Source organism: Chryseobacterium sp. AG363 (assembly GCF_003610675.1).
GTDB lineage: Bacteria > Bacteroidota > Bacteroidia > Flavobacteriales > Weeksellaceae > Chryseobacterium > Chryseobacterium cucumeris.
In genome coordinates, this window is sequence record NZ_RAQF01000003.1 from 230687 (window position 1) to 288357 (window position 57671).

General features: G+C 37.5%; 49 protein-coding genes and 1 pseudogene (2 of these 50 running past the window's edge). 33 read left to right on the forward strand and 17 right to left on the reverse strand.

What is annotated here, in order from left to right:
* The 3 genes from DEU39_RS14010 to DEU39_RS14020 all read left to right on the forward strand — a co-directional run.
* A protein-coding gene (locus tag DEU39_RS14010; RefSeq protein WP_120232379.1) for a hypothetical protein crosses the window boundary here: on the forward strand, nt 1-20 show its final stretch. Its footprint begins 487 nt before the window's first position; the window shows 20 of its 507 coding nt (coding positions 488-507); the start codon falls outside the window, past its left edge; the stop codon is at nt 18-20.
* Between the two features lie 85 nt (nt 21-105).
* Nucleotides 106-2496, forward strand: coding sequence for a hypothetical protein (locus DEU39_RS14015; protein ID WP_120232380.1), 2391 nt, complete (start codon nt 106-108; stop codon nt 2494-2496).
* Nucleotides 2496-3026 (forward strand): hypothetical protein, encoded by a 531-nt coding sequence (locus DEU39_RS14020; RefSeq protein ID WP_120232381.1) that lies wholly within the window; start codon nt 2496-2498, stop codon nt 3024-3026. The genes DEU39_RS14015 and DEU39_RS14020 overlap by 1 nt, the downstream gene beginning before the upstream one ends.
* Nucleotides 3027-3116: 90 nt before the next feature.
* Here DEU39_RS14020 and DEU39_RS14025 read toward each other — a convergent pair whose 3' ends face one another.
* The 7 genes from DEU39_RS14025 to DEU39_RS14055 all read right to left on the reverse strand — a co-directional run bounded on the left by DEU39_RS14025 (nt 3117) and on the right by DEU39_RS14055 (nt 8502).
* Entirely contained in the window at nt 3117-4127 is a 1011-nt protein-coding gene (locus tag DEU39_RS14025) for a trypsin-like serine peptidase (protein WP_120232382.1), read from the reverse strand.
* 72 nt (nt 4128-4199) lie between these two features.
* Entirely contained in the window at nt 4200-5045 is an 846-nt protein-coding gene (locus DEU39_RS14030) for a caspase domain-containing protein (RefSeq protein ID WP_120232383.1), read from the reverse strand.
* A gap of 262 nt (nt 5046-5307) precedes the next feature.
* Nucleotides 5308-5952 (reverse strand): response regulator transcription factor, encoded by a 645-nt coding sequence (locus tag DEU39_RS14035; protein WP_120232384.1) that lies wholly within the window; start codon nt 5950-5952, stop codon nt 5308-5310.
* Entirely contained in the window at nt 5949-6719 is a 771-nt protein-coding gene (locus DEU39_RS14040) for a sensor histidine kinase (RefSeq protein WP_120232385.1), read from the reverse strand. Before DEU39_RS14040 ends, DEU39_RS14035 begins: the two co-directional genes overlap by 4 nt.
* A 13-nt stretch (nt 6720-6732) precedes the next feature.
* Nucleotides 6733-7377 (reverse strand): hypothetical protein, encoded by a 645-nt coding sequence (locus DEU39_RS14045; protein WP_110009059.1) that lies wholly within the window; start codon nt 7375-7377, stop codon nt 6733-6735.
* Between the two features lie 13 nt (nt 7378-7390).
* Nucleotides 7391-7936 carry a hypothetical protein gene (locus DEU39_RS14050; RefSeq protein WP_120232386.1) on the reverse strand — a complete coding sequence of 182 codons (546 nt, stop codon included), beginning with the start codon at nt 7934-7936 and terminating at the stop codon, nt 7391-7393.
* Between the two features lie 218 nt (nt 7937-8154).
* Nucleotides 8155-8502: a winged helix-turn-helix transcriptional regulator gene (locus DEU39_RS14055; protein WP_120232387.1), complete on the reverse strand. Its 348-nt coding sequence runs from the start codon at nt 8500-8502 to the stop codon at nt 8155-8157.
* Nucleotides 8503-8622: 120 nt separating this feature from the next.
* On the opposite strand from DEU39_RS14055, the gene DEU39_RS14060 reads away from it, so the two are divergent.
* Nucleotides 8623-9570: an NADP-dependent oxidoreductase gene (locus tag DEU39_RS14060; protein ID WP_120232388.1), complete on the forward strand. Its 948-nt coding sequence runs from the start codon at nt 8623-8625 to the stop codon at nt 9568-9570.
* Between the two features lie 114 nt (nt 9571-9684).
* Here DEU39_RS14060 and DEU39_RS14065 read toward each other — a convergent pair whose 3' ends face one another.
* Nucleotides 9685-10509, reverse strand: coding sequence for a universal stress protein (locus tag DEU39_RS14065; RefSeq protein ID WP_120232389.1), 825 nt, complete (start codon nt 10507-10509; stop codon nt 9685-9687).
* A gap of 229 nt (nt 10510-10738) precedes the next feature.
* Here DEU39_RS14065 and DEU39_RS14070 point away from each other — a divergent pair, with 229 nt between their 5' ends.
* The 14 genes from DEU39_RS14070 (at nt 10739) to DEU39_RS14140 (ending at nt 29985) form a co-directional block, all read left to right on the forward strand.
* Nucleotides 10739-11857 carry a sensor histidine kinase gene (locus tag DEU39_RS14070; RefSeq protein WP_120232390.1) on the forward strand — a complete coding sequence of 373 codons (1119 nt, stop codon included), beginning with the start codon at nt 10739-10741 and terminating at the stop codon, nt 11855-11857.
* Nucleotides 11854-12618, forward strand: coding sequence for a LytR/AlgR family response regulator transcription factor (locus tag DEU39_RS14075; protein ID WP_110009065.1), 765 nt, complete (start codon nt 11854-11856; stop codon nt 12616-12618). The genes DEU39_RS14070 and DEU39_RS14075 overlap by 4 nt, the downstream gene beginning before the upstream one ends.
* Nucleotides 12619-12888: 270 nt before the next feature.
* Complete coding sequence (locus tag DEU39_RS14080; protein WP_120232391.1) at nt 12889-14010, forward strand: efflux RND transporter periplasmic adaptor subunit; 1122 nt, start codon at nt 12889-12891, stop codon at nt 14008-14010.
* A 29-nt stretch (nt 14011-14039) separates the two neighbouring features.
* Complete coding sequence (locus tag DEU39_RS14085; protein ID WP_120232392.1) at nt 14040-17198, forward strand: efflux RND transporter permease subunit; 3159 nt, start codon at nt 14040-14042, stop codon at nt 17196-17198.
* A complete protein-coding gene (locus DEU39_RS14090; protein ID WP_120232393.1) occupies nt 17185-18600 on the forward strand; it encodes an efflux transporter outer membrane subunit in 1416 nt (471 codons plus the stop codon). Before DEU39_RS14085 ends, DEU39_RS14090 begins: the two co-directional genes overlap by 14 nt.
* 255 nt (nt 18601-18855) lie before the next feature.
* Entirely contained in the window at nt 18856-19434 is a 579-nt protein-coding gene (locus tag DEU39_RS14095; protein ID WP_120232394.1) for a DUF4840 domain-containing protein, read from the forward strand.
* Nucleotides 19435-19536: 102 nt separating this feature from the next.
* Nucleotides 19537-20103 (forward strand): RNA polymerase sigma factor, encoded by a 567-nt coding sequence (locus DEU39_RS14100; RefSeq protein ID WP_120232395.1) that lies wholly within the window; start codon nt 19537-19539, stop codon nt 20101-20103.
* Nucleotides 20096-21493 (forward strand): outer membrane beta-barrel protein, encoded by a 1398-nt coding sequence (locus tag DEU39_RS14105; protein WP_120232396.1) that lies wholly within the window; start codon nt 20096-20098, stop codon nt 21491-21493. The genes DEU39_RS14100 and DEU39_RS14105 overlap by 8 nt, the downstream gene beginning before the upstream one ends.
* Nucleotides 21494-21535: 42 nt before the next feature.
* Entirely contained in the window at nt 21536-22498 is a 963-nt protein-coding gene (locus DEU39_RS14110; RefSeq protein ID WP_120232397.1) for a T9SS type A sorting domain-containing protein, read from the forward strand.
* A 953-nt stretch (nt 22499-23451) separates the two neighbouring features.
* Complete coding sequence (locus DEU39_RS14115; RefSeq protein WP_120232398.1) at nt 23452-24336, forward strand: DUF3347 domain-containing protein; 885 nt, start codon at nt 23452-23454, stop codon at nt 24334-24336.
* A 31-nt stretch (nt 24337-24367) separates the two neighbouring features.
* Complete coding sequence (locus tag DEU39_RS14120; RefSeq protein ID WP_120232399.1) at nt 24368-25009, forward strand: DUF3347 domain-containing protein; 642 nt, start codon at nt 24368-24370, stop codon at nt 25007-25009.
* A gap of 2 nt (nt 25010-25011) precedes the next feature.
* A complete protein-coding gene (locus DEU39_RS14125) occupies nt 25012-25473 on the forward strand; it encodes a heme-binding domain-containing protein (RefSeq protein WP_120232400.1) in 462 nt (153 codons plus the stop codon).
* Between the two features lie 10 nt (nt 25474-25483).
* The gene (locus DEU39_RS14130; protein ID WP_120232642.1) at nt 25484-27766 is read left to right on the forward strand and encodes a multicopper oxidase family protein; all 2283 of its coding nucleotides are present in this window, start codon (nt 25484-25486) and stop codon (nt 27764-27766) included.
* Nucleotides 27767-28449: 683 nt separating this feature from the next.
* Entirely contained in the window at nt 28450-29985 is a 1536-nt protein-coding gene (locus DEU39_RS14140; protein WP_120232402.1) for a YifB family Mg chelatase-like AAA ATPase, read from the forward strand.
* 29 nt (nt 29986-30014) lie between these two features.
* On the opposite strand, the gene DEU39_RS14145 is transcribed toward DEU39_RS14140, so the two are convergent.
* Nucleotides 30015-30947: an MBL fold metallo-hydrolase gene (locus DEU39_RS14145; RefSeq protein ID WP_120232403.1), complete on the reverse strand. Its 933-nt coding sequence runs from the start codon at nt 30945-30947 to the stop codon at nt 30015-30017.
* 550 nt (nt 30948-31497) lie between these two features.
* On the opposite strand from DEU39_RS14145, the gene DEU39_RS14150 reads away from it, so the two are divergent.
* Nucleotides 31498-34605: a non-ribosomal peptide synthetase gene (locus tag DEU39_RS14150; RefSeq protein ID WP_120232404.1), complete on the forward strand. Its 3108-nt coding sequence runs from the start codon at nt 31498-31500 to the stop codon at nt 34603-34605.
* A gap of 159 nt (nt 34606-34764) precedes the next feature.
* Nucleotides 34765-35055 carry a hypothetical protein gene (locus DEU39_RS14155; protein ID WP_120232405.1) on the forward strand — a complete coding sequence of 97 codons (291 nt, stop codon included), beginning with the start codon at nt 34765-34767 and terminating at the stop codon, nt 35053-35055.
* Nucleotides 35056-35137: 82 nt separating this feature from the next.
* Here the strand turns inward: DEU39_RS14155 and DEU39_RS14160 are convergent, their stop codons facing one another.
* The 3 genes from DEU39_RS14160 to DEU39_RS14170 all read right to left on the reverse strand — a co-directional run bounded on the left by DEU39_RS14160 (nt 35138) and on the right by DEU39_RS14170 (nt 39258).
* Complete coding sequence (locus DEU39_RS14160; RefSeq protein ID WP_120232406.1) at nt 35138-36364, reverse strand: spondin domain-containing protein; 1227 nt, start codon at nt 36362-36364, stop codon at nt 35138-35140.
* Nucleotides 36365-36497: 133 nt separating this feature from the next.
* Complete coding sequence (locus DEU39_RS14165) at nt 36498-36974, reverse strand: YdeI/OmpD-associated family protein (protein ID WP_120232407.1); 477 nt, start codon at nt 36972-36974, stop codon at nt 36498-36500.
* Between the two features lie 79 nt (nt 36975-37053).
* Nucleotides 37054-39258, reverse strand: coding sequence for a S46 family peptidase (locus tag DEU39_RS14170; RefSeq protein WP_120232408.1), 2205 nt, complete (start codon nt 39256-39258; stop codon nt 37054-37056).
* An 86-nt stretch (nt 39259-39344) separates the two neighbouring features.
* Here DEU39_RS14170 and DEU39_RS14175 point away from each other — a divergent pair, with 86 nt between their 5' ends.
* Nucleotides 39345-39779 (forward strand): META domain-containing protein, encoded by a 435-nt coding sequence (locus tag DEU39_RS14175; RefSeq protein ID WP_065119611.1) that lies wholly within the window; start codon nt 39345-39347, stop codon nt 39777-39779.
* Between the two features lie 111 nt (nt 39780-39890).
* Here DEU39_RS14175 and DEU39_RS14180 read toward each other — a convergent pair whose 3' ends face one another.
* The 4 genes from DEU39_RS14180 to DEU39_RS14195 all read right to left on the reverse strand — a co-directional run bounded on the left by DEU39_RS14180 (nt 39891) and on the right by DEU39_RS14195 (nt 44174).
* Complete coding sequence (locus DEU39_RS14180; RefSeq protein ID WP_062673047.1) at nt 39891-40310, reverse strand: hypothetical protein; 420 nt, start codon at nt 40308-40310, stop codon at nt 39891-39893.
* Nucleotides 40311-40316: 6 nt separating this feature from the next.
* Complete coding sequence (locus tag DEU39_RS14185; protein ID WP_120232409.1) at nt 40317-42839, reverse strand: beta strand repeat-containing protein; 2523 nt, start codon at nt 42837-42839, stop codon at nt 40317-40319.
* A gap of 6 nt (nt 42840-42845) precedes the next feature.
* On the reverse strand, nt 42846-43319 hold the full coding sequence (locus tag DEU39_RS14190; protein WP_062673051.1) for a T9SS type A sorting domain-containing protein: 474 nt from the start codon (nt 43317-43319) through the stop codon (nt 42846-42848).
* Nucleotides 43320-43466: 147 nt separating this feature from the next.
* Nucleotides 43467-44174, reverse strand: a complete 708-nt coding sequence (locus tag DEU39_RS14195; protein WP_228436787.1) for a LytR/AlgR family response regulator transcription factor — start codon at nt 44172-44174, stop codon at nt 43467-43469.
* A gap of 193 nt (nt 44175-44367) precedes the next feature.
* On the opposite strand from DEU39_RS14195, the gene hflX reads away from it, so the two are divergent.
* From hflX to DEU39_RS14240, 9 genes are all read left to right on the forward strand, one after another.
* Complete coding sequence (hflX, locus tag DEU39_RS14200; RefSeq protein ID WP_062673053.1) at nt 44368-45591, forward strand: GTPase HflX; 1224 nt, start codon at nt 44368-44370, stop codon at nt 45589-45591.
* A complete protein-coding gene (locus tag DEU39_RS14205) occupies nt 45591-46226 on the forward strand; it encodes a DUF4919 domain-containing protein (protein ID WP_062673056.1) in 636 nt (211 codons plus the stop codon). The genes hflX and DEU39_RS14205 overlap by 1 nt, the downstream gene beginning before the upstream one ends.
* 20 nt (nt 46227-46246) lie before the next feature.
* The gene (locus DEU39_RS14210) at nt 46247-47533 is read left to right on the forward strand and encodes a cation:proton antiporter (protein ID WP_062673058.1); all 1287 of its coding nucleotides are present in this window, start codon (nt 46247-46249) and stop codon (nt 47531-47533) included.
* A 6-nt stretch (nt 47534-47539) separates the two neighbouring features.
* Nucleotides 47540-48256 (forward strand): DNA alkylation repair protein, encoded by a 717-nt coding sequence (locus tag DEU39_RS14215; RefSeq protein WP_120232410.1) that lies wholly within the window; start codon nt 47540-47542, stop codon nt 48254-48256.
* 133 nt (nt 48257-48389) lie between these two features.
* A complete protein-coding gene (locus tag DEU39_RS14220) occupies nt 48390-49058 on the forward strand; it encodes a hypothetical protein (protein WP_062673062.1) in 669 nt (222 codons plus the stop codon).
* Nucleotides 49059-49075: 17 nt separating this feature from the next.
* Nucleotides 49076-51094 (forward strand): hypothetical protein, encoded by a 2019-nt coding sequence (locus DEU39_RS14225; protein WP_120232411.1) that lies wholly within the window; start codon nt 49076-49078, stop codon nt 51092-51094.
* Nucleotides 51095-52333 carry a hypothetical protein gene (locus DEU39_RS14230; protein WP_120232412.1) on the forward strand — a complete coding sequence of 413 codons (1239 nt, stop codon included), beginning with the start codon at nt 51095-51097 and terminating at the stop codon, nt 52331-52333.
* Nucleotides 52334-52360: 27 nt separating this feature from the next.
* Nucleotides 52361-52699 (forward strand): DUF6122 family protein, encoded by a 339-nt coding sequence (locus DEU39_RS14235; protein ID WP_062673068.1) that lies wholly within the window; start codon nt 52361-52363, stop codon nt 52697-52699.
* A 66-nt stretch (nt 52700-52765) separates the two neighbouring features.
* Nucleotides 52766-53836: a calcium:proton antiporter gene (locus tag DEU39_RS14240; protein WP_062673070.1), complete on the forward strand. Its 1071-nt coding sequence runs from the start codon at nt 52766-52768 to the stop codon at nt 53834-53836.
* Nucleotides 53837-53929: 93 nt separating this feature from the next.
* Here DEU39_RS14240 and DEU39_RS14245 read toward each other — a convergent pair whose 3' ends face one another.
* Nucleotides 53930-54310 (reverse strand): group III truncated hemoglobin, encoded by a 381-nt coding sequence (locus DEU39_RS14245; protein WP_120232413.1) that lies wholly within the window; start codon nt 54308-54310, stop codon nt 53930-53932.
* Nucleotides 54311-54510: 200 nt separating this feature from the next.
* On the opposite strand from DEU39_RS14245, the gene DEU39_RS14250 reads away from it, so the two are divergent.
* The 3 genes and pseudogenes from DEU39_RS14250 to DEU39_RS14260 form a co-directional block, all read left to right on the forward strand.
* On the forward strand, nt 54511-55503 hold the full coding sequence (locus DEU39_RS14250) for a hypothetical protein (protein WP_120232414.1): 993 nt from the start codon (nt 54511-54513) through the stop codon (nt 55501-55503).
* Nucleotides 55504-55795: 292 nt separating this feature from the next.
* Nucleotides 55796-55927, forward strand: a pseudogene (locus DEU39_RS14255) (IS5 family transposase); the annotation flags it as partial.
* A 17-nt stretch (nt 55928-55944) separates the two neighbouring features.
* Nucleotides 55945-57671, forward strand: partial view of a M60 family metallopeptidase gene (locus DEU39_RS14260; RefSeq protein WP_120232415.1) — the 5' portion only. Its footprint extends 1393 nt past the window's final position; the window shows 1727 of its 3120 coding nt (coding positions 1-1727); its start codon is at nt 55945-55947; its stop codon lies off the right edge, out of view.

Below are 57671 nucleotides of genomic sequence, written 5' to 3' on the forward strand. Positions count from 1 at the left end.
AGCTTAATAAACTGTCTTAACTACCAACAGGTTCTTGAAATGAATTTAGTAACCATTCAATTGGCAGGGTCCTAAAGCCCTGCCTTTTTCAAAAAAGAAAAAATTATGGAAACACTTGAACTTAAAGAAATCATCAGTAAAGAATGGCGTACTGACGATTATATAAGAAAACAGCTGTTATGTAATAAATTAAAATACAGTAATCAATTCAATCAGCATTTTATTTTGGACTACAATATCAATGATTATGATGGAATTGCTGAAGAGAAATACATAAAGGATGATAAAGATAACTTCATATACTTAAAAACATATCTCAATAAGAATAAAGAGCTTGTGAATCTGGTTCAAACAGAGTGTGAAATCAAATTTATAATTAATGCTGCTCAAAAGCAGATTTCCTGCCAGCTTATTTACTTCTTTCACAGAGATGCCGACCGGGAAGAGCTTAGGAGAAAAAAAGCAATTGTACTGGAAACCTTTTCTTATGAGGAATTCAGGAGATTGGTCATGCATGTAGGATTTGATGATTTTGAAAATTATTCCAAGTACAAAAACTACTTCACAGAAATCTTTAAATCAAGTTTTCTTAAAGCAAAGAGTGCAGAGGAGCTTAAATTCCTTTATACCAATACTCCTGAGTTTGTTCTTCGGGGAATGGCTCTTGAAAATGAAACGTTATTTGGGCATCTTCTTGCCTTGACAAAACTAGATGATACTGGGATTTTCAGCGGATGGAAGGATGGAAGTTCTGCTTTAGTCAATGTCTTAAAAGCATTTTCCGATCGTTTTTTTTTAGTGGACAAGTTCAAAAAAAGTCCTGAACTCTGCAACAGGATTTATTTCAACCTGGATGGGGTAAGTGAGTTTAATGGAGAAATGAAATCCAACCGTATCATTTTTGCTACTATTCTTATGGAGTATTGCCTGTTTTCTGATAACCGTCCAAAAGCAGGAGCTCCTACTTTCAGGATAGGAAATGAGTATAAAGTCAATACTGAAGTTTTCGGGCTGGCGGGAGATCTATTGGGTTTTGGAAAATCAGATGAAAAAACTTTTTTTCTTCAGCAGCAGAAAGAAGTAACAAAGAGAGTTTTCATTGTACCCAAAGAAGGGGATCCTAATGCAACAGAACAGGTAACAGAAGATCTGGATGAAGGAGCAGAGTTTTATCCTCTCGATATGGTTTATTTCATTGAGCAGCATATATCAGAAACCAATGAAGAAGGGGAACAGCGGGGTACTGTCATGATGGTTCCGGCTATTTATGTAAAAGCGCTGGCTGATGCAGAAAAATGGGAAGATATTAATGAAACGATCCGGATTGTGGCCGATATGGTAGGAGTCGTTTTTGGAATCGGAACATTAGCATTATCCGGAAACCCGTATCTCTTATTAGCAGCGGCAGCAGATCTTAGTTTGGCATTACCGGATCTTACCATACAGGCATTCCGGGCAGAAATTGCCAAGCTTCCCGGAGGAGATGAGTTTCTGCGGCAATGGGATCTTATTTATAACGTATTGGGATCTGCTGTAGCAGTACCACAGCTTGCTGTTGGTTTAGCACAGCTTACTGTCGCTTTTTACAGAAGTTGCTTAAGCTTATTGAAAGCATATGTGAATGTTGCAGAAAATGTGAGGCAGGGGTTGCGTGCAAGTGCAATTTCCGTATTTTTGGATTTGAACAGCGGAGTTTATCAAAGGAAAGATCTCCGTATGTTTAATCCAACAGAATGGGTAATCCCAAGCGCAGGTTTCATTTCAAAAACATCGGAATGTGATGCATTGATACAGAATGGAGCATTCTTTATGGAGCTTGATGCTGCTGCCATTATGGAGAGTATTGGAAAAAAGGGAGGTGTTAATCCTGATGCCATCGGCTCAATAAGCAGTAACAGAAAATTTGCTTTAGTGTATAAAGGAGAGATTATTGCTCAGGGAAGCCGTTATGACAAAGCATATCAGAAAGTTTTGCAGGATATAAGAAAAGTCAGTTATGATGCTGAGAAGGTTGGAAAGATATTAGAAGAATATAGGATAATTGCTTTTTGTGAAAGAATTCCGAAAATCGTAAATAAATATCCAATAGAAGAATTACCAAAAGAGGGGTTTATTATCGGGTATAAAATGGATTCTCAGGGAGTTTTTAGACAGCTAAATGATAATATTTTTCCTTCAGACGAATTTGATTTTGTAATTACAAAATCCGGTGAATTAAAAATAGGAGAGAAACATCATTTACTAGGGAATCGGGATGATGTTTTAGCTGCTGGAGGTATTCGTTTTAAAAATGGCAGGATAGTAGAATTTGATAATATGTCCGGCCACTATCGACCAACAGCAGAAGAAGCAGAAAGATTAGGAGAAATATTAAAGGGTCTCAATATACCTATAAAAAGGGCTCGTAATGAAATCACTCCTTTAGGGATAAATAGCAGAGGAGAAGTAGTGCGGTTCGGAAAAGATAAAATAATCTACATACAAAATATAAAATAATGGAACAAATTATACAAAAACTGCATCATGGAATAAAACAAAGTGGTTGGGATTCTTATAAGCCTTTAAAAAATGAATTATTAGCTTATAATTCTAAAGATTTAATAATTAAGCTGCTTAATTCTGAGGATTTTAGGTATAAAAATATAAGAAGCCTTTTTGTTATTATTCCTGAATTATGGAAAGATTTTAATCTGGATGATTGGATGTATATTATTCGAAAAGTTGACCGTCCTACAAACTACCGATTATATATTGATGACGGACCCTATTTTGAAGACATTCGTTTTTTATATAACTGGATAGGTATAGATAGTATTAGTTTGTATAAAAATGATCCGGGAGTTTCTTCTAAAAATAAACAAAACTTGGATAAAGTATTTCCAATGTTTCTACATGATACATTAAGAAATGGAGATTATAAGGAAGAATTTTCAGATGGAACTTTTGGAGACATAAAATATTTCCGAGATATGAAAACACGATTAATAAATCAAGGGGCAAAGCCAAGTCCAAAGCCAAATTTATAATGACTTGGAATAGTTTTAGAAACATTTTAAACCGAAATAAACCCCGGCCGCCTTCAAAGGCGGCCGGGGTTATTAAACTAAAAAAATAAATTAAGGATGTTCATTTCTCGCTCTGATGACCAGATTCACTAAATCCGAGCCGCCACTTGCAAAATTATCGCTTGGATTATGCGCGCTTTGAGTTGCTACAGCATACGGAGAGCCATCCCAATATCCCCAGAAAGGGCCTCCGCTTTGTCCAGGCCATATATCTGCTTTATGACTCATGCTTTCGTTGTCATCAGCACTCCAGAAATCTCCATCCAGTGCGATACCTGTTTGGTAGGTAGGTCTTTGCGTTCCGGTAAGGTCTCCCGGATATCCTGCGTGAGTCCAGTAAGCTCCTCCATCCCATGAATCGGAATAGGATTTTGAGCCTAACCAGCCTGTGCTGTTTCCGATAGGTCTGTCCAATACAATTACCACATAATCATATTGTATCTCTGTAGAATCAATAGAAGGTCCTGCAACTTTATACTTGTAATACGTTAAAGTACCCCAGGCAGTTCCGTAAGGAGCGCTTCCGTTGTAATACATCGGGGTGAATTTCAGCCATCCTGTTGTATTATTAGGCTGCCAGTCAACGATATGAGAGCAGGTAAGAAGGTGTCTTGGTCCGATCATTACACCGCTTCCTGAACCCAGAGAACTTTCTACTCTGCCGACACATCTCCACGGATAGGCTGTAGAATTGTATACTTTTCTCTGATCGACTCCAAAAATGGTTCTTGCATTTTCAGGAGTCAGGAAAGAATCCCTGTCGATAAATTTAGGTTTACGGTCTCTTTTCGGTTCAAGCTTTGGATTGTACTCAAAATCAGCATGAGTAGGGTAGAAATGATCAGTTTCCAGTGCCCGGTTTTCTGCTGTTTTTTCATCCATAGGCATTCCTATTGTTTTCATCCCTTTAGGAAAAGTTCTTCCGTTAATGGTTTCCATAGCCGGAGCCAGCTTAAATAATTTTTCAATTACTTCTGGTTTTTCAGTTGATTTTGCTTTGATAGCTCTAAGTCTTGACACTTCTTCAGCGGTCATTGGGTTGTTGTTTTCGGTTTTTGACATGATTATTATTTTAATCTGGTATATTCCTACTCTTTTGATGGCTTTTCGGATTCCGCCGGTAATGGTTATTAGTTAAGTGAATATTTTTTGTGAAAACTCTGCAGTGATGCTTTCTGTCTGGTTGATCTGAGCAGCTCCCATAGCCGCTAAGGCAATGGCAACCTGTTTATCAAGAGTTTTTCTTACAATATTACCGTTGGTAGCACGTAATATTTTACAGAAATGATACGTAAAATAGCCTCGTATCTGTCCGCTGATATTTCCTTCCATGGATACCTGATTGTCTTTTGCTGCAGCCCATAACGTATGATTCATTCCGGTAACAGGTACAAGTGCTTTAGTGAGAACGGTTGATTTTTTTGAATTTTTAGAGGTTTCCATTTCACTGGCATAAGTGAGATAAAATTCATCCTCAAGCATTGGAGGGATATAGCGTGCTGTTTCGTTGAGAAGATCAGCTTCCAGCCCCAGATCCATTTTTCGGGTTCCCGTTCCGGAGTAGCAGCAGTCGAAAATGACTTCCATATTCACTCCGGCTTTTAGCTTGCTGAGAACGGTTTTAAAATCATCATCACGAATGACACCGTTATTGGCATAATCATGCGGACAAATAGCCTCGTCCAAACCATCCAGTTCCAGATCTGATCCTATATTAGCCACTCTGGTTCCGTGCCCTGAATAATAAAAAACAAGAGAATCTCCTTTTACACTCGTGCTGATCATGGATTTCAGATAGTTCAATATATTCGCTCTTGTAGCATTCTGATTGGTCAGGATTTTAATCTTTGCCGGACTAAAACCACAGATCACCAATGTATTGGCCATATCTCTCGCGTCATTTACACAGCCGTTAAGATCCGGACCTCCGTATCCGATGGGTGCATAATCATTAATTCCTACGATAAGTGCTTTTTTCATTGTATTAGTTTTAAAAATATTCCCTACTCTGTTCCGGCTTTTCGGGTGCTGCCTTTTTGTGCTTTTTTCTATGACAAAATTCCATCTTTCAGAAGAGCAAAAACAGAGGAGAAAACCGTATTTTGAAAAAGGAAAAACACCTTTTGTTTGTATATGAGTGAGTTATGAAATAAAAATCCGGCAGCTTGAAAAGCTGCCGGATACATAAAAAGAATGTAAAGATGTTTATTTTTTCAGGGAATAAATAGGATTAAAAATTAAGTCAGCACAAATCATGCTTCAAAGCAAAAAGTACCAGACCCGCTCTGTTTTTTATATCCAGTTTCACAAAAACCGAATCTCTGTAGCCATCAATGGTTTTAGGACTGAGGCACATTTTGTCAGCAATCTCCTTATAAGTAAGTTCGCTGCAGGCCCATTTGATAAATTCTTTCTCCCGGTCTCTCAGCTCAGAAAGCAGGGAGGCATTTTTCGCTTCCTCTGTTTTTACTTTCAATAACTTTTGGGCTACAAAATCAGTATAAAAGCTGCCTTTCTCAAATACCGTTTCAATAGCCTGGAAAAGGATAGAAGGCTGCATGTCTTTCAGCAGATAGCCTTTAGCGCCTGCTTTCAGCATTTTAATCAATATTCTTTCATCATCATCCATGGTAAGGGCAATGACTTTAATATCAGGATAATGCTCTGTAAGCCATTCTGTAGTTTCTATACCATTTTTATAAGGCATATTGACATCCATCAGGACTACAGCGGGTAATTCAGAAGCTTTTTCCACGTCTGCAATAAATTCTTCTCCGTTGGGATGATTCATAATGACCCGATATTGAGTGTTTTCTGTGATCATATTCTCCAGTGCTTTGGAGATTAAGGTATGATCATCAACGATCGCTATGGGAATAGTTTTCATAATAAATTTTTATGATAGGTTATCAAAGTTTGTGTTCCTTTATTCAGTTCTGAATGTATAGACAGTTCTGCGTGAATCAATTTGGCTCTCAGTTCCATGTTTTTTAATCCTGAGCCGTCCTGATTACTATTGATATCAAAGCCTCTTCCGTTGTCCGAGATACTGATATGTAATTTTTCACAGTCATCCTCCATGTGTATGGAAACATTTTTGGCTTTGGAATGTTTCAGAATATTATTGATACTTTCCTGGATAATTCTGAAAAGGATAAGTCCGTGTTTAGGCGAAATATCAATATCCTGCTTTTGTGTGATGAATTCTATTTTTAATAATTTCAGTTTTTTAATTCTCTTAACTTCTCTTTCAATGGATTCTGCCAGTCCGAAATGAATGATCTGTTCAGTGATTAATGTCTTAGAAAGATTTCTTATATCCTGTATACATTCTCCCAATAATTCATTGAGCTCGATGAGGTCTTCTTTTTCTGAATTCCGGAGTTTGGTAATCAGCTGGTTTTGACGTAAGCGGACCACAGATAATTTCTGCCCCAGATCATCATGCAATTCCTGCCCGATATAATTGAGAGTCTGTTCTTTCATTTCTACCTGTGAAGTCGCCAGTTCCTTTTCAAACCGAAGATCTTTTTCCTTCTGCTCAATCAGCAGGGTTGTTTTTTTCCTGATAAAAACCGCATAGATGAAGACCATTGTCAAAACAACGATGAATAAAGTAATTGTAAAGATGATAACCAGATTATTCTCTTCCATATCTGCAAAGCATTTATCTTGTTCTTTCCTGTTTGTTCCAGATTAAACCCAATATGAGTATGCCATTACTGATCAGATTCAGCATAAATAAAATAAAGAAATAAATAGTCTCTGAAACAGTAGTTCTGAAAAAAAGTATCGGAATGCTTCCGATAAAAAATATCATTAGAGATACTGATATCCAGAAGGGTAAATAGTTTTTAATTTCTAATATTTTGTCAGAATTAAAGGTTTGATACAGGAACAAAATAATTGAAAACAACAACAGAAGAATATCTGCATAGAGCATATTAAAAGAAAAATGATGAAGCAGATCATCTTCCGTATAAAACATCACAACAATATTGAGGACAAAAAGAACCAGGATGATGGTCTGTATCTTTTTGAGCAGCGGAACATATAATAATTGGTAATAATACAGTAAGTACAGAAAAAATACAATCATTAAAAAACCAATTACATAGAAGATGTCCGTAGGCAGATTGGTCAGCTTGAAATAGAAATAACAGGAAATATCAATCAGGGAAAACAACAGATATCCTATGATAAAAAATAAATTCTCCTTTCCGGTTTTTCTGTATTTTATGACCATTAGAATCATCACTACAATGGAAATGGTCATCGATATCTGTTTCCCTGTTTCAATATTCCAGTTCATAATGCTGTGTTTTTTAAGGCATTGTTTCCGATAACGTTTTTGGTGGCGGGGCCAGATTGGTCATATTCATAGATTCTATTGAAGTAACGTCTGTGTTTTCTTCGGTGGTGGCTGATCTGGCCATAACCTTCTCTCTTTCTCTTTTTTGGGCAGTAGGTACTAAAAATATAGTTTGGTAACCTGCATATTCAGGTTTTGCCATTCTGTTTTTAGGATGATTCATTGGATATTTTCCCATGTAGATCCTGATTCCCGGATTTTTTAATTTTTGTTTTCTGGCATTTTCTTTTACATATTTAATATAGCCTTCCATATCTTCAAGCGAAAACCAGTACCATCTCGAATCGGGTTCACCGTTTCTGTACTTCATGAGAATTTCATGATTGGTTCTGGTGTATTCATCAAAAAGAACTTGCCCTTCACGGTAGCTGATCAGTTTCTTTTTATAACTGTTGCTTACGGGTTCTTTAGGAGGTTCGGTGCAGCTAAGCAGACAAAATGCCAGAATAAGAGCTGCACATAAGGGACTTAAAATCTTAGTAAAAAAGGAAGTTTTCATTTTTATGGTTTTAATTTTATGGAACAAAATTAGCGAACGGCACAACTATAAAAAAGGGTGAAAACACTGTTTTTATCCTTTACTAAATTTACGACTTTTTGATATTCAGTTGAATAGGAATTACGAGGTTTGTTTTTTTAATTAAAAATATCCAATGGTATTCCTTCAGTAACAAAATTAAAACCATGATGAACGTTCATGGTTTGGAAGGAAACTATTTACCTTTTTATTCTCTCTTTTTCAATCTGCTTTTCACCCCAAAGCCGCAGATAATCAATAAAAGGAATGAGCTCGGCGCCGTTTTCCGTTAAAGAATATTCTACCTTAGGAGGAACTTCGTGATACACTTCCCTATGGATAAGCCCATCATCTTCCAGCTCCCGGACAGTCTGGGTAAGCATTTTAGGGGTAATATCAGAAAGGGTTTTACGAAGTTCGCCATACCGCATAACTGTCTTCAGATGGAGATACCATAAAATACGGCCTTTGTACTTTCCTCCAATCCGTTTAAAGGCATAGTCAACAGGACAGGATGGCTCATTGGTAATTTTTTTTATTTTTAACATTTTTTCAATGGTTTGATAATCAGTATTAGTATGTTTTTAGTATGTAGATTACCAAAAAGTACATACTTGCTGCAAAGATATGATGAGACTACATTTGTCCGATAATTAAAATCAAAAAAAATGAAAGCTGTTATTGTAAACGAAGCAGGAGGCGTTGAAAATCTTCAATTTACGGAAATAGATAAGCCTGTCATAGGAAATGATGAAGTATTGGTAAAAGTAGTATCGGTAAGCATTAATCCTGTAGATGTAAAGTCCAGAGCATATGAAGGAGTTCTGAACTGGATTTTTGAAGAAAAGAGACCCGTTATTTTAGGATGGGATATCTCGGGAGAAGTCGTGGAAACCGGGAAAAGTGTAACTGATTTTAAACCTGGAGATGAAGTCTTCGGAATGGTCAATTTTTTTGGAAAAGGAAATGCCTATGCAGAATATGTGGCTGCTCCGGCGGCTCATCTGGCATTAAAGCCTCAAAACATTACCCATCAGCAGGCTGCCGCGGCCTCAATGGCTGCTTCAACGGCATATCAGGCCTTGGTGGATGTTGCCGGAATTAAAAAAGGAAGCAAGGTTCTGGTCCATGCCGCTTCAGGTGGTGTCGGTCATTTTGCAGTTCAGATTGCGAAGCATTTCGGAGCGTATGTTATCGGCATATCATCCGGTAAAAATAAAGAATTTGTTTTGTCGCTTGGGGCTGATGAACATATTGATTATACAACAGAAAACTTTTATGAAAAGGTGCAGGATGCAGATATCATCATTGATACCCTTCAGGGAAAAGCTTTGTCGGATTCGGTAGATATTGTAAAAGAGAATGGTATTATTATAACACTTCCGACGCCTGAGATTCCTGAGGATATTGCATTGAGAGCCAGGCAGAAAAAGGTGAATATTGAGTTTATGATGGTACAGTCTAAAAAAGAAACTGCAGAAGCAATTGCGGGCTTATTGAAGCAGGAAGCATTGAAACCATTTGTTTATAAAACTTTCCCGTTTGAAGACATAGCACTGGCACACCTGGAGGTTGAGACCAGCCGCGTTGCAGGAAAAGTAATAGTAAACCTCTGAAATAAAAACAGGACCGGAAATCTATTCCCGGTCCTGTTAAACAAGATTAAGTGTAAAATTTAGCCTTTACAGGCAAAAAGGATAATTCAAATGTGAACAGATTTTTATTGATTCTTAATCTATGTTTAAGGGAATTGATAGTAATGGTAATTTATTCTTGTAGGCCATTATGGCTGTTTTGCTTCGATGGAAAAGAGATTCTACAAGATTGTATTTATAAGGAATCATGGTTAAAAGGTCCGGGCTGGTCAGTTTTATTTCCTCCTCAATCGCTTTGATGACTTCAATGGACTGAATCATTTTAAAGCTGTACTTAATATCATCCAGATCGTACCCAGAATTAAGGTCAATATCATGAATAACCTCAGCAAAATCTTCTAATCTTTCACTTACATTGAATACCTCAATCTCAGCATTGAATTCATTAATAAAGTGGTAAATATCATTCATGGCAGACCAGGTCATGCTTTTATGCGTATCATAAGCAAAAAGAATTTTCCTGATTCCTGTATATTCTACATGAGCGGGAACAATGAGTATCGGTTTTTTAATTCTGTGTATAGCTCTTGTTACACTGTTTCCCAAAAGCTTCTGTTCCAGAGTTTTTTCAGCCATTCCCATCACAATAAAATCACAATCGTGAATCTGCATACAGTTTTCAAGCTCTTCAATAAAATTGCCGGAAGCCAGATGATGCTGGGTTTCAACAGTATATAATCTTTTAAGTTCCGCTGCCTTATCCTCCATTTTTTTCTGATTTTTAAGCGTTTGAGTGTAGAAAAAATCAGCTGAAGCCTGTGCATTCAGGGCATGGATGGAAACGGACTGAAGATTGAAAAGTACCATCCTGTATTTGTTTTCTTTAGCCATAGATGCTGCATAATGAGTGGCATTTTCAGCTTCGTGGGAAAAATCTGTGCAGACAATTATTGTTTTCATTGTACCGGATTTAATACCACAAAACTATGATAGACAGCTATTCCCTGATTATAAAAATACTGTGATGTTGCATAAAATGATGATGAAATGTCTTTTTCAGGTGATGAACCGTCACATTCATTTTAACTCTGCTATTTTACGTTTCAGGTATTGTTTTGGCGGTCTCGTCTAAAATAGAAGATATTCATATAAAATCTATTTCTATATTTACATTCATAAAGTCCCGGATATGAACAGGATTTCTGCCATCAGGAAAAAAATAGTACGGAATAAGAAGATTCTTTCCACCATGAAAAGAAGGCTGGTGATCTGGGCGTTAGCAGTGGTCACTTTCTGTGTTTTTTCCTACCTTATTGATCCCTTTGATCCCGTTTGGAAAGGCTACCTTGATGCTCCTTTAAAAATGATTCTGGAAGATGCCACATGGATTATCTTTTTTTCAATCATTATTTCTGAGGTAAGTATTTTTATAGACAGGACGCTCAATAAGTGGCTGCCCTGGAGAAACAGGACCGTAAAGCGATTATTTATCCAGTGTTTGCTTCAGATCGTGGGAAGTGTTTTGATTGTGATTATTATTAATGCAATCGTGGATGGTACTTCAGTCACATTACCTGAAATGGATTCCCGCAAAGAATATACACTGCTGGGACAATGGATCGCTACTAATATTGTCATATCGTTGATTATCAGTGCTTTTAATACTGTTGATTATTTATTGGAAAACTGGAAAAAAACAGCAGTAGAAGCTGCCCAGCACAAACTGAGGGCATCAAAACACAAGCAGGCTGCAATGGCGGCAGAGCTTCAGGCGCTTAAGCTTCAGATAGACCCGCATTTTATTTTCAATAACTTAAGTGTGTTGTCAGAACTCATCCTCGAAGATCAGCAGTTGGGGTATGAGTATTCCGAGAAATTTGCGAGAGTATACAGATACTTATTGGTCAATTCCAAAAAAGACATTATCGCCGTAGAAGAGGAACTCAAATTTTTAGAGTCCTATATCTTTCTGATTGAAAAAAGAATAGGGGAAGGCGTTATATTCAAAATAGATATTCAGGAAGAGTACAGATCGAGATTTACCCTTCCGCTGTCTTTACAGTTGCTGGTTGAAAATGCTATTAAGCATAATCAGACATCCAAAGTAAACCCTCTGGAAATTCACGTTTATACAAACCCTGAAGGAGAGCTGGTAGTCTCTAATACATTTCTGCCTTTGATCAACAAGCCTGATTCCTCGGGAGTAGGGCTTACCAATATCGTTGCACGATATGAAATCTTAGGATATCCTAAACCTGTAATTGAAAAAACTGAAGATAAATTTATTGTAAAACTCCCATTGATATGAAGATTAATAAAGTTTTAATTGTTGAAGACGAAAGACCGAATGCTGACAGATTAAAAAGACTGTTGTTAAAGTTAAGACCGCATATCGAAATTCTGTCTGTGGAAGACTCGATTACCTCAACAGTACACTGGCTGGAAAATAATGTTGTCCCGGATGTCATTATGATGGATGTACGCCTTGCAGATGGTCTCAGCTTTGAAATATTTAACAAGCATGAAGTTAAAAGTGCCGTCATATTTACAACAGCATATGATGAATATGCAGTACAGGCATTCAAATACAATAGTGTAGATTACCTCCTGAAACCTATTGAAGAAGAAGAGCTGGATGCTGCATTAAAGCGCTATGAAACCTTTATGGAAGCCGTCCCGGTAGTAGGAACAGCCATTGAAGGATTATTAAATTATATCCAGCCGAAAGATTACAGAAAACGTTTTCTCATTGCCCATAGAGATGGATATAAGACCGTGCTGGCAGAAGATATCCTCTATTTTTATACCGAATTGGGAATCAGCAAAGCCATGCTGAATACCGGAGTGGTGGAGAATGTTCCGCAAACCCTGGAAGAGCTTGAAAAACAATTGGATCCCAAATTCTTTTTCCGTGCCAACAGACAATTTATCATTCATATCAATTCTGTTAAGCAGATTTTAAATCATTTTAATGGAAAACTAAAGCTCGAACTAAGGAAACAGCCTGATATGGAAGTCATTGTGAGCCGGGAGAAAGCTTCCGTTTTCAAATCCTGGATGGATTATTAATCCTGGAAAAATACAGACAAGGCTGCTTCTATAAAAGCAGTCTTTTTTTGCTTCACTTATATCGTTCACAAATTTGTATTTGACAATTTTACTTATATTTTCATCCGAAATATTCTTTTTTATCACATTTATAAACGAAAATAGCTGCTTTCCCTTCATTTTTCCTATCATACGTTTCATCTGCGATTAATGACACTTCACCCAACTTCTGAATGAATATCACTGTAAGATGAAGTTATTTTGCTCCTGTAAAATTTAAAAACCAATGTTATGAATTACAGAAAAGGATATCTGGTACTTTCACTTATAGCTGCAGCCATATTGTACTCGTGTGGTTCTGGGAGTGGCCAGGAAAATACTCAGCAGATGCAGCAGGCATTGCCTACAGATTTTATCCAGGTAAAGTCCGGAGATGCTGACGTGTCTACAGGATATCCCGGAAGCATAGAAGGACAGGATAATGTAGATATTAAAGCACAGGTAACAGGATATCTGGAGGCAGTATATATCAAAGAAGGACAGTATGTAAGCAAAGGACAGACCCTTTTCAGAATAAATCCATCTGTGTACAATGAGCAGGTCAATACCAATGAAGCAGCCTTGAAATCAGCGCTGGCGGCACAGGAAACAGCAAGACTTGAAGTGGAGAAACTGAAACCTCTTGTAGAAGGAAAAGTAGTTTCCGATATGCAGCTGAAAACCGCTCAGGCGAGTTATAAAGCGGCATCAGCACAGGTTGCACAGGCACAGTCATCATTGGGATCCTCAAAGATTAACGCCAATTTTACGTATATCAAAGCGCCAGTGAGCGGATACATAGGCAGAATTCCGAACAGAGTAGGAAATCTTATCAGCCCATCTGATCCATCACCACTAACCACGCTTTCAAGCATCAACAGTGTGAATGTATACTTTTCAATGAACGAAGCTGATTTTATTGCACACAGCAAGGCTGCGGCATCAGGAAATACAGCAGAAAATGTAGAGCTTATCCTGGCAGACGGTTCCACTTATTCTCTTAAAGGAAAACTGGAAAATGCCAGCGGAAATTTCGACAGAAATACCGGAAGTATTCAGATGAAAGCTGTTTTCCAGAATCCGGATAAATTATTAAGAGCCGGAGGAACAGCCAGAGTGATGATTCATAATGCCCTTAATGGTGTGATTAAACTTCCGAAAACCTCTGTAAAAGATATTCAGGACAGATTCTTTGTTTATAAACTGAATGGTAAGGATAAAGTGAAAATGACACAGATTACCGTTTCAGGAAGTACCTCCCAGGATTACTTTATCAAAGAAGGCGTGAATGCAGGAGATAAGATTGCCATTAACAGAATTGATGCCCTTACAGACGGAGCACAGGTGGTGGCACACACTGTTCCTTTGAAATAGTTGTATAACCTTTCTTAGAAAATTCAAAAATGTTAAAAAAGATAATAGACCGTCCTGTACTGGCGACGGTAATATCCCTTATCATTGTTATTTTAGGGATCATAGGATTAAACCAGCTGGCGGTGACCAGATTTCCGGACATCTCTCCGCCCACGATTACCGTTTCAGGATCATACCCCGGAGGAAACAGTGAAACCGTGATCCGTTCTGTGGTAACACCGCTGGAAGAGCAGATCAACGGAGTGGAAGATATGGAATACATGAAGTCTACGGCAAGTAATGATGGTACATTCTCGATATCCATTATATTCAAACAGGGAGTGAATGCTGATCAGGCAGCCGTAAACGTGCAAAACAGAGTACAGCAGGCCACCCCGATACTACCGCAGGAGGTAGTGAGAATGGGATTGACCACCTCCAAGCAGCAGAACAGTATGGTATTGATTTTCAATATTTATACGGAAGATAATAAACAATATGATGAAACTTTCCTTCAGAACTATGCGAATATCAACCTTATTCCACAGGTTAAAAGAGTAAAAGGGGTTGGGCAGGCCATGGTTTTCGGGCTTAAGGATTATTCCATGAGAATATGGCTTAATCCTCAGAAAATGTCATCTTACGGACTCGAGCCGGCAGATGTTTCCAGAGCGATCGCAGACCACAGTTTGGAATCTGCTCCGGGAAAACTTGGGGAGGAATCTGATGCAGCCTTAGAATATGTAATCCGCTATAAAGGAAAAAAGAACAAGCCGGAACAATATGAAAATATTATTGTTAAAAATGCAGGAAGCCAGGTTATTAGGTTAAAAGATGTTGCCCGTGTAGAATTCGGAGCCATTTCAAATACCGGAGATAACCTTTCCAATGGGAAAAATGCAGTGACTGTAGCGATTATGCAGACTACAGGATCCAACGCGAATCAGATTGAAATAGGAGTGAATAAAGCTCTTGACCAATTATCAAAATCATTCCCTCCTGGTATCAAATACACGAAGGTAATGAGTACCAAAGAAAGATTGGATGAAGCTACAGGACAGGTGAAATCTACCCTGATAGAAGCATTTATCCTCGTATTTATAGTGGTGTTTATATTCCTGCAGGATTTCAGATCTACGATTATTCCGGCAGTGGCGGTTCCGGTGGCGATTATCGGTACCTTCTTCTTCCTTCTGGTCTTGGGATTTACCATCAATGTACTGACGCTTTTTGCTCTTGTACTGGCCATCGGGATTGTAGTAGATGACGCCATTGTAGTGGTAGAAGCTGTTCACAGTAATATGGAAGGAACAGACCTTTCAGGAAGAGAAGCTACTCACAAAGCAATGAGTGAGATTACAGGCGCGGTTATCTCTATTACATTGGTGATGTCGGCGGTATTTATCCCAATCGGATTTATGTCCGGTTCAGCAGGATTATTCTATAAGCAGTTTGCCTATACATTGGCCATAGCGATCATTATTTCAGCAGTTAACGCATTGACTTTAACTCCTGCTTTATGTGCCGTGTTTTTGAAAAACAATCACTCGGGAGAAGGTAAAAAACCAAAAGGATTCGGGCATAGGTTTGCTGTGGCATTCAATGCTGGATTCAATAATATGACCAACCGTTATGCAAAAGGAGTACGCTTTTTAATAGGGAGAAAATGGATTGCAGGAGGATTAATCGTAGTTGTTATCGGGGTTGCAGGCTGGCTGATGTCAAGTACGCCAAAAAGTTTTGTACCAATGGAAGATGACGGATTCTTCATGTACACTTTAAGCATGCCTCCCGGGACAGCATTGACCAAAACGACAGAGATTTCCAACAAGATCAATGATATCTTAAAAGGAGTGGAAGCGGTGCAGGAAAATACTTCCATTACCGGATACAACCTTCTTAGTAACAGTGCAGGGCCGGCTTATGCAATGGGATTTGTTAAACTGAAGCCTAAAAAAGAAAGAGGCGAAGTTCAGGATATCCAGGAAGTGGTAGACATGGCAAGTGCAAAATTGGGAGTGATCAAAGAAGGAAGTGTAATGACCTTCAGAATGCCTCCTGTAGAAGGTTACGGAATGACGAATGATGCCGAAATTGTACTTCAGGACCGTATGGGAAGAGATCCTCAGGTTCTTAAGGCCAAAGCAGATGAACTGATCGGTCAGTTGATGCAGGTTCCGGAAGTAGCATTTGCCTACACCATGTTCAGGGCAGATTATCCTCAGATGGAACTTGAAGTAAATGAAGATAAAGCAAAGCAGCTGGGAGTAAGCATTTCCAATCTGTTGGGAACTGTTCAGACCTATTTCTCAGGAGATCAGTCTCAGAATTTCTCAAGATTCGGGAAGTTCTATAGAGTGAATATTAAAGCAGATGGTGTTTTCAGAATGGATGAACAGGCCTTCAACGATATTTTCGTAAAGAATGAAAAAGGAGATATGGTTCCGGTGAATACACTGATTACTTTGAAAAAAGTCTACGGTCCGGAATCCGTTCAGCGATATAACCTTTACAATTCATTAAATATCAACGTGTCTCCAAAACCAGGCGTAAGTAATGGAGAATTGATGGATAAACTGGAACAGACTTTAAGCAAGCTACCATCCGACTACAGCTACGAGTGGACTGGATTAAGTTTGGAAGAGAAATCAGCAGGAAATCAAACGATTGCCATTTTTGGACTGTGCTTGCTTTTTGTGTACCTGCTACTGGCAGCTCAATATGAAAGTTATATTCTTCCTCTGGCGGTAATGCTTTCCATCCCAACAGGAATTGTAGGAGCATTCTTAGGAATAAAAGCCATCGGGCTGGATAATAATATTTATGTACAGGTGGGACTCATCATGCTTATCGGGCTTCTGGCCAAAAACGCGATCCTTATTGTAGAATTTGCCATACAAAGGCGTAAGGCAGGTCTTTCGATTCTGGACTCCGCACTGGAAGGTGCAAAGGCGAGGTTACGTCCTATTATCATGACTTCATTAGCCTTTATTGTGGGAATGGTTCCACTGATGATTTCTTCAGGAGGAATGGCATCAGGAAACAAATCCATCAGTACAAGTGCGGCCATGGGAATGCTAAGTGGAGTGGTTTTAGGAGTTTTCGTCATTCCTGTACTCTACATGTTCTTTCAGTATCTGGATGAGAAATTCTCTACCAAAAAGAAGTATACTACAACAGAAAATCAATTGACAAATGAGCATATTTAATATAAAGAATTTCCTTATTTCAGGCGCAATGGCATCACTACTGATGTCTTGTGCCGTAGGGAAAAAATATACAAGAACAGACCTTCAGATTCCCGAGACCTACAAAGAATCCATGCAGGTGACAGGAGATACAGTAATTCTTCCCTGGAAGACATTCTTCAAAGATCCAAAATTGATAGGCCTAATAGATAAAGCCCTTTCAAGAAATAATGAAGTGAATGTCGCTTTGAAAAATATAGAACAGCTGGATCTGATTTATAAACAAGCTAAACTGGGTCTGATGCCAACATTAGATCTTACAGCAGGCGCCAACAGAAGCTGGGCTTCTACCAATACGCTTAACGGCTCTCTGAATGAACAGTTTGTTGGTACAAAATACATGGATGATTTCAGTGCCGCACTGAGACTTTCATGGGAAGTAGACATCTGGGGAAAAGCGAAAATGCAGAAAGAATCCGCGGCGGCAGAATATTTTGGACAAAAAGAAAATTTAAATGCCATCAAAAGCAGAATCGTCGTTCAGGTAGCTCAGGCTTATTATAATCTGATCAGTCTAGATGAACAGCTGAAAATAGCCGAACAGAATATTGAGTTGAGTGACAATACCCTTAAAATGATGAATCTTCAGTTTGCGGCAGGACAAATTAATTCATTGGCGGTTCAGCAATCGGAAGCACAGAAGAAAACCGCTGAGCTGCTGATTCCTTTGGCAAAACAGAATATTTCTATTCAGGAAAATGCACTGAGTATTCTTTGTGGAGAATATCCGGACAAAGTAGAAAGAGAAGGAAATCTGAAAACAATGATTCCTGAAAATAAGCTGTCAGAAGGATTACCCGCACAACTGCTGAGCCGAAGACCAGATCTGAAGATGGCAGAGTTTAACGTTATCAGTTTAAATTCCAAAACCGGATTGGCAAAAGCTGCTATGTATCCAAGTATCAGTCTGAGCCCACAGATAGGAGTAAATTCCAATAAATTCAGCTCATGGTTTGATATTCCCGGATCTATTACCAAAGCAATTGCGGCCAATCTTGCTGCCCCTATTTTTCAGAAAAAACAACTGAAAACATCTTATGAAACTGCTTTAATTGAACAGGAAAAAGCAGCCATCAATTTTAAACAATCTGTAATGACTGCGGTGGGAGAAGTTTCCGATGCTATGGCAAAGTCTAAAGGTTCTTCAGAAAGATTACAGCTTTTAGAACAGAGAACAGCTATTCTGGACAAAGGAATCAATGATGCATTGAAGTTATATAAAAGTGGGATGGCTACCTATCTGGAAGTGATCACTGCTCAGAACAATAAACTTCAGAATGATCTGGAAGCCATCAATGTGACCCTTGAAAAATTAAATGCTGAGGTAGATCTTTACAGAGCACTTGGAGGCGGATTACAATAAAATACAACTGGTAAATAATAAAAAGGAAGCTATGTCATGTAGTTTCCTTTTTGCTGTTTATAAAAGATAAATAGAGCTTTGTTTTTATAACAGGTACGGAATTTGCAATGAGATGATGAAATTTTATATTCACAAAATCAATTGGTTATAATTTTTTTTGTTCTTTTTTTAGAAAAGGATGCAAGATTTTCAGAAAACATGATTTATATAAATGAGTACTCGAAAATAATTAATGTTTAACGAAAATGTAATGCAATGAAAAAATTGACAGTACCCCGATTTTTTATGACAGTTTTAATGGTTTTGGCAGGATTGACCCTATTCTCATGTAATGATAATGAAGGACCGGACATTCCGCCTGTAAAAATGGAAGAATTACCAGGAAACTATAAAGGAAAAATGATTATTGTACAAGGAACTACCAAAAGAGAAGGAATAAAAGAATTCAAAGTAAAGAAAGATACGATCTCTTTTGCCGAATTTCCAATAGGTGAAATCGTAAAAACTGTAGTAAAGGATCCTGCAAAAGCTGAAACTGCCATAAAATCACTTGGAAAAGTGAACTATGATATTAAATATGCAGCAGTGATCAATACCGCAAATAATGTGATAGAGCTTACTCTTACTCCAAAAACAATGGAGCTTCAGATTCCGGTAGACGGAGTCAACAAAAAAACGGTTGTGGAATTCGTTTCTAAGCAAAAAGGATATTATGTAGGGATGGATAGAACGCTTAGATATGCGCTCACAGCAGAAAAAATTACAGTAGACGGAACAGTGGTTACTCCTTATGAGGTGATCGATTATAATTTCCCGTTCTGTATAAAAAATTAATAAATAGTATCATCAATGGATTGCACTTTATTAAAAAGATGCAATCTATTTTTGCCTGACAGTTTTATAACATCCCGGTGGATACGGAGGCAGTTGCATCATATGGAAGAAAGTAAAGAACAGATTTTGGTAAAGCACCTTCTGAAAAAGGAAGAGGCTGCCTGGAAAGAGCTTTTTGGAGCTTATTCCAGAAATCTGTCCTATGTATGTTCTCGTTATCTGGCAGAAAAAGAAGATGTTCATGATGTCCTCCAAAACAGTTTTATTAAAATGTTCCGTTCGATAGAATCTTTTGAGTACAGAGGAAATGGTTCTTTAAAAGCCTGGATGACCCGTATCACAGTCAATGAATCCTTGAAGCATATTAAGCAGAAAGGAGACTTTAAATCTGCCATAGAAGTAGATGATCTTCCAGATATTCCTAATGAAGAAGAACCGGATTTTGAAGAAATTCCCCGTGATGATATTATGATGATGATCAGAGCTCTTCCTGAAGGGTACAGAACTGTTTTTAACTTGTTTGTATTTGAGAAAAAAAGCCATAAAGAGATTGCCGGGCTGCTGGGGATTGCAGAGAATTCTTCTGCATCACAGTTTCACAGGGCGAAAGGACTGCTTGCTCAGAAAATAAAAGAATTTAAAATGTCAAAAAAAGCACAATATGAATAACGAATGGCTAAATAATCTGCGAAGCAGAATGGATGACCATGAAGAGGACGTTCCGGAAGGATTGTGGAATGACATTAAAGATGAATTATTTTCCGGAGAAGAAAATAACAGTATTCCCGGATTTATTCCTGAGGTTCATGAAGGTGAAGCAATCAAAGAAAAGAGAACAAATACAGGAAACAGATCCATATTTTATCGCGTAGGAGGGATTGCAGCGGCCATTGCATTATTGTTTTTGCTGACCAGAATACTGCCCCAGAATGATACCGGAAAAACGCTGTCTCAGAAACCGGCAGATATGAAAGGAGAAAAGGAGAAAAATTATATAAAAACTATAGAAACTGAGAATCTTTCAGGCGGTAAAGTAAAATCAAGAACAGATGTTTTTTTATCTGAAAATATATTGAACACCGGTGCTTCGGAGAAAACATTGACACCAAGATATGCTGATAATGGAGCAGAAAATCAGGCTGGAAGCCATCAGAAGATCCAGGATGTCTTCAAGCTTCCGACAGCATCTGAGTCTTTTCAGCAGGAAAGTAAGATCGCTCAGAAAACATCAGTTATTGATGATACAGTGAAAGAAACTGTAAAAGAACAGGCTTCTGATGAGGTTCTTTTTAATCAGGAAAAAGTAAAAGAAGTCTATGCTGAAAATACACAGCTTAAAGCCGCGAGATCCAGAGATAAAAAATCATGGATGTTAGGTATGCTTACAGGAAATATGGGTTCCAATTCTGCAGAACAGCAGTTTCCGGGCTATGCTTCAATCACTGGAAAAGCGATGAATATAGATCAGGTATGGTCTACAGCCGAATATCATGATGATCCTCTGACGGCCATATTACTGGCCAATCAAAGTCAGCCGGTAGAAGCGAGAATCAGACATAAAGTACCGGTGACATTCGGACTTTCTGTTTACTATAATTTGGGGAAAAGATGGGGAATAGGAACAGGACTGAATTACACCAAGCTTTCTTCTGAGCTGCATTCCGGAAGTGACAATAATTATATTAAAGGAGATCAGACAGTTCATTATATAGGAATTCCTGTTCAGGTTAATTATAATGTCATTCAAAAAGGAAAATTTACAGGATATATTACAGCTGGAGCGTTGGTAGAAAAACCAATAGCGGGCAGTATTACAACAACTTATGTTGTCGATGATCAAATTAAGGAGTCCTCAAAAGAACGTGTGGAGCCTAAACCTTTGCAGTTTTCTGTCAATACAGCAGTAGGGCTTCAGTTGAAACTTATTGATAAAGTCGGAATTTATGCAGAGCCGGGAATAGGGTACCATTTTAAAGAAGAAAGTGCTCCTAATACCATTTATAAGGAAAAGCCTTTTCAATTTAATATGAAATTCGGAATACGAGTACTGCTGGATTAAGGCAGACCATTTTTACAACACCAAACTTAATAATCTATATATATGAAAACAAAACTAATTTTTTTAGCGGTTGTACTATTTAGTATTCTGAATATTAAAGCACAATGTACACCCACAATTACCAGCGCGAGACTTGGGCAAAAGTATCCGGGAACGATTTTATTCTGTAGTACGGAAGATGAAATTCTTTCCACTACACAGACGTACACAACGTATCAGTGGTACAAACAGGAATGGACCTGGCAGACACCTAATAACAATCCATGGGTAGCTATTCCGGGAGCAACATCTCAGCAGCTAACCATTAGTGGTAACGATCAGTTGAATTATTTTAAAGTAGTGGTTTCTGAGGGCGACTGTACAGCAGAGAGTCCTACGGCATTTGCAGATGGTTTTGTATATGGTCTGCCGGCAATGATGACTACTTATACACCGGGCACCTACGAAGAAAATATGGGAACCGTGAAGGTCTGCAATGGAGCTTCTGTACAGTTTGACAATATATTTCCTTTAGTATATGGCAAACATACCTGGTTCAAATGTGTGCCAGGGAGCAATCCGCCGGTAGCAGGAGATCCTTGTATTATTGCAGGTGTAGTAGGAGACACCTACGTTGCAACCAACTCAGGGAAATACGGATTTTATGCCTGTACGGAATATTGTCAGGATCAATGTGAGATGTTAGACCCGTTTGCATTTGTTGAGGTGACTTTCGGAGATTGGGAATTCTGCAGCAATCTGGGAACTGGAGAGACAAAAATTAAAGATAATAATCTGAGAATTTATCCTAATCCTACCGCGCAGCATCTTTATATCGGGAAAGAATCGGATAAAGTCTATAAGGAAGTTATCATCATTGATATGTCCGGAAAACTTGTCCTGAAGAAAGTAGATCACAGATATAACCAGGCGATTGATGTAAGCAGTCTGGTACCAGGAAATTATATCATTGTGTCTAAAAGCACAGATGGAACAGAATATAAAAATAGATTGATAAAAAAATAATAGGATTATACAATCTGAAGAGGTTAAAAATTGATTGTGGGAAGGAAGAATGGATGTCAGAGGGGGATGTTCCTTGTATTGAAGAAGAACTAAAGTGATTTATTTTAATACTTTACGCTCATAGATACATTTTCATCCTTGTTAATCTAATGACGGTCATAATTACCCCCAAAGGAGCTTTCTCTTTCCGGCATCCGGCTTCCTGACTCACACTAATTTTTTCCGGTATTCAGACCAATAATCTTTTTCGTTAGTTTTTAATAATGGTTGAGTCGGTACAAATTTTTTTGTACCGGTTTTTTTATTCTATGAAGAGATAAATTCCTTTGCTACGAGCTTTGTCTGAAAAATTTTCTATTCAGAAATACATTGATTTTTTTGTAAATAACATCAACCTGCAGAAAAATTCACAAAAATAATTTCATAAAAAAAGATATAAATGATAAATATTGTAACTTTGTTTGGTTGAAAACTTATAACAAACATATCGGCCGCATCCTTATCCTGTGTCTGGTGCTTTTCTTAGTACCGAACTTAAGCTTTGCGTGCACAAAAAAAGATATAAAAAAGGATCAAACTTTAGGTTATAAGTGTCAAACTAGTAGTTTATCAGATAAATTCTGCTGTAAAACTGGTTTTTGTAAAAAAGATAAAGACCATAATGATTGCAATGGCAAATGTAAACACAATTCCTGCCGATGCGGAACTGTCATCTCATTAACAGGACTTCCTGTTATGGACGGTCTGAAAATCAAAAATCATTTCATTGAGGAAACGAAACTTAAATTTAGTTTCAGTCAAACCTATTATTCTTCAGGGTTTTCTTCTATCTGGCAACCTCCCAAAATAGGATAATTATCTGGCTGTACAGCCAGAAATAGGTCTTGTCGAAGGCAAACTTTTGTTTTCGGACACACGGTCGTATTCCAATTATCAATTTTAAAAATCAAAAAATGAAATCATTATCAAAAATATTGATGGTAATCATTGTATTACTATCATATACTATAAGCTTTGCACAGATCAAAAATGCAAAGACAGAGACAGTAAAAATATATGGCAACTGTGAAATGTGTAAAGCCAATATCGAAAAAGCCGGGAATCTAAAGAATATCTCATCCGTAGAGTGGAATGAAGATACAAAAATGGCTACCCTGAATTATGATGCCCAAAAAACAAATCAGGAAGAAATACTTAAGCGTATTGCTTTAGCGGGTTATGACAGTGAAAAGTTCTTAGCTCCGGACGATGTTTACAGTAAGCTGCCGGGCTGCTGCCAGTACAAAAGAGAATTAAAACCTGCCAACATGAATAAAGATCAGGGAATGAATATGAATAACGAACACGCTAATCATGATCACAGCAAAATGACCCAGGCTAACAACTCTGAAAATAAAAACGAATTTCAGCTTAAAGCAGTTTTTGACAATTATTTTTCTTTAAAAGATGCACTGGTAAATACTGATGCAGGGACTTCATCGGCAAGGGCAGCCTCTTTGGTAAAAGCGATTCGGAATGTTGAAATGGGTAAGCTTTCCAATGAAGAACATACTGTTTGGATGAAAGTTTTAAAAGAACTGACAGCACAGGCAGAAAAGATAGCAACTACTAAAGACATCGAAAAGCAGAGAGGTACTTTTGCGCTTCTGTCTGAAAATATCTATGCCCTTACCAAAGTTTCAAAACATGGCGAAACAGTGTATTACCAGCATTGCCCAATGTTTAATAATGGAAAGGGAGCGAATTGGCTTAGCAAAGAAGAATCCATCAAAAATCCATTTTACGGTTCTAAAATGCTTACCTGCGGGAGTGTTCAGGAAACCATCAACCATCAATAATAAAAAACTTTAATAAGTAAATATTAATACAATGAAACATATAATAGTAACAATCATCATATTAACAGCCGCAATCTCCTGCAAACAGTCTCCAAATAAAAACAGTGAGGTAAAAATACAAAACAGTACATCTATATCTGAGACAAAGACATTACCATCACGTGATTCAGCTGTTTCTGCTGAACCAGTAATTGCTCCTGATCAGAAAACTGAAACGGTTAAAACAGAGACTAACCCCCAAAACTTTAGCATTGAACCTATTGTTAAAGATTATTTAGCCCTTAAAAATGCACTTGTTGCAGACAATGACAAGGGAGCAGCCAATGCAGGAAAAAAATTACTGTCGACCCTCAAGAATGTGGATGTGAAAAGTATTCCTTCCAGTAAACAAAAAGAGTATCAAGAAATAGCAGACAACGTAAAGGAAAATGCAGAACATATTGGTGATAATGCAGGGAAAATTGATCATCAGCGTGAGCATCTGGCTTCTTTAAGTAAAGATGTTTCGGATCTTATCGCCTTATTTGGCAGTTCACAAAAACTGTATCAGGATCATTGTCCAATGTATAATGACGGTAAAGGAGCAGTATGGATCAGTGAAACCAGAGACATCAAAAATCCTTACTATGGAAATCAGATGTTAAACTGTGGTTCTGTGAAAAAAGAGTTCTGAGAATGAAACAAATACTGAAAAGAATTTTGGTATTTGTTCTGTTTCTTTTTATTGCAATACAACTGTATCAGCCCGCCTTTAATATAGATAAAGGCAATGCTGCTACAAAAGATTTTATAAGAGTATATAAAATGCCGGCTGAAGTACAAACTCTGTTTCGGAATTCCTGTTATGACTGTCACAGTAACAATACCGATTATGTGTGGTACGATTACATACAGCCTGTAAGATCAGTTGTAGAAAGCCACATTAAAGAGGCGAAAAATGACCTGAATTTCAATGAATGGGAAACCTATTCCAACCGAAAACAGGAAAGATTGCTGAATTCAATAAAAGAACAGATTGTAAACAGGCAAATGCCATTGTCGTCTTACACTCTGATGCACAGAAAAGCAAAACTGAGTGATGACGAAATTAAAACAATGACCGAATGGTTAAAAGAGCAGAGCAAAGTTTATGAATAAAAATAATACAATGAATATACCTCAGAATATCGCCATAAGATTACTTCAGGCAGTTTTGATTTTCTTCTGCTGGCAAGGTGTTTTGGCACAGAAAGTAGTACGATATGAGCTATATGTAAAAGATACCCTGGTCAGCTACGCCGGGAAAGAAAAAAGAGCCATCGCTGTTAACGGACAGATACCAATGCCTACTCTTACCTTTACAGAAGGAGATACCGCAGAAATTGTAGTCCACAATCAGCTGAAAGAGAGTACATCACTGCATTGGCATGGCGTATTTTTACCCAATAAAGAAGACGGTGTACCATGGCTGACGCAAAAACCTATAAAGCCTGGAGCTACCTATACCTATCGTTTCCCGATTATTCAACACGGAACACACTGGTATCATTCCCATTCCGGACTTCAGGAACAGATTGGAATGTATGGAAGCTTCGTCATGAAAAAAAGAGAGGATGACAAAACTTTCAGAAAAGGAATTGATGACCTGCCGACAGTTCCTATTATCCTAAGTGAATGGACGAACCTGAATCCTGATAATATCAACAGAATGCTTCACAATGCCAACGACTGGGCTGCCATTAAAAAAAATGCCACACAGTCTTACGTGGAAGCCATTAAAGAAGGTCACTTTAAAACAAAACTGACCAATGAGTGGAAACGCATGCTGGCCATGGATGTAAGTGATGTATATTATGATAAAGTATTAATCAATGGAAATAACAGTACTGATTTAACAACCGTTGATGGGCAAAAGCTAAAAGCAGGAGATAAAGTACGTTTAAGGATCTCAAACGGAGGAGCCTCTTCCTATTTCTGGTTACGTTATGCAGGAGGTAAAATTACCGTTGTGGCCAATGATGGTAATGATGTGGAACCGATAGAAGTAGACAGACTGATTATTGCTGTTTCTGAAACCTATGATATCGTAGTAACCATTCCTCAGGATGGCGTTTCCTATGAATTTTTAGCTACCACAGAAGACAGAACCCAATCTGCAAGTTACTTTGTAGGTAATGGCATCAAACAGCTTATTTCTCCTCTTCCCAAACTTAAATACTTTGAAGGAATGAAAATGATGAATGACATGATGAAAATGAACGGAGATCTTAATGATATGGGAATGAAAATGAGCCTTAACCAAATGGATATGAATGTGGTGATGTACCCTGAGATTACAGGTGATGGAAAGCAGAAACAGGATCACAGCGAACACAATATGAATGCAGATCAGGAAATGAATATGGATAGTAACAGATATAATGCCAATGCTCTAGGACATATTAAAACCCTGAATTATGCCATGTTGCAATCTCCTTATAACACAGAACTTCCTAAAGATGCTCCGGTAAAGGAATTAAAATTTACCCTCACCGGAAATATGAACCGCTATGTGTGGAGCATGGATAATAAAATCTTATCTGAAACCGATAAAATCCCTGTAAAAAAAGGAGAAATATTAAGAATTACCATTTATAATAATTCCATGATGAGGCATCCGATGCATTTACATGGTTTTGATTTCAGGGTAATTAATGGCAAAGGAGAAAAGTCTCCCCTGAAAAATGTACTGGATGTGATGCCAATGGAAACCGATACAATTGAATTTCAGGCTAATGAAGAAGGCGACTGGTTCTTCCACTGCCATATCCTTTATCATATGATGGCAGGAATGAACAGGGTTTTTGCAGTAGATGATTATAAAAACCCTTATTTACCGGACAAAAAAGAAGCCTATAACATGCTTCAGAGAGAAAGCAATATGCCTCATTTTATGATTCAGAATGACTTTGCAACCAATGGAAATGACGGGGATGCAATGCTTCAGACCGCAAGATGGAACCTCTCTGCAGAATGGCGTTTAGGATATAATGATATGCACGGATATGAGGTGGAAACGCATTTGGGAAGATACATCGGGAAGATGCAGTGGTTTATGCCGTTTGTAGGATTTGACTTCCGCTATAGAAAAATGGGAATAGATGAACAGGAGAAAAATATCTTCGGGCAAAAGAACGAAAAAGATACCCGAAGAGCAATCAGTTTAGGTTTCGTGTATACCCTTCCGATGCTGATCAACTTTCAGGCTGAAGTATATCATGACGGTATCATTCGTTTACAGCTGATGAGAGAAGATATTCCAATATCAAAACGTTTGAGAGGAGGCTTCATGGTCAATACCGACAAAGAATACATGACCGAATTGAAGTATATTCTTAATAAAAATGTAAGTATTCGTGCCCACTATGACAGTGATATGGGATGGGGAGCAGGAATTTCTTTAGCTTACTAAATGATAATTAAGAAGAATATACTCACATTATTCTGATACAAGAGGAGGCTGGCTGTCTCTTATGTTTGCAAAGTCAAATGTAGGAGACAGGTCTTCTTTCTTTTGGATCTATAGGAAGAATAGGCCTTAGTGACATGTTTTGCTCTCCACATGGCTTCTTCATGCAGATAAAATTTAGTATATAGTTTCATAGTCTTTTTCAATACCAAATTTTAGTATTGTTTCTTGATTGTAAATATTCATTTTTGAGTAAAATTTGTTCAGAATGAAGGAATTCTTTATGTATTTCTTTATCTATAACCTTGATAATTGATCCGGATATATTACATTAACATACTTGTTAAACAAAAAATCCACTGTGCTGGAATACTTTAGCGGATTTTATTCCCTTTTCTCTTTCTATGATAATTTTTAAGTGGAATTTTCCTTTCGTAAAACCAAAAATATTAAGCTTTTCATATAGAGAACTTTTATAACTCTTGAAAAAAGGAATGATTAATTTCTGTTGTATGTAAGGGGAAGCTATCTGAGCCACATGAAAATCTTAATAGTTTTTGAAGAACCTCTCTCAATGCCCTTTTGTTGAAATCTTTTTAGATATCCTTATTCTTATAGAAAATCATTAATGTAACATTCAGATTTTCAAAATACTATATTGTTTATTTTTACTTCAAAAACACATCATGCTGATCAAAATTTATGGAAGTGCCATTCATGGAGTGGCTGCACAGACCATTACTATTGAAGTGAATGTAGATACCGGAGGAATAGGATACCATCTCGTTGGGCTTCCTGATAACGCTATTAAGGAAAGCAGCTATAGAATTTCTGCAGCCCTGAAAAATGTCGGATTTAAAATTCCTGGAAAGAAAATTACCATTAATATGGCTCCTGCAGATCTTAGAAAAGAGGGCTCTGCTTACGATCTCAGCATTGCTATTGGTATTTTAACTGCTTCCGATCAAATACTGGCAGAGAAGGTTAAAGATTATATTATTATGGGAGAGCTGTCACTGGACGGAAGTTTACAACCTATCAAAGGCGTTTTACCCATTGCAATTCAAGCCAGAGAAGAAGGCTTTAAAGGAATCATCCTTCCCAAACAAAATGCCAGAGAAGCAGCCATTGTCAACGATCTTGAAGTATACGGAGCTGAAAATATCAGAGAGGTTATTGATTTTTTTAATGAAGGAAAAGCGCTCGAAAAAGTTACATTGGATACCAGAAAAGAATTTCATGAAAAAATCAATGATTTCCCTTTCGATTTCTCCGAAGTTAAAGGTCAGGAAACCGCCAAAAGGGCGATGGAAGTGGCAGCGGCAGGCGGACACAATATTATTCTGATCGGACCGCCCGGAAGCGGAAAGACAATGCTGGCCAAAAGGGTTCCCAGTATTTTGCCTCCATTGACATTGAAAGAAGCTTTGGAAACAACAAAAATTCACTCTGTAGCCGGGAAAATAGGAACAGAAACATCATTGATGACTGTTCGTCCCTTCAGATCTCCACATCATACTATTTCAGATGTTGCTCTGGTAGGAGGAGGAAGTTATCCACAACCAGGAGAAATCTCTCTTGCTCATAACGGAGTTTTGTTTCTGGACGAAATGCCCGAATTTAAAAGAACTGTGCTGGAAGTCATGAGACAGCCTTTGGAAGATCGTGAAGTAACGATTTCAAGAGCCAGATTTACTGTAAACTATCCGGCAAGTTTTATGCTGGTAGCTTCTATGAACCCCAGTCCAAGCGGATTCTTTCCCGATGATCCTAATAATACTTCATCTGTTTACGAAATGCAGCGGTACATGAGTAAACTTTCCGGGCCGCTTTTAGATAGGATAGACATTCATATTGAAGTTCAAAAGGTAGAATTTGAGCAGCTTTCTGAGAAAAGAAAAGGAGAGAAGAGCAAAGATATCAGAGAGCGGGTTTTGAAAGCAAGAGATATTCAGAATAAAAGATATCAAAACCTCAATATCAGCAGTAATGCTCAAATAGGACCTAAGGAAATTGAGGCCTATTGTGAACTGGATGAAACGTCTTTCGGTCTCATCAAATTAGCTATGGAAAAACTTAATCTTTCGGCAAGAGCTTATGACAGAATTCTTAAAGTTGCCAGAACAATAGCCGACCTTGAAGAATCTGAAAAGATTCTGTCTCATCATATTTCCGAAGCCATACAATACAGAAGTCTGGATCGTGAATTCTGGAATGGATAAACGATCCGACCTCTTTTTCTTAGAAAAATTTATACTGTACCTGCCTTCTGGTCAATTTTAAGATTGATCGAAAAAGGATTGTTATATACTTTAGGAATCCATTGAAACTGATCATTCACTTTATTAATATATCCTATTCCCGGCCATGGAAGATGGGCAGAGCAGATAAGTGTTCTGTTTTGATAGCAGTTTTCAAGAACTTTCTTGCGGGTATCAATACCTGTTGCAAAGTCAATATCCCATTGTGTTCCCCAATGCGGTTTTGCAATAAGCAGGGGAGAGTGAAAAAGATCTACCACATTGGTTATTGATAAATCCCCATCATTCACTGTATAAATAATATGACCCGGAGTATGTCCGGGAGCAGCTTCTGTTTGAATGCATGAGAATAATTGATCACCCATTTCAAACTTTGTAAGCCGGCTGTTTATGGCAGAAAGAACTTTTCTAACCAAAGGTATGCTTGGCTTTCCTCCTTCCGGGTTTTTACTTTTCTGAAAATCCGGTTCATCACTTGTCCAGAACTCAAATTCCTGACTGGAAATATAATAATGGGCATTCGGAAATACGAAATCACCGTTTTTAGAAAGAATTCCTCCGATATGATCCCGGTGAGCGTGTGTAATCAGAATATCAGTAACAGACTCTGGTGTAAACCCTGCTGCAGTAAGGCTGTATACTAATTTCCCCGCGTTTTCTTCATCATAAAACCCTTCTCCTGTGTCCACTAAAATGTTGCGGTCACCTTTTTTAATAAGCATAACATTAATAGGTGCTTCATAATAAGACTCAGATAGATAAAGATTACGAAGTTCATCTTTTACAAGATTTTGAGGGATGCCTGGTGCTAAGATAGGTTGGTGATATCCAATACCAAAATATCCGTCAGAAAGTATAAAAATATCCAGTTCATTGCATGGAATGTGTATAAATCCATGGTCTCTCTTCAGTTTTTGATCCATACTAGAATGAAGTGTATTTTATTTTGTTTTACAAATGTAGAGAATATTCCCATACATTGATCCTGTTAAATATAGATATAGAAAAGTTTTACTTTAGGTTGAGTATTGTATTGTAATCCAGTTTTTTTATTTTCATCTTCCACAATATCTATTTCGGGATGTGGTAGATGATCGTAATTATGTAACGCATAGTTTGAAATATTATGATAAGTTTGATTACCAAATTTTTAAAAATATTACATTATGAAAATTAAATCTTTAAATTCTGAATAGAGTCTTGTCTCTAATTCCTGAAGAATATCTGCAATGTATTCTTTCTTCTTTTCGACTGCAATAAACATCGTTTGAACACTGTTTACCGGTCTGCTCACTGACAGGATCGAGTGAAACTCTGTATCATTCGGTTTTTAAAACTATTATGAAAACACATTGAGTAAAATATGCTGTGGTTATGCTTTACGTCCTTTTTTTCTCATTTCAAGGAGTTTAAAATGAACTTATCGAAGCATTAAGCTGCCAATTACAAATTTTTAATCCAAATCAAATTATTATGTCAAACACAATTCCCTCATCAGGAACCTTATCGATAGGTTCAGCGGTATTACTGTCTTCTGAAGACAGAGAAAAATTGCTCAACGGATTTAATAAAACCGGTTGGGATTATCATCATGAAGAAACCCTGGAATCTCTTTTCCGGAAACAGGCAATCCTTCATCCTGATAAGACTGCTGTGGTTTATCAGAATCAGAAGATTACTTATAGAGAGTTGGATCAGAGAAGCAATCAGGTAGCCAATTTATTACTGAGCCATGGTATTAAAGAAGGAAAATATGTTCCCATCTGGCTGGACCGCTCTTTAGAATGGATCATTGCTGTACTTGGAGTTATCAAAACAGGTGCGGCCTATGTTCCGATAGACCCTGCTTATCCTGTCAAAAGAGTAGAATATATTCTTTCCGACACCACTGCTGATCTTATCATTACCAATCAAATTCTTGGAGAACTTTTATCAGAAACCGAAAAGGTAAAAGTATTTGATATGAGCAATATGGAGAATCTTAATCATTTATCATCAGAATATCCAGGAATTAATATCCACCAGAATGCCCTTGCATACACAATTTATACTTCTGGCTCGACGGGGAAACCCAAAGGTGTAATGGTAAGCCATCAGGCTATACAGCATCTGGTAACATGGCATAATCATCATTTTCATGTGGATCATAGCTCAAAATTAACTCTTGTGGCGGGATTGGCATTTGACATTTCTGTGTGGGAAACGTGGTCGGCTCTTACTTCAGGTGCAACGGTTTTTATTGCAGATAATGAGGATAGAACAGAAGCTCAGGCATTGGTAGATTACTACAGAAAAAATCATATTACCCATGGCTTTGTGCCTACTGTTCTGGCTCCTTCTGTAGTGGATATTACCCGCAATTATAATGATCTGAAGCTCAAATATCTCTTTACAGCAGGTGAGAAGCTAAAGCCGGTACTTACTTCAGAATTAAGCTATGAGCTGGTGGATTATTATGGTCCCACAGAATGTACCGTATACGCTACTTATAAAAAAGTGAAAGATATTAATGGAAAATATGTTTCATCTATAGGCAGACCCATTGCCAATGCAAAAGCATATATCTTGGGAGAAAATAAGGAATTGCTGCCCGTAGGAGCTGTAGGAGAACTCTGTATTGGAGGAAATCTTTTAGCAAAAGGATATCTTAATAATAAAGAACTTACGGAAGCTAAATTTATTATCAGTCCATTCAATGAAAAAGAAAAGCTGTATCGAACTGGAGACCTTGCCAAATGGAACGCGGATGGTGATATTGAATTCTTAGGAAGAATTGATAATCAGGTGAAAATTCGTGGCTTCAGAGTGGAACTGGGAGAGATAGAACGTTCACTGATCCAGCAGGAAAATATTAAAGAAGCTATGGTTCTTGGTAAAGAAACGGAAGGAAGTACCAAATATCTTATTGCTTTTATTGTATTAGCTCCTGGAGCAGTAGCAGATATTTCGTCAGTCCGAAATGCATTGAAAAAAGAACTTCCGGGCTATATGATTCCAGCACAAATTATTTTTATAGATAAAATTCCGTTAACAGCAAATGGAAAAACAGATACGCAGGTCTTAAAAGATCTTGCCGATAAAGAAGCAAAAGAATTGATTTCATTTGAGCCTCCAACCAACGAAACCGAAAGGATTATTGCAGATGTCTGGTCGTCTGCATTGGAACGTCCTGTCATCAATATCACAGATAATTTCTTTGATATTGGAGGAAACTCTCTGTTGGTTGCAACGGTAGCGGTTGCTTTGCAGAGAAAGCTGGATGTAAAAGTGTATCTGCGGGATATATATCAGTATCCTATATTACAGCAACTTTCAGAAGTTCTTATTAAAAGATCAGGAGAGACAGGGGAAGCAATCCCCATGGAAGATGTAGAACCATATGTTGAGCTTCAGAAAGATGTTTATCTTGCTGCGGGAACTGTTTTTGCAGGTGGATTTGATCCTCAACAGGTGGAAAATCCAACAACAATATTTTTAACTGGTGTCACAGGTTTTGTAGGAATTCACCTGTTACAGGAGCTTCTTGATACTACAAATGCTGATATTTACTGTCTTGTAAGAGCTCAGGATGAGTTTTATGCAATGGAAAAAATTGACAGATGTTTTAAACAATATCATATTCCTCAACATGTAGAACAGAAATCTAGAATTATTCCTGTTATCGGAGATCTGGCTTTACCGTCTTTAGGACTTTCAGAAGAAACATTTACAAAACTGGCAAAACAAACCGATTTGATTTATCACTCCGGAAGCTCAGTCAACTTCATCGAACCCTACTCTTATATGAAAGCACCGAATGTAGAAGGGCTAAGGGAAATTATAAAACTGGCAGGAGCGGAAAGAACAAAATGCCTCGCCTTGCTGTCAACCATTTCCGTATATAGCTGGGGACATCTATTCACAGGAAAAACAGTAATGTTTGAATCTGATGATATTGAACAGAATCTGATGTCCGTAAGTAAAGATATTGGTTATGTAAGAAGTAAATGGGTGATGGAAGCCGTTGCTGATTTAGCGGCAAAAGAAGGGCTTCCATTAATTACGTACCGTCTTGGATATGCCATGTGCCACAGCGAAACAGGGGCAAGTGCCTCTTATCAATGGTGGTCCGGATTGGTGAAAAATTGTATAGAGCTCAAATCGTATCCCGCGCTCACTGAGCTTAGAGAAGGACTTATTACGGTAGATTATATGACCAAAGCGATGGCTCATATCACCAAAAATAAAGAGGCAATAGGGAAGAAATTCAACCTGATTGCCCGTCCGGAAACTAATCTTACTTTGGAAGATTTCTTCGGACTCATGAAAAAATATTATCCTTTCACACTTAAAGACCTTCCTTATAAAGAATGGAGAAAACAATGGGAAGATGACAGTAAAAACCGTTTGTATCCATTAACGAGTCTTTTCAGTGATAATATGCATGAAGGGTTATCCACAGTAGAACTTTACCAGAATACTTATATATGGGATTGCTCCAATGTTATTCAGTATCTGGAAGGGTCAGGCATTCACGAACCGGTATTTGATAAAAAAATATTGGATTCCTATTTACAATATCTTGGAATTCCGGTTGAATAGAATTTGATAATTGAAAAAGCCCAGACAGATCCTGCTTGGGCTTTTAATTTTTATTCAGCAAATACGTCAGGTTTTGTCGCAGTGGACCAGGATATTTGGATCAGGGTAATGAAAAAATCTTATCCCATTTTTTAATTAACTGAAAACCAAACAGGATAGATGAATAACGTTATTGTATTGTCAAAAGATTTCGCTGCTAATGAAAGTGCAGTGGTGGATATTAAATCCCGGGGATTGGTAAATCCATTGGGAGTTCTTACATTTCAAAACAAAACAGGGCAGTCTGCACAATTTCTCTGGCAGGGAGATGCGCTTTATAGCAGAGAAAATGCGGGGTATTTTAAAGAAATAAATAATGACCTGGGAGTGAAGGTAAGCCATTATGAAGGCTCTATAACCGTTACCAATGGAGGAGGGAAACAGTATCTGGAAGGAGCACTAAAACAATAATAAAAACGGATATATTTTTATTATCCGAACAGCATAATAAAAAAGGTCAAACAGTATTGTCTGACCTTTTCTTATCTGAAGATTAGTTGATGGTTACTTTAATCACATTCTGTACAGCAGGAACAGGATATGCGGTTCCTACTTTGGAAATAACCTTATTTTCACTTTGTGGGGTTCCGCCAAACAATGCCTGATGATTTCCCGCACCCGGATATTGGTCAATACCTGTCCCCGAATCAAATAATGAAGTTTTTAGGCTGAGGTCACCCTTACTATTGGCATCAATGCTTTGTTCGTTGGCATAGAACCAGTCATTGGAAAAACCAAACATGGTTGCGTAAGCAATTTTATCGCCAGGCTCAGCATTAAAGTTTGTGGTTACCTTACTTCCCGGAGTTACAGGAGCATTTCCTGCAACATATACTCCTTTTACATTAGGTAAAGATTTTAAACTGTTTTGAAGCTTGGCTACATTTCCAAACTGTGCAATATCTTTCAGTCCCATTCCGCTGTCTAATTTGCCTAATTCATAAATTGGATTTTTATCACCACGATAAACAACCACCAAGGCAGGAGAAAGCCCCGTCATAATTCCTGTGTTGGCATTCAGTTTTGTCATCATTTTACTGATATTTCCCATTTGAGCAATATCTGTGATTTCAGGATTGGATAAAGCATTAGGTGTAAAAAATGGAGCACTGTTCAGCAGCTGAGATCCATTGTAGTTGGAAACAGCCCATACACCGGGAGAAAAAGGAGTTTCGTTGGCTGTTCCGCCGGAGGTATTGGTAATGGTCAGGGTAAATTCTGAAGTTACATCATTGTAAGCAAGATTAAGCTTCATAAGTTGTGAAGCATTGACATTAGGAACCTGCATAATGGGTTTGCTTTCAACCTGCCCTGTGGTGTCATCTTTGCTTCCGTTATCCCATAGTCGTACACTTGAAGAAACATCTCCGGTAATAGCATTTCCATTAGCGTCAAACAATTTGATACCCGGCTGTTGGGACGCAAAAAACCAGTCTTTTGAAGCTCCGTACATCGTAGCAAACATTAAAGCCTGTGCTTTTCCTGCACTGAATTTAACAGAAACAGATTGACCGGGCAAAATAATAGGAGGGGTTCCTACTCCCTGAAAACTTCCGCTTTCTACAAAATCTTTGGGAGTTACAACGTTTTCAAAAGTAATGGATCTTTGAAAACCCATGTCCATCATCATGTCGTTATTAGAATCGCTACATGAAGTTAGAGAAAATGCAGCTAGAGTAGCTGCTGCTAAAACTGATGTTCTGAAAATAAACTTGTTCATAAAAGTAAATTTTTATAGTTATAAATGATATCTGCAACTATAGTCGGCTACTTTTTAAGATCCTGACAAAAAATATTTTCGTAATTCAATTTTTTTTAAATGTATCGTTTTTGAGAGGGAAAATTAAAGCGGTCTATATTCCCTTTTTCCCATCCAGAATCATCTGGATCATTTTTATTTTTCTGTTTTCTCTGGTTTCAGGTTTCCTGGCTTCTTCAATCCAGCGGATGTATTCCTTTCTGTGGGTGTAGCTCATTGCATCAAATAAAGCTTTTGCTCCCGGATTTTCTTTAAAAACAAGGGCAATATCATCTGCAATTTCAACCACTCTTTCCTCCTTATCTTCAATAAGGGAGACGGAAACCTTATCTCCGAAGGTTTTACCAAGTTTCTTTCTGATCTCCTGAGTCAAACCTAAAATATGACAGTCTGATTTCATTTTGGCAAGACTTCCGCGGTATTCAACTTTATCATCAAAAAGGGCTTTTATCTTTACCTGCCCTTTTTTGTGGAACAATTCCTCTGTAGAAAATGGAAATTCTATAAACGCAGCATTCATTGCTCCGTTCTGCTGAATAATGGCTGTAAATTCGATACGTTCAGGATTCATGATCAATATTTTAATAATCAAAAATAAAAAAACCGTGAAATTTACTTTCACGGTTTCAAAAATATATCAGATAAGATGATTATTTTTTAACTTTCTTAGGCATTGTTGTAGTCCCTGAGTTTTTAGTTTTTGTATCAGCCGGAGTGTTTGCATCTCTTACAAGCTTCAATTCGTCAACTAATCTTCTTGCCCCCGCAAACTTATCGATTGTCCAAAGAACAAAACGAACGTCTACGTTGATGGTTTTCTGCCATTCAGGCTCGAATACGATATCACCACTTAATGCTTCGCTGTTTCCGTCAAAAGCAATACCGATAAGGTTACCGTCTCCGTCAATTACCGGAGAACCGGAGTTACCCCCTGTAATATCGTTGTTAGAAAGGAAGTTTACAGGCATATAACCTGCAGCATCAGCATACTGACCGAAATCTTTAAGGTTGTAAAGATCAATTACTCTTTGAGGAAGATCAAATTCTTCATCACCTTTCTTGTATTTTCCAACAAGACCAGTCATATCTGTATAATAGTTATCCGTAATACCGAAATAGTTTCTGTCATTTCTGATAGGTAATTTATCTACAGTTCCGTAAGTTAATCTCATTGTAGAGTTAGCATCCGGGTAGAATTTCTTCTCAGGCATAGCTTTCATTAAACCAGCTAGGAACAGACGGTTATTTTTCGCAAAATTATCATCTATTTTTACAAATCTTTCCATGCTTATTTTTTGATCAGCAACAATTCCGTTAGCTGCTTTCCAAAGTGGATCAGCATCAAGTTTCAATGCGTCCGGATTCAATAAGAAGTTCGTTGCAGAAGTCTTATTAGCGAAGATTGAAGAATACGCTAAATTAGAAACAGTCTTCGCATCCAATCCTAAAATAGTAGCAGAAGCAACGTCTGGGTTTTTAACTCTTGCCTGGTAAAGGCTGGTCATAGCGGCAAGCATTTCTCCTTCCAAAGCTGGATTGAAGTTTTCATAAGCAGCTTTGATAGCGGCTTCTGTTTTAGCTTTCATCGCTAATCTTCCCTGCATATCCTGAGCAGCATACGCTTTAAGAGCAGATCCTACCTGAGCAGCAAGGGTAATATATTTTGCATTTCTTGTAAACTGAGTAGCATAGTTTCTTTCAACATTTCTATCAGAAACTTGCTTATAGTATATACCAATATCTTCTAAAACACCATTGTACTGGTCATTTCCAGGCATTGCAGCCCACTTATTATAAGCTTCTTCGATCTTTTGCTTGTCAGAAATCGTTCCGTTTTTCTCTACTGCGTCGATAGTCCCCTGTCTGTTTTTCCAGTAGTTAGCTACAGAAGCATATTGAGAAGCATAGTTAAGCTGAGTTGCCTTATCCTTGTCCATATACTTTTTCATAACATCCATGGCCAGTTTAGAAGCTTCAACCCATGCCGGGTAATCTTTAGTTACCATCTGCTGAATTCCGTAAGAAGTTAGGTAACGGTTTGTTCTTCCAGGATATCCTAAGATCATTGAGAAGTCACCAGGCTTAATTCCTTTAAGAGAAACCGGAAGGAAGTGCTTAGGCTTCAAAGGCGTGTTGCTTGGAGAATATTCAGCAGGGTTTCCTGCAGCATCAGCATATACTCTGAAAACTGTAAAATCTGCAGTGTGTCTTGGCCATTCCCAGTTGTCTGTATCTCCTCCGAATTTTCCTAATGATGAAGGGGGAGCACCTACCAATCTGATATCTTTATAATCCTGGTATACGAAATAGTAGAATTCATTTCCGTTGAAGAAATCTCTTACTACTACCGTATATTTTCCGTTTTCAGAGTTTTCAGTCTGGATTGCTTTAGTTTCAGCATCAATCACAGCTTTTCTCTCTGCTCCGGTCATATTGTTGTTTAGTTTAGAATTGATTCTTTGCGTAGCATCATCCATTCTCACTAAAAATCTTACATAAAGATCCTTTGCATTGAATTCGTCTTTCTGTTTCATTGCCCAGAAACCGTTCTTCAAATAATCTTTTTCTGGTGTAGAAGCCGCAGCAACAGCACCGTAACCACAGTGGTGGTTGGTAAATATAAGTCCTTTATCCGAAACGATCTCACCAGTACAGAAACCACCGAAACTTACGATAGCATCTTTTAAGCTTGAATTGTTCACAGAATAAATTTCTTCAGGCGTAAGATGCAGACCCTCTTTTTGCATATCAACACCGTTAAGTCTTTTGATGAGCATTAGCAGCCACATCCCCTCATCCGCCCTCATCTGAGCAAAGCCCAGTAAGAAAGTGAATAGTAGAAATAGTCTTTTCATTTTATAAAATAATTTTTGTGTCGCTAATTTACTAATTTTTACGAGATTCTGTCCCGGAATGGTATGAAAATGGGATGATAATCTGCATGAAAAAGATACTATTACCACTTTTTGCAGTTTTACTGTTAGGACTCGTTTTAAATTGTTCCTCAGTGCCCACCAAAGATCCTTTTCTTCAAAGGCAATGGATGCTCATTTCTTTTGATGGCTTTTCAAAAGATCAATTAATAGCCAATAAAGCCGAAATGAATCTGACAGCCAATAGGGTAAAGGGTAAAATTCAGGCAAGTGTTTATATGGGATGTAACCGGATGTCTTTTGCTTCTGAATTTAAAAAAGAAGGAAAAGTGAAATTTTCAAAAGGAATAAGTACAATGAAAGCCTGTCAGGATATGAATCTTGAAAACTCTTTTCAGAAGAAAATAGAAACGATGACTCATTATTCTATTGAAGGGCATTTTCTTACTCTAACAGATGATCATGGAAATACTATGAAATTTGTAGCTGCTGATTGGGATTAATCATACCATTTCTCCCTATACAAAACAAAAGTCCGCATAATAGCGGACTTCTTTGTTTGAAAAATCTAGTTTGGTTATCAGCTTTTTGAGGTTATCAGTTTTTGAGAGTCATTAGTTTTTGGGGATTGTTTTTTTTATTTCTTCCAGAGTTGCTGTGTTAGGCAGCCCGGTAACTGTCGTTTTTGTGTTCCTGGAATTTATACTATTGTGATATGCTTGTCTGTTTGGGATCGTTTTTTTAATATCTTCAAGACTTGCTGTATTAGGAAGAAGCTTTCCTGAATTGTCTGCAGCTGCTTTGGGCTTGGATTCCTGTTTTTTAACTTCCAGGCCTCGATCAGATGCCAACCCGGTACTTACCGGATTTTTTTCAGCTCTTTCCTTATCAGCTTGAATTTGGACTGCCTGTTGTTCTTTTGCCTGTTTTACAACCAGTGCCTGATCTTCTTCTACAGCAGTCGTTTTTTTACTTTCCTGAGCATAAATAAGAGTGCTTAGAAATAATAATGGGATGATATATGCTATTTTCATGACGGTTTATTTTATATTGACTAATACTTGAATTTTTCCAACTTCTTTTTGGTCATAATCCTGAAGTGCTTTTCCGATGACCTGGCCTATTTTTACCTTTTTGAGATTGGCTTTCATGGCAACTCCCGCTTTAGATGAAGTCACCAGAAGATCTCCTCTTTTTATTTTTCCGTTCTCAAGGCATACTTTGGTAGGAATAACACCAATGACACCCATTGGCGCTTTATTGGATATATCAATATCGATATGTTCTTCTGTAAGCAGTACACCAGGTTTAGTAGCATACACTCCGGCAACAAGAGTAGAGTAGGGAGTTGATGATTTTTCAACCGTTCTATCTGCTTTTGTTGAGATAACCAGAATATCACCAGGTTCATATTCAGAGATGTTTCCGTTGACATCAAAAGCTTCCGCAACGTCAGCACCACTGTTTTGTGTGCCGCCATTGAAAAATCCTTTTCCGGTATTATCAATACGGGCAACGTTTACGGTTCCCGGGTTTCCTGATTTAAACAAAGCCAGAGATCCTGCACTATGAGTTTCTACAGTAAGTGCTGCATTGGTATTAGATGTATTAAAATTAACAAACCTGGCAGCTCGTCCGTTACTGAAATTAGGAACCCATGCATAGATTGCACTTCCTGTTCCGTCTACAGTGGTTTCTACACCATCTCCGGTGTTGGATGCATTAGCGGTGATACCATTACCATTACCATCTGCAATAGCAATCAAGGCAGGGCCGTTTCCTGCAGGATTGGATGCGTGGAAAAGGCCTGCGTATCCTCCGGTTCCGGAAGATACTCCATAAATTCCTGCTGTGCCAAAGTTGGCAAACTGTGAATTGACTTCTCCTCTTACTGCAGGAGAGGTTCCGGTCACTTTATCTACCTTGAAATTACCTGCAATACCGTTTCCAACAGTGGTTACAGTGATAACATCGCTGGTGTTTGATTCATTGAAAATATTAAATCGTCCGGCACGTCCGGTAGCAAAAGAAGGAACCCATGCATAAAGCGCATTTCCGGCACCATCAATATTGGTCTCAACCCCATTGCCGTCTTTACCTGCATTGGCTGTAATGGCGTTACCGTTACCGTCTGTCAAAGCGATCAATGATGCTCCGTTTCCGGCAGGATTGGAAGCGTAGAATAGTCCGGCTCGTCCTCCGGTTCCGGATGAGACACCAAAAATAGCAGCAGCACCAAAATTTCCAAAAATAGTATTGACCTCCCCTCTTACCGCAGCTCCTACACTATTGGTATTATTGAGTACAAAAGAAGCAGCATTGCCTTTGGTATTATCAGGGATGTTTCCATTTCCGTTAGATGCCACTTCAAAAGTATTAGCATCAGTATTTGTATTGTTGAAATTTTCAAACCTTCCCGCACGTCCAGTACTGTTATTTAAACCTACCTGACCGTAAACACCAATACCCGTTCCGGATGTATTGGTCGCAACAAATCCTCTCACTCCATATCCTCCTCCATCATTACGGCCCACAACCGCTCCGGCAATATCACTGGTCGTTCTACCCACAACTGCTTCACCTGCTCCGGTATTGTCTCCTATAATCCCAGCAGATGATTGGGAAGAGGTGATCCCGTGGGCACCAAATCCTCCCGCAGTAGAACTTAGTATTCCGGCTCCAGTACCTGTGGTGGAAACATTGATAACTGTTCCGTTCCCTACAGTAGATGCCGTAAGAACACTATTGGCGTTAGCATTATTGACGATAGAAATATTGGCAGCAATACCATTGTTACTTGTGGCATTTAATCCTGTTCCTGTATTACTGTTTGCGTAAACACCATATCCGTTTCCACTGGCATTTCCGTAAACTCCTAAACCGTTGGGAGTAACGCCATATACGCCCCAGCCGCTTCCAGCCTGGCTTCCCCAGACTCCAATTCCCAGTCCGCCGGTTCCGTTATTGATACCGCGTACTGCAGAAGAAAATCCTCCGGGGGCTGTATTGCTTACAATTCCTCTTACAGCAGCAATACTGGATGTGGTTGTGCTGTTGGCTCCTTCCACAGAAGTTCCATCACCATTATTGATTAATGAAAATAAAGTGGAGGCATTATTTACCGTATTGGAGTAGGGGATCGTAAAGCTTCCTCCGCTCACTCCGGCAGATTTAGCATATAAAGCATAGGGTACACTTAGTAACTGGCTTGTTCCTACTATGGTATAGTTGGTTCCACCAGCTGGATCTGTTTCTGTTTTTAAATAGTAGCTTGCTGAGGACCAATCAATAGTGGCGAATGTTCCGGTAAGGATTGTTCCTGTTCCTATTTCGAGACTAACAAGTCCGTTGGCATTGGTATTTCCGGTGAGTCTTTCAGAATAGACTGCTGCTCCGGCAGGAGATCCCTGCAATATGCTTACTCTTATAGCAATTCCTTGGTTGGCTAAGAGTTGTCCGGAACCATTTCTCATGACAGCTTGGTAGCTCATTTTTTCCGGAGCCTGGGACAGTCCAATAAAGAAACCTGTCAGGATCCAAAACAGTGATAATATTTTTTTCATGGCGTTTTATTTTTTTATGATTTTGAAAGTTTTGATATTTTCTCCATTTTGAGTAATCCTTATGATGTACATCGCGGAAGGAATTGAGGAGAAATTAAGCTCAGATTTTGATTGTGAGATCTTATCTTTTTTTACCAGCTTGCCCTGGGCATCGAATAACTGATATTCTGAGCCTTTAAAATTATTTGACGTAAAATCTAAATACAAATAATCTCTGAAAGGATTAGGGTAAAGTAAAATACCAGTCAGTTCAGAGGAGTTTTCAAAAGTGGTAAGAGTGATGATTTCGTAAGGCTGTTGAACTCCTTCGAGAACTTGTCCTGTTCCTTTTTCGAGGTAGGTTGTCTGACCTACACTGTAAGAAACAAAACCATTAGCTGCTGATGCATCCAATCCCGCTGCTAAAACTACAGCCTGAGCGTGTAGTATGGAGATGGAAAAGACAGACAGAATAATACAATAAATAGATATTCTTTCCATGGATAACAGTTTTGGTGATTAATAGATGTGTTTTCTTGGGGAATTTGGGAAGACTAAATTACCAACTATCTCCATTGATTAGCAGGAAAATAGACCAACGGCAGAAATAATCGACCAATGGCATTGGTGAATTATTATGATGTATTTTTAAGGATTAAAAAAAGAAAGATTGTCCTTGTAAGTTCGGCCAATAGGAAGTTTTATACGATGCGGAAGTTCTATTTCGTGACAGTTTTTTCCGCGGATAAGATGACGTGGGACAGCATAGCTTCTGTGTATTCTGACAAAAGAATTAAAAAAACTTTTTTGCAGAAGATTTCCCAGTGAATTTAAAATACAATGATTTTTTTCAAGTGTGATGATTCTGGTGTAATCTTTCAGAGCTTCCAGGTAGAGAATATCTTTCATTTTAATCTGAAAAACATGACCACCTTCTTTTATTTTAATGCAGTTTTCTCCCACCATGGCATCATAGCATTCACATTTTTCTTTTACTTCAAAAAAATCAAAAAGCTTTTCCATCGAATAATGAAAGCGTTCTGCGGTAAGCGGTTTGGTAATAAAATCTAAAGTATTAATCTCAAAAGCTCCGGCAGCCAGTTCGGGATGAGAGCTTACGAAAATACAGGCAGGGATCTTATGGGCCAGCTTTCTGAACTCAAGACCGTTCATCCCCCTTAAATTGGTTTCGGTAATCAGGAGATCAACAGGAATGTCAAGATAGGGAACTGCCTTTTCAGCAGAGTCGAAAGTGGCGGCAATTTCAATGTTTTGATATTGCCTGATATAATGCTGAAGAACCAGCCTGTCCAGTTCATCATCATCAATAATCATACATCTGATATGGGTAACCATGATATTCCGGAGATTAGTTTTTGATTTAAATAATTAAAAATCAGAAATTTATTATATAAAGTTATTGATTTTTTATAAATCATTCATCAGTAAACTTAAATTTATATTAAAATATGTTATTAAATAAAAATTGATTTTGTTTTTTTTCTGAAAAATATTAACTTGTAAAAATCATAAACATAGACAGAACTTAATGTTAGAAAAGAAAGAACATAACTATGAGAAAGCTGTCCTGGTGGGTGTTATTACCCAGAATCAGGATGAAGAAAAACTGACGGAGTATTTGGATGAACTTGAGTTTTTAGCTTTCACAGCAGGAGCAACCGTACAAAAGCGCTTTACTCAAAAATTAACTCAGCCTGATTCCAAAACCTTTATCGGTAGCGGAAAAGCCATCGAGATAAAAGAATATGTAAAAGAAAATGAGATCGGAACCGTAATTTTCGATGATGAACTCTCTCCTTCACAACTTAAAAACCTGGAAAGGGAAATGGAGGTTAAAATCCTGGACCGTACCAATCTTATTCTTGATATTTTTGCCCAGAGAGCACAGACTTCATATGCGAGAACTCAGGTGGAACTGGCACAATACCAGTATCTTTTACCACGACTGACAAGAATGTGGACCCACCTTGAGCGTCAGAAAGGGGGAATCGGGATGAGAGGTCCCGGAGAAACGGAAATTGAAACTGACCGTCGTATAATCCGTGACAGAATTACCTTGCTGAAAGAGAAACTGAAGACGATAGACAAGCAGATGGCTACCCAGCGTAACAACCGTGGGAAAGTGGTTCGTGCAGCTTTAGTAGGATATACCAACGTAGGGAAATCTACCCTGATGAATTCCATTTCAAAATCTGAAGTTTTTGCTGAAAATAAATTATTCGCTACGCTGGATACCACGGTAAGAAAAGTGGTAATTGGAAATTTACCGTTTCTGTTGACAGACACCGTAGGGTTTATCAGAAAACTTCCTACTCAGCTGGTAGAATCTTTTAAATCTACATTGGACGAGGTTCGTGAAGCCGATCTTTTGATCCATGTGGTGGATATTTCTCACGAAAGCTTTGAAGATCATATAGAATCTGTTAATCATATCCTGATGGAAATCAACGCTCATCAGAAGCCGATGATCATGGTTTTCAATAAAATTGACGATTTCAGCTATGAGAAAAAGGATGAAGATGATCTTACGCCTTCAACCCGTAAAAATATTTCTCTTGAGGAATGGAAAAAGACGTGGATGGCAAAGTCAAAGTATCCGACAGTTTTCATCTCTGCATTAACGAAAGAAAACTTCCCGGAAATGAAGAAAATGATCTATGATGAGGTCATGAAGATTCATATTTCCAGATTCCCATACAACGATTTTCTTTTCGAATATTTCGACAACGACGAAGAAGAAAGCAACAATTAATGAAGTATCACTTTTTCCTTTTATTCATCATGTTTTCGGTTTTTGGGTTCAGCCAGAAATCAAAAATTGATATAAAAGCTATTGAGAAAAGTCTCAGGACTTCCGACTCTCCGTATAATTACGATAAGCTTATTTTCAAATTTAAAGGATACCCTAAATCTCTGGACAGTATAGAATCTCAATATCTGTACTACGGAAGAAATTTTAGAAACGATAAAATAAACACATCAGATGATAGCTTTAAAAGTCTGGTAGAAGCCTTTAAACAAAACAATTTTGCAGATTGTATCAAACAGGGAAAAGCTTTGTATGATAAAGATCCTACCAACCTGGATGTGCTGCTGATTCTTCTCAGGGCTTACGATTCTGTAAAGGATGGAAATAACTTTATCCATCATCTGAACCAATTCCGTGCACTTACTGAAGGGATAAGAAGTTCGGGGGACGGAAAGTCAGAAAAAACAGCCTTTATCGTTAATTCTGTAGGAGATGAATACATTCTGCTGAATATTCTGAATATAGGGCAGGATTATACCAGAAGTTCAAAAGCTTCTAAAGATGCCATGTTTGACATCTGGGAAAAAGATGGGAATCAAATTTATATCAAAATACTCTATTTGGAACTCACCAATTAATCTTAAAATAAAGACACTTAGTGGAATTATATTATTCATTTTCAGCATTAATCGTATTAGCATCAATATTTGCCTATCTTAACTATAGGTTTTTAAAACTTCCGAGTACCATCGGAATTATGGTCATTGCCATTGTGGTTTCTATTTTTCTGGTCCTGTTCGGAGAAACGGTTCTTCCCAGAACTTTCGGACATCTTCATAACCTTATGAACGGAATAGATTTTACAGAAGTTCTGATGGGTGCCATGCTTAATTTTCTGCTCTTTGCAGGGGGAATTCATATTAATATTAATGACCTGAAAGAACAGTTCAGACCTGTAGTAATATTTTCCACAGTAGGGGTTGTGATTTCTACCTTTGTTGTAGGATTCGGAATGTTTTATCTGCTACCTTATGTGGGGGTTAAACTTCCTTTTATCTACTGTCTTGTTTTCGGTGCTTTGATTTCTCCTACCGATCCGGTAGCGGTTCTGAGTGTACTGAAACAGGCGAATGTATCCAAATCTCTGGAAACAAAAGTGGCCGGAGAGTCTCTTTTCAATGACGGTATGGCAGTTGTGGTCTTTACAGTGATTTTGCAGCTGGCGATCGGAAAAGAAGTGGATCTGAGTGTTGAAACGATAGGATTGCTTCTGCTTAAGGAAGCGGGCGGAGGTCTTTTACTCGGGGTGCTTTTAGGATGGGTTACTTCAAGATTGATGCGTGAAGTGGATGATTATATTATTTCCGTATTAGTAACACTTTCTGTTGTCATGGGAGGGTATCTGATTGCCCGTCAGATGCATATTTCCGGACCATTGACGATGGTGGCAGCAGGATTGTTTATGGGAAATTTCAACAGAAGTTTCAAAATGAAGTCCGTTACTCAGGATTATCTGATCAAATTCTGGGAATTGATTGATGAAATCCTGAACGCGGTACTATTTCTGTTCATCGGATTTGAACTTTTGATGATTAAAGATCTCAGACATTTCATGATTCCGGGCTTAGTGGCCATTGTGGTCGTTTTGCTGGCAAGATTTATTTCGATCTGGGGACCTACAAAATTTACTTCCCTGAGAAGAAGTTTCAGTCCACAAACGGTGAAAGTGCTTGTTTGGGGAGGAATTCGTGGCGGAGTTTCCATTGCATTGGCGATGTCTGTTCCTAAAAGTGAATACAGTGAAATTATTTTAAGTATTACCTATTGTGTCGTCGTATTCTCAATCATTGTTCAGGGGCTTACCATTGCTAAAGTGGCCAATCCGAATAAGATTGCCAAAGAAGAAGAGGAGCAGGAAAATATTGCTGTAGAAGAAAACGCTTAAAATCATATGAGCATTGTTAAAGAAATACAGGAAGCACTTGCTGTTTTATCCATTCCTGAAAAGGCGGAATTTTTTCCAAGATTTTTCAAAACTGGAAAAGGAGAATATGGTGAAGGCGACTTGTTTCTGGGCGTAAAAGTTCCGGATCAACGCTCTGTGGCCAAAGAATATTATTCGAAAATAAATTTAAAGGAACTCAGTACATTACTTTCTTCAACATATCACGAGCACAGGCTGACAGCTCTTTTTATGCTGATTTCAAAGTTTGAGAAAACAAAAGATAAGGCAGTAAAAGAAGAAGTGGTCGCTTTTTATCTGGATCATCTTCCTTATGTGAACAACTGGGATCTGGTAGATTCTACCTGCTATAAAATTTTAGGCAGATATGCTTTTGAAAATCAGAAAGAAAACCTTCTTGTAGAGCTTTCGGAATCTGATGAGATGTGGCATAAAAGGATTGCTGTTGTCGGAACAATGCATTATATAAAAAAAGGATCATTTGATCTGACCAAAGAATTTGTCACCAGAAATCTGAAACATCCTCATGACCTGATGCACAAAGCAAACGGATGGCTGCTAAGGGAAATGGGAAATAGAAATGAAGGCGAGCTGATCAGTTATCTGAACCAATATTATAAAGAAATGCCCAGAACATGTCTTCGGTATGCTATTGAAAAACTGGATGAAGATCTTCGCCAGGATTATCTTAAAGGACGAGTTTAAAAAATAATATACGGAAAAAGTACCGTATTTTCCCCTGAAAAAGTACCGGGAAACAGCTATTTATGCCCAAAAAATCAAAGATTATAAGGATGTAAGGCCAGAATTAAGTAATTTTGTGCTTTTAAACCTGATCATGAAAAATTTTCTCAGATTATTTCTTCTATGTATTCCTTTGCTGTTCCTGACAAGCTGTTTTGATATTCTGGATAAAGTGAATATAAAAGCTGACGGAACAGGAGAATATACCATTATTCTTAACGCAAGCAAGAGCAAAACAAGACTTGCTTCAATTTCTAAAATGGAAACCATCAACGGAAAAAAAGTTCCTAAAAAGTCAGAAATTGAAACTAAAATCAATGAGGCTGCCAGAATTTTTAAAGGAACTCCCGGAATCAGCAATGTGAAAACCTCCATGGATTTTGATAATTACATCATCAAGCTGAGCTGTAATTTCAAAAAGATTGAAAACATTAATGCAGGTCTGGAAAAACTGAAAGCCCAGAAAATATTGGGTAAAATGGTTCCGACTCAGGTTTACAGTCAGAATCTTGAAAAAAAGACATTGATAAGGAATAAAGTCAATACTTTCAAGGCTGATTATGACAAGATGAGTAAGGCAGACAAAGAGGTTTTTACTGATGCGAAATATACTTCTATCATGCAGTTTGAAACTCCAGTGAAATCACAATCGAATACTACTTACGTGCTTTCTCCCAACAAAAAGGCTCTTAAACTGGAAGCAGATATTCTGGATGTTATCCTTCAGAAAAAACAAATACAAAATACCATCCTTTTTCAATAAATTTCTAAACTATAGTCATGAAATCTATCTTTTTAAAAACACAAACCATTATTTTCGTCCTCTTTGGCTTTACATTGATTTTAGCCCAAAACAGCATGAAAATTCCTTCCGATGCCGTATTTTATATGGAAGTCAACGGAAAGCAGCTTAATAATAAAATCAACTGGAATAAACTGAATCCTTTGCTGCATGAGCTCAGCAAAAAGAGTAAAGAAAATCTTTCATGGACAGATTATTCCAAAACAGGAATCAAATACGACGCTGTTCAATACCATTATGCGAGCTTTAATGACTCCATTAAAGCATATAATACCCATTTTATCATTGATAATAAGGAAAAGTTTCAGGAGTTCATTAATTCTGTAAAGAAAAAAGGACAGGAAGTTTCCAGCAGAAAGAACTATTCTTACGTAGATATCAATGATGATGTTTTTGTAGCATGGAACGGGAGCCGTGCTGTTCTCAGTATGATCAGCTATACAAAACCTTATAAGGATCTTTGGGCAGACGAAGCAGTTGCAGACAGTACAGCAGTTGCAGTGGTGGACTCCGCTTACGCAGAGCCGGGAGATACAGTGTATACCGAAGAACCGGAAAAGCCGTTTGATTATAAAGAAGAGATCAAAAGTCTGAAGGATGATATTAAGTATCTGAAAGAAAGTATAAAAGATAATAACAACGAGATTGCAAGAATACAGAAAGATATCAAATACCTGGAGAAACATCATAAATATCCTGCAGATAAAGAAACTGCTGAAAATTCTGAAAACAGAGAAGAAATGCCGGAAGATGCTTATGATGAGGAAGAAGAAAAGGCTTTCCAGAAAGAGCAGGATTCTATCCGTAGAGAAAACTTCAGGGTTGTTAAAAAGAACGCAGAAGATCGTTTTGACCAATATTTCAGTTCAAATTTAGAAATTGAAGTGCCTAAAGAAATGCTTTCGTTCAGAGATGCCAATTCCGATGTTTTTGTGTATACAGACTACGGAAGAATTGTAAATGAAGGTATCTACGGAAAAATGACAAAGTATTACGGCTATGGACAGTTTTTCAAAAACATGTACAATTCCAACTATGCATACAATCTGTATTTTGATAAAGACAAAGTAAGGCTGGTTAATAATTATCAGCACAAAAATGGTGACATTCAAAAGCATATTTCTGCCATTTATAAAGGGAAGAAAAACAAAAAACTGCTGGAGCTGATCAATGAAAAAAGTGTCGGCTACTATGCAATGAATGTGAATGGCGCAAAATGCTTTGACATGATGTACAGTCTTCTTCAGAACTCAGGAGAAAACGAGTACAAAAAAGAAATGGAGCTGATTATGGAAACCATGAAAATTGTACTGGATGAAGAAGCAATTACCAAAATTGCCCCTGGAAACGGAATCTTTGTTTTGAATGAATTAAAATCCAAAACCGTAGAATACACCGATTATGAATACGATGCTGATTTCAATGAAAAAGAAGTAAAGAAAACCAAGGAAATCGCTGTTCCTAACTTCACTTTCGCTTTTGCAACAGAGAATGAAGGGTACTGGAACCGTATTTTTGATTTGCTTACAACCAACAAAAAAATGTCTAAGAGATTCTCTAAAAAAGGAAACCTTTATACCTTTAAAGAAGAGAAAAACGGAGGATATGTAGATCAGTTGTTTTTTACTGTGAAAGATGGAGTAGTATACCTTATGAGTGCTGCAGATAATAATTTACCTGTAAACCAATCTGATGTTTCCAGAAAATGGGCAAAAGACTCCGCTAAATATCCATTGTCCGGCAGACTGGATATTCAGAAGCTATTAACAGGACTAGACAAAGAATTCAAAAGCCCGAAAGAGAGAAAAACGTTAGAGGCGATCAAAAAAAATGTAGGAGAACTGTATTATAAAACGGAAGTAAAAGGAGAAAGCATCCAGACTGAGATGAATTATAACATCAAAGATTCTTCAGAAAACAGCCTAATGTATTTCTTTGATATATTCGATCAGGTTTTTAAAGCTAAAGAAACAGAAAAGAAGCCTCAAATTTTATAGATGAACAAAAAGAAGATTATTGTCCCGTTATTTTTATTGCTGGCTGTTGCAGTATATTTTATAGCTTTTCACAAAGATAAAAGCCTTAAGTATATTCCTGATAACGCAGATGCAGTCGTTTTAATCGACACGAAGAAATTAACGGGACAATACCTCTTCAGTTTAGCAACCCATCCTTCAAAATGGTCCGGAAGCAAAGCAAAGAGTAAAACCTCCGGTTCACTGAAAGATTCAGGAATCAGAATTCCGGATTTTCTGCAGATATTTCATATTAAAGATACTAAATTTTCAGAATGGTACAGTGTTTTAGAGCTTAAAGATTCGCAAAAACTCATCACCTATTTAAAGAAGCAAAACTTTGTTGCTAAAGGTAATAACCGTTTTCAGAAGGAGCAGTTTTTCGTTATGATAGAAGGAGATTATTGTATTGCAGGAAGTTCAGATCTTGCTTTTGAAACCCTTCAAAAAAAACTTCTTCAGAATTCTGTACATCATGTTTGGGAGGCAGACCGTTTTATTCAAAATACAGTGGGAAGCATTTCATTCATTTCAGGGCAGAAAATCCGAAACTTTTCCATTGAGCTAAATGAGGATGAAATTGAAATCAATAATAATTCAAATCCGGAGATTTTTAATACGATTGCTTCAAAATTTGAGAAAGGAAATCAATTTCTGGAATTGGAGCTTGATAAGGAAAACATCAGAAATTTTACCCGTTTTTTTAATAAGAGTATTGCAGATTCATCACAGGCTGTGTCTTTAAAAGCTACGGCCAATCTCCAGCAGATCAATGATACCATTGTCACTTATGAATATGATGATAATTTCAATGAAGTTGAAAAAAAGACAGTTCAAAAGATCACTCAGCCCAGCTATATGATCGATATTCTGAGTAATGATCCTGAGAAAACCTGGCAATATTTCCAGTCTGAAAAATGGATCAACAACGAAAATCAATTTACTGCAATTCCCTTCCAACCTAATAAAATCACGCAAAATAATAAAGGTGTTACGATAAAATCAACCCGGAATCCGATATCATTATCCAGCCGGTTAAAGCAAAACTATATTATGATCAGAAATAATGCTTTGCTGTATTCTTCTTTGAAAACATTGAATAACACTGAAAAAAAGATCATTTCTGACATTGATTACGTGTTGTATGGGAACAAGGCTCAGAATTATTGGATAAAAATAAAAGCGAAGAAAGGAGAATTACCCTTAATTTTACGGTGGTAAGTATAGAAACCGATAAAATTTTCATTAATGGCTCCATCAGACATCACATTGCTCAAAACTTTTACTCATTACTTTTTGCATTTCGTTTTTCCAATATTTATCGCATTGGTTTTTTATCGTAAAAATTGGAAAAAAGCATATTTTATTCTTCTCGCTACCATGCTGGTAGATCTGGACCATCTATTTGCCAATCCTGTTTTTGATCCGTCAAGAGAAAGTATAGGTTTTCATTTTTTACATTCTTATTATGCCATTGCGGTGTATTTTTTGCTGTTGTTCTTTAAAGGAAATATCAGGCTTATAGGAATCGGGCTTCTGTTCCATATGTTCACAGATTATCAGGATTTTAACTTCTGGCCTCATTAAAATATTATTAATATTTTCTTTTAATATTGAAATTATTATAGATTTTTTGTATTTTGTAGTCACGATATGAGACTAAAAGAACTTTTACATTATACCTATATTTTTCCTATTCTGGCAGTAGGATACTACTTTTCCGGTTTGATGGGAAATGGTGTCCTTTATGATATTCTGGCCGGTGTTTTATTGATCGGAAGTGTTTTATCAGCAGTACATCATGCTGAAGTTGTAGCTCATAAAGTAGGGGAGCCTTTCGGAACAATCATCCTGGCGCTTTGTATCACCATTATTGAAGTAGCGCTTATCATCTCGCTGATGGTTGCCGGCGGAGATCAGGCGATCACGCTGGCCAGAGATACCGTTTTTGCTGCCGTAATGCTTATTCTCAACGGAATTCTTGGAATATGTATTTTGGTAGGTGGCGTTAAATATCATGAACAGTTCTTTGCAAGAACTTCAGCAACTACTTATCTGGTGAGTATTGTTTCCATTCTGGTACTTACCCTTGTTCTTCCCAATTTTACTTCAAGTGTCAACGGACCATTCTATAACGAAGCTCAGCTTATTTTTATATCTATCGCATGTCTTGCCATTTATGGGGTTTTCCTGATGGTACAGACTGTGCGCCACAGAAGTTATTTTATTGTTCCTGATGAGCATCCTGAAGAACATTATATTCCTTCATTACCAAAAACACTTATCAGCTTTGTCTTTCTGGTAATCTGTCTTGTTATTGTTGTACTGATGGCCAAAGGATTGTCCGATACAATAGAAGGAATGGTACAGAGCCTTGGAGCTCCAAAATCCCTGGTTGGGGTAATTATTGCTGCCGTGGTTCTTCTTCCTGAAGGCGTTGCTGCAATCCGTGCAGCAAGAGCCAATCAAATCCAGTCCAGCTTAAATCTGGCATTGGGTTCTGCACTGGCAAGTATCGGACTGACTATTCCTGCGGTTTCAGCGGTATGTATTATGTATGATATTCCACTTGTATTGGGATTGGATAAAAAAGACATTATTCTGCTTTCTTTATCCGTATTTATTGTGATGCTATCTTTAAGTCGTGGAAAAACAAACGTCCTGTACGGGACTGTTCTGCTGGTGAATCTGGCAGCCTATATCTTTACAGTAATTGTTCCTTAGAAAGAAAAAATAAAAAATTATAAATCTTTTTTATCTGTAAAATCCCGGAAGTTAACCTCGACATCGATATCCCGTACCCCGAATCCCGTATCACTACAACCTTCTCGCCAGCTCCATTTTGAAAGCCATCAGTTTTGCTATATTCTCTGACTTGTAAATCGCCATGTCGGCATTTTCGCCTACGAAATTTTCCTCAATAGTCGTACGCCAAAGCAGCAGCCATCTGTCAAAGTGCTTCTGTTCCATAGCTTGTATCTCATTAACCGGGAAGTGGACACCCATTGGATTTCCTTTATAGCTCATCTGCCCAAAAAGAATAGATTCCCAGAAAGAATACATTTTAGGAAGATGTTTATCCCAATCTACTTTAGCAATATCATTAAAAAAGAATCCAATGGTTTCATCTTTAACAACTTTGTTGTAAAATGAATTGACAAGGTGTTCAATATCTTCTCTTGATTCAAGCTTTTTCATACTTCAAAGTTAGTATAATTCGTATTAAAAATTTCAGTCGCGAAATTGATAAATTTCATGTAAACAGTATTTTAGAGAACAACATATTATAAAACAATGGAAAATTGGGAAAGATTAAAATTTGATTAATTCGCAAAAAAGCGCCTTAAAAGAATTCGTTTTTTGTAAATTTAATTATTAAACACTAAAAAATTATTAAAATGATCAAAAAAATCAATTCTGTTTGTATTCTCTTATTGATGTTTTCAGTATCATGTTCAAGGGATGAAGTGAGTGCTATGAATGATGATTCAGAAAAAGTACATTATTCTGAAGTAAAGAAATCACAGTTGACTGAGGAAGAGATGCTTCAGCAGGGCTGGAAAATTGCAGATGAGTTTAAATTACCAGGCAATAATAGTTTGGGTGACAGCTATAGTTCGCCAAATGAAGAGCGTGAAATCCCTTTCAAGGCAAATCACCTGAAAGATATGGGATATGATGTCAGTTATTCAGGAGAAAGAACACGGTTGAAAAACATTTTTGCTTATTCCGGCCAGGTTCCGGATGGAATTATATTTAATCCAGACCTTTCTGTAGATGGAGATGCCCGGAATACAGCTCCAAACCCTAATGTTTCCATTGTTTTGGGAACTCCTCAGGTGACAATAAAAACGGACGGTGCAGATCTACCGGACAATGCTTACACTACGGAGGCAATTAACAATGGCGACAGAGAAAGTGAAATTACGGTAACCTATTCTTATAAAAAAGGATATTCTACTTCCTGGAAACGGACCGTTTCAGGTTCATTTGAAGTGGCAGCTTCAGTATCCGTTGATATTCCGTTAGTTGCAAAAGCTTCAGCAAGTACAAAAGTTGTTGTAGGAGGAGATACTACTGAAGGTACAGAAAATTCTGAAGAAGTTACTGAAACCAGCAGCTACAAAACCATTGTGCCCGCTCATTCTAAAAAAACAATTTCTGTCCTTACAAAATTGAAGGGATCATCCGTTGAATACTTTGTACCGATGAAATTAAAAGGAAGATTACAGGCGAACTTTCCCTCTCCCGTAGATGGACATTACTATTGGGCTTTTCCTATCGAAAGCTTCCCTGATTTTCTTACCAATATACACGGAGAGTCAGGAATCGTAAAATCTGTCAGCAATGTAAGTGTTACCGTACTGGAATCACCGGCACAAAAGATATAGAATTTCTCTTATTAAAAAAGGGTAAAAGTGGAGTATTGTTTTTTCATTTTTTCAGCAGTTTAATGTAAAGCGGGATTGCAATAATATAATTCAACTGGTGGTGTATTATTAAAAACAGGTAGGTATAAGTTTTTGCAATTATTTTAATTCTTAATTTTAGAAATAAAACTTTTAGGTTGATGTACAAGTATTTGGCAAAGCTATGATAGAAAAATAATCTGGCTCCTAATTTTTGTTCTCAAGATGGTTTTCACTGAGAGTTATTTTGATGAATTTTTTACAGGAATAGATGGCTATAGAAAGATCTAATGCATGGCTGAACAGCTTTCGTTCTTTACTCAACCATTTTGACACAACAGTATCAAATTGGAAATCTTTCAATTATATCGCCTTTATAGCAGTAGCTCTGAATAAATTTTATTAATCAAAAATTACAACAAGATGAAAAAAAATTATTTTATCCTTTTATTTCTGTTCTTCTTACAGATAGTTTTTGCTCAGCAATATAAAATGCCTATAGCTTATGTAAGTTCGTTACAACCACCACAGCCCGGGCAGGAGGCAGGAATGTGTAATGATAATAATGTGAATACACTTTATCATTCGCGGTATAATTTGAGTACTGCACTTCCGGATCATTTAAATTTCAAATTTTCCAGTCGGGTAAAAAGTGTAAAAAAGTTGGTGTACAAGCCTAGAACAACAGGTCCTAATGGAATATGGACAAGTGTGAAGGTTTCCTATTCTACGCAATCCGATCCTTCTGTTTTTATAGCAGCAACCGGAGTTATTTCCTGGGCATCTGATAATACGGCAAAAACAATAGATTTGCCAACAGCAATTGTTCATCCTGATGTTATTAGGATTGATGTTCTAAGTGCTCAAAATAATTTTTCAAGTTGTGCAGAGATGGAGTTTTATTCTGAAGAACAGATGGACCCTATACAAACAGAATGTACACTTCCCACCAATGAGTTTTCAGGGTATGCGGATATTCCTGTGTTGCCTCAGGTGGCAGGATCTTCGGCTTCAAGTTTCCAATCGGGAGAAAATATAGAGAAATCCTTTGATGGTAATGTAAGTACGCTTTATCATTGCAGCTGGAATGCTACAGCAGCCACTTTTCCTATTTCTCTGATTTATAAGTTTGATGGGCAGACATCTATGAATTATTTAAGGTACACCCCAAGACAAGATGGCGGGCCTAATGGTCTTTTCGGAAATATAAAAATAAGTTATAATACCATTTCTAACCCTGCTTATGTTGATATTGCTACTCAAAATTTTGGACAAACGAGTACTATTAAAACGGTAGTTTTTCCTTCTGCCATTACTCCTTTAAATATAAAGATTGAGGTTCTTGATGGTAAAAACAATTTTGCCAGTTGTGCTGAAATGGAATTTTTTCAGAACAGCCCTAATAGTTTTAATCTTTCAGCTTATTCAAATATTTTTAATGATACTCTTTTCAGTACTTTAAAACCAACAATAACCCAGCAGGATATTGATGCAATTTCCTCACCTTTCATTAAAGGGTTAGCTCAGTGTTTATTTAATAATACCTATAATAGAAAATACAGAGTTCAGACTTTTACGGCATATAAAACAATTGAATCCATAAACAACCAGTATAAGGTAGGGAATTATAATGGCTATGAAAATCCGACAGGGTTAGCATTTCAGGCTAATACTACTGCTATTGTTTTTGCCAAAGATATTACGGAGGCAAACAAAGTTTATTTAAAAATAAGAGATTTCGCTACTGAAGGAGCTTCTCCTGAAAAATCTTATGAATTGAAAAATGGACTGAATATTCTTAATATTACAAATGCCGGACTGGGATACATTTCATATTACACTGATGATGTAAATGCATTACCTGTATCGGCAAATATTACAGCAGGGATTGTAAATGGTATATATAAAAAGGGTACAACGTCTGCAGAATGGATTGAAATGCTGACTAATGATGTCTATCCAAAAATTGATATAGAAGGTTATTACACGAAACTGATGATGGATAAGTCTGTGATAAGCAATTTCCATTTCACCACCGCTCAGCCTTTAATTGATAAATACGATGCAATTGTTAAATCTGAAAGAGAAATGATGGGCTTTTTTAAGTTTAATAAAAATCTTAAAAACAGACAGCTTGTTTATACAGAATC

What these genes read in the sequence shown, in the direction of transcription:
- DEU39_RS14015 (WP_120232380.1), top strand. Translation starts at nt 106, where the DNA reads ATGGAAACACTTGAACTTAAAGAAATCATCAGTAAAGAATGGCGTACT.
- DEU39_RS14020 (WP_120232381.1), top strand. Translation starts at nt 2,496, where the DNA reads ATGGAACAAATTATACAAAAACTGCATCATGGAATAAAACAAAGTGGT.
- DEU39_RS14025 (WP_120232382.1), bottom strand. Translation starts at nt 4,127, where the DNA reads ATGTCAAAAACCGAAAACAACAACCCAATGACCGCTGAAGAAGTGTCA.
- DEU39_RS14030 (WP_120232383.1), bottom strand. Translation starts at nt 5,045, where the DNA reads ATGAAAAAAGCACTTATCGTAGGAATTAATGATTATGCACCCATCGGA.
- DEU39_RS14035 (WP_120232384.1), bottom strand. Translation starts at nt 5,952, where the DNA reads ATGAAAACTATTCCCATAGCGATCGTTGATGATCATACCTTAATCTCC.
- DEU39_RS14040 (WP_120232385.1), bottom strand. Translation starts at nt 6,719, where the DNA reads ATGGAAGAGAATAATCTGGTTATCATCTTTACAATTACTTTATTCATC.
- DEU39_RS14045 (WP_110009059.1), bottom strand. Translation starts at nt 7,377, where the DNA reads ATGAACTGGAATATTGAAACAGGGAAACAGATATCGATGACCATTTCC.
- DEU39_RS14050 (WP_120232386.1), bottom strand. Translation starts at nt 7,936, where the DNA reads ATGAAAACTTCCTTTTTTACTAAGATTTTAAGTCCCTTATGTGCAGCT.
- DEU39_RS14055 (WP_120232387.1), bottom strand. Translation starts at nt 8,502, where the DNA reads ATGTTAAAAATAAAAAAAATTACCAATGAGCCATCCTGTCCTGTTGAC.
- DEU39_RS14060 (WP_120232388.1), top strand. Translation starts at nt 8,623, where the DNA reads ATGAAAGCTGTTATTGTAAACGAAGCAGGAGGCGTTGAAAATCTTCAA.
- DEU39_RS14065 (WP_120232389.1), bottom strand. Translation starts at nt 10,509, where the DNA reads ATGAAAACAATAATTGTCTGCACAGATTTTTCCCACGAAGCTGAAAAT.
- DEU39_RS14070 (WP_120232390.1), top strand. Translation starts at nt 10,739, where the DNA reads ATGAACAGGATTTCTGCCATCAGGAAAAAAATAGTACGGAATAAGAAG.
- DEU39_RS14075 (WP_110009065.1), top strand. Translation starts at nt 11,854, where the DNA reads ATGAAGATTAATAAAGTTTTAATTGTTGAAGACGAAAGACCGAATGCT.
- DEU39_RS14080 (WP_120232391.1), top strand. Translation starts at nt 12,889, where the DNA reads ATGAATTACAGAAAAGGATATCTGGTACTTTCACTTATAGCTGCAGCC.
- DEU39_RS14085 (WP_120232392.1), top strand. Translation starts at nt 14,040, where the DNA reads ATGTTAAAAAAGATAATAGACCGTCCTGTACTGGCGACGGTAATATCC.
- DEU39_RS14090 (WP_120232393.1), top strand. Translation starts at nt 17,185, where the DNA reads ATGAGCATATTTAATATAAAGAATTTCCTTATTTCAGGCGCAATGGCA.
- DEU39_RS14095 (WP_120232394.1), top strand. Translation starts at nt 18,856, where the DNA reads ATGAAAAAATTGACAGTACCCCGATTTTTTATGACAGTTTTAATGGTT.
- DEU39_RS14100 (WP_120232395.1), top strand. Translation starts at nt 19,537, where the DNA reads ATGGAAGAAAGTAAAGAACAGATTTTGGTAAAGCACCTTCTGAAAAAG.
- DEU39_RS14105 (WP_120232396.1), top strand. Translation starts at nt 20,096, where the DNA reads ATGAATAACGAATGGCTAAATAATCTGCGAAGCAGAATGGATGACCAT.
- DEU39_RS14110 (WP_120232397.1), top strand. Translation starts at nt 21,536, where the DNA reads ATGAAAACAAAACTAATTTTTTTAGCGGTTGTACTATTTAGTATTCTG.
- DEU39_RS14115 (WP_120232398.1), top strand. Translation starts at nt 23,452, where the DNA reads ATGAAATCATTATCAAAAATATTGATGGTAATCATTGTATTACTATCA.
- DEU39_RS14120 (WP_120232399.1), top strand. Translation starts at nt 24,368, where the DNA reads ATGAAACATATAATAGTAACAATCATCATATTAACAGCCGCAATCTCC.
- DEU39_RS14125 (WP_120232400.1), top strand. Translation starts at nt 25,012, where the DNA reads ATGAAACAAATACTGAAAAGAATTTTGGTATTTGTTCTGTTTCTTTTT.
- DEU39_RS14130 (WP_120232642.1), top strand. Translation starts at nt 25,484, where the DNA reads ATGAATATACCTCAGAATATCGCCATAAGATTACTTCAGGCAGTTTTG.
- DEU39_RS14140 (WP_120232402.1), top strand. Translation starts at nt 28,450, where the DNA reads ATGCTGATCAAAATTTATGGAAGTGCCATTCATGGAGTGGCTGCACAG.
- DEU39_RS14145 (WP_120232403.1), bottom strand. Translation starts at nt 30,947, where the DNA reads ATGGATCAAAAACTGAAGAGAGACCATGGATTTATACACATTCCATGC.
- DEU39_RS14150 (WP_120232404.1), top strand. Translation starts at nt 31,498, where the DNA reads ATGTCAAACACAATTCCCTCATCAGGAACCTTATCGATAGGTTCAGCG.
- DEU39_RS14155 (WP_120232405.1), top strand. Translation starts at nt 34,765, where the DNA reads ATGAATAACGTTATTGTATTGTCAAAAGATTTCGCTGCTAATGAAAGT.
- DEU39_RS14160 (WP_120232406.1), bottom strand. Translation starts at nt 36,364, where the DNA reads ATGAACAAGTTTATTTTCAGAACATCAGTTTTAGCAGCAGCTACTCTA.
- DEU39_RS14165 (WP_120232407.1), bottom strand. Translation starts at nt 36,974, where the DNA reads ATGAATCCTGAACGTATCGAATTTACAGCCATTATTCAGCAGAACGGA.
- DEU39_RS14170 (WP_120232408.1), bottom strand. Translation starts at nt 39,258, where the DNA reads ATGAAAAGACTATTTCTACTATTCACTTTCTTACTGGGCTTTGCTCAG.
- DEU39_RS14175 (WP_065119611.1), top strand. Translation starts at nt 39,345, where the DNA reads ATGAAAAAGATACTATTACCACTTTTTGCAGTTTTACTGTTAGGACTC.
- DEU39_RS14180 (WP_062673047.1), bottom strand. Translation starts at nt 40,310, where the DNA reads ATGAAAATAGCATATATCATCCCATTATTATTTCTAAGCACTCTTATT.
- DEU39_RS14185 (WP_120232409.1), bottom strand. Translation starts at nt 42,839, where the DNA reads ATGAAAAAAATATTATCACTGTTTTGGATCCTGACAGGTTTCTTTATT.
- DEU39_RS14190 (WP_062673051.1), bottom strand. Translation starts at nt 43,319, where the DNA reads ATGGAAAGAATATCTATTTATTGTATTATTCTGTCTGTCTTTTCCATC.
- DEU39_RS14195 (WP_228436787.1), bottom strand. Translation starts at nt 44,174, where the DNA reads ATGGTTACCCATATCAGATGTATGATTATTGATGATGATGAACTGGAC.
- hflX (WP_062673053.1), top strand. Translation starts at nt 44,368, where the DNA reads ATGTTAGAAAAGAAAGAACATAACTATGAGAAAGCTGTCCTGGTGGGT.
- DEU39_RS14205 (WP_062673056.1), top strand. Translation starts at nt 45,591, where the DNA reads ATGAAGTATCACTTTTTCCTTTTATTCATCATGTTTTCGGTTTTTGGG.
- DEU39_RS14215 (WP_120232410.1), top strand. Translation starts at nt 47,540, where the DNA reads ATGAGCATTGTTAAAGAAATACAGGAAGCACTTGCTGTTTTATCCATT.
- DEU39_RS14220 (WP_062673062.1), top strand. Translation starts at nt 48,390, where the DNA reads ATGAAAAATTTTCTCAGATTATTTCTTCTATGTATTCCTTTGCTGTTC.
- DEU39_RS14225 (WP_120232411.1), top strand. Translation starts at nt 49,076, where the DNA reads ATGAAATCTATCTTTTTAAAAACACAAACCATTATTTTCGTCCTCTTT.
- DEU39_RS14230 (WP_120232412.1), top strand. Translation starts at nt 51,095, where the DNA reads ATGAACAAAAAGAAGATTATTGTCCCGTTATTTTTATTGCTGGCTGTT.
- DEU39_RS14235 (WP_062673068.1), top strand. Translation starts at nt 52,361, where the DNA reads ATGGCTCCATCAGACATCACATTGCTCAAAACTTTTACTCATTACTTT.
- DEU39_RS14240 (WP_062673070.1), top strand. Translation starts at nt 52,766, where the DNA reads ATGAGACTAAAAGAACTTTTACATTATACCTATATTTTTCCTATTCTG.
- DEU39_RS14245 (WP_120232413.1), bottom strand. Translation starts at nt 54,310, where the DNA reads ATGAAAAAGCTTGAATCAAGAGAAGATATTGAACACCTTGTCAATTCA.
- DEU39_RS14250 (WP_120232414.1), top strand. Translation starts at nt 54,511, where the DNA reads ATGATCAAAAAAATCAATTCTGTTTGTATTCTCTTATTGATGTTTTCA.